This window comes from Bartonella sp. CL436QHHD (assembly GCF_042195105.1).
Taxonomy (GTDB): Bacteria; Pseudomonadota; Alphaproteobacteria; order Rhizobiales; family Rhizobiaceae; genus Bartonella.
This window is the reverse complement of record NZ_JBHINR010000032.1, coordinates 230,685-288,355: the sequence shown is the minus strand read 5'-3', so window position 1 is coordinate 288,355 and position 57,671 is coordinate 230,685. Positions and strand designations below refer to the sequence as shown.

Annotated in this window: 49 protein-coding genes and 1 tRNA gene (1 of these 50 only partly in view); 20 read left to right on the top strand and 30 right to left on the bottom strand. The window is 37.8% G+C overall.

Annotation, left to right across the window (positions count from 1 at the left end; translation table 11 throughout):
- The 4 genes from ACFIKN_RS05015 to argH all read right to left on the bottom strand — a co-directional run.
- On the bottom strand, positions 1-2,239 hold the 5' portion of the coding sequence (locus ACFIKN_RS05015) for a TIGR02302 family protein (RefSeq protein ID WP_375657999.1). Its footprint begins 191 nt before the window's first position; 2,239 of the gene's 2,430 nt are visible here — the first part of the coding sequence; the start codon lies at positions 2,237-2,239; its stop codon lies beyond the left edge, outside the window.
- A 126-nt stretch (positions 2,240-2,365) separates the two neighbouring features.
- On the bottom strand, positions 2,366-3,646 hold the full coding sequence (gene lysA, locus ACFIKN_RS05010) for a diaminopimelate decarboxylase (RefSeq protein ID WP_375657998.1): 1,281 nt from the start codon (positions 3,644-3,646) through the stop codon (positions 2,366-2,368).
- Positions 3,647-3,654: 8 nt separating this feature from the next.
- Positions 3,655-3,834 (bottom strand): LPS translocon maturation chaperone LptM, encoded by a 180-nt coding sequence (locus tag ACFIKN_RS05005; RefSeq protein ID WP_375637319.1) that lies wholly within the window; start codon positions 3,832-3,834, stop codon positions 3,655-3,657.
- A gap of 51 nt (positions 3,835-3,885) precedes the next feature.
- Positions 3,886-5,286: an argininosuccinate lyase gene (argH, locus tag ACFIKN_RS05000; RefSeq protein WP_273790089.1), complete on the bottom strand. Its 1,401-nt coding sequence runs from the start codon at positions 5,284-5,286 to the stop codon at positions 3,886-3,888.
- 32 nt (positions 5,287-5,318) lie between these two features.
- Here argH and ACFIKN_RS04995 point away from each other — a divergent pair, with 32 nt between their 5' ends.
- Entirely contained in the window at positions 5,319-6,014 is a 696-nt protein-coding gene (locus tag ACFIKN_RS04995; RefSeq protein ID WP_273790090.1) for a TlpA disulfide reductase family protein, read from the top strand.
- A gap of 2 nt (positions 6,015-6,016) precedes the next feature.
- On the opposite strand, the gene ACFIKN_RS04990 is transcribed toward ACFIKN_RS04995, so the two are convergent.
- The 7 genes from ACFIKN_RS04990 to ACFIKN_RS04960 all read right to left on the bottom strand — a co-directional run bounded on the left by ACFIKN_RS04990 (position 6,017) and on the right by ACFIKN_RS04960 (position 14,445).
- Positions 6,017-6,493, bottom strand: a complete 477-nt coding sequence (locus tag ACFIKN_RS04990) for a YaiI/YqxD family protein (RefSeq protein ID WP_273790302.1) — start codon at positions 6,491-6,493, stop codon at positions 6,017-6,019.
- A 30-nt stretch (positions 6,494-6,523) separates the two neighbouring features.
- Positions 6,524-7,378 carry a YihY/virulence factor BrkB family protein gene (locus ACFIKN_RS04985; protein WP_273790091.1) on the bottom strand — a complete coding sequence of 285 codons (855 nt, stop codon included), beginning with the start codon at positions 7,376-7,378 and terminating at the stop codon, positions 6,524-6,526.
- Positions 7,379-7,788: 410 nt separating this feature from the next.
- Positions 7,789-8,718 carry a prephenate/arogenate dehydrogenase family protein gene (locus ACFIKN_RS04980; RefSeq protein WP_273790092.1) on the bottom strand — a complete coding sequence of 310 codons (930 nt, stop codon included), beginning with the start codon at positions 8,716-8,718 and terminating at the stop codon, positions 7,789-7,791.
- A 1,956-nt stretch (positions 8,719-10,674) separates the two neighbouring features.
- On the bottom strand, positions 10,675-11,715 hold the full coding sequence (holA, locus tag ACFIKN_RS04975) for a DNA polymerase III subunit delta (protein ID WP_375657997.1): 1,041 nt from the start codon (positions 11,713-11,715) through the stop codon (positions 10,675-10,677).
- A 4-nt stretch (positions 11,716-11,719) separates the two neighbouring features.
- Entirely contained in the window at positions 11,720-12,514 is a 795-nt protein-coding gene (locus ACFIKN_RS04970; RefSeq protein ID WP_375637313.1) for an ABC transporter ATP-binding protein, read from the bottom strand.
- Positions 12,507-13,403 carry an ABC transporter permease gene (locus tag ACFIKN_RS04965; protein WP_375657996.1) on the bottom strand — a complete coding sequence of 299 codons (897 nt, stop codon included), beginning with the start codon at positions 13,401-13,403 and terminating at the stop codon, positions 12,507-12,509. Before ACFIKN_RS04965 ends, ACFIKN_RS04970 begins: the two co-directional genes overlap by 8 nt.
- Before the next feature lie 64 nt (positions 13,404-13,467).
- Positions 13,468-14,445, bottom strand: coding sequence for an ABC transporter substrate-binding protein (locus ACFIKN_RS04960; RefSeq protein WP_375657995.1), 978 nt, complete (start codon positions 14,443-14,445; stop codon positions 13,468-13,470).
- A 186-nt stretch (positions 14,446-14,631) separates the two neighbouring features.
- On the opposite strand from ACFIKN_RS04960, the gene ACFIKN_RS04955 reads away from it, so the two are divergent.
- The 4 genes from ACFIKN_RS04955 to ACFIKN_RS04940 all read left to right on the top strand — a co-directional run bounded on the left by ACFIKN_RS04955 (position 14,632) and on the right by ACFIKN_RS04940 (position 15,796).
- Positions 14,632-14,706 (top strand) — tRNA-Gly (locus ACFIKN_RS04955).
- A gap of 275 nt (positions 14,707-14,981) precedes the next feature.
- Positions 14,982-15,206, top strand: coding sequence for a hypothetical protein (locus ACFIKN_RS04950; RefSeq protein WP_375657994.1), 225 nt, complete (start codon positions 14,982-14,984; stop codon positions 15,204-15,206).
- Positions 15,207-15,315: 109 nt separating this feature from the next.
- Positions 15,316-15,498: a hypothetical protein gene (locus ACFIKN_RS04945; protein ID WP_273790134.1), complete on the top strand. Its 183-nt coding sequence runs from the start codon at positions 15,316-15,318 to the stop codon at positions 15,496-15,498.
- 16 nt (positions 15,499-15,514) lie between these two features.
- A complete protein-coding gene (locus ACFIKN_RS04940; protein ID WP_375657993.1) occupies positions 15,515-15,796 on the top strand; it encodes a GNAT family N-acetyltransferase in 282 nt (93 codons plus the stop codon).
- A 1,930-nt stretch (positions 15,797-17,726) separates the two neighbouring features.
- On the opposite strand, the gene thiD is transcribed toward ACFIKN_RS04940, so the two are convergent.
- Entirely contained in the window at positions 17,727-18,581 is an 855-nt protein-coding gene (thiD, locus tag ACFIKN_RS04935; RefSeq protein ID WP_375637303.1) for a bifunctional hydroxymethylpyrimidine kinase/phosphomethylpyrimidine kinase, read from the bottom strand.
- A 128-nt stretch (positions 18,582-18,709) separates the two neighbouring features.
- On the opposite strand from thiD, the gene ACFIKN_RS04930 reads away from it, so the two are divergent.
- From ACFIKN_RS04930 to ACFIKN_RS04920, 3 genes are all read left to right on the top strand, one after another.
- Positions 18,710-19,516: a 1-acyl-sn-glycerol-3-phosphate acyltransferase gene (locus tag ACFIKN_RS04930; protein ID WP_273790137.1), complete on the top strand. Its 807-nt coding sequence runs from the start codon at positions 18,710-18,712 to the stop codon at positions 19,514-19,516.
- Between the two features lie 693 nt (positions 19,517-20,209).
- Positions 20,210-21,307 (top strand): D-alanyl-D-alanine carboxypeptidase family protein, encoded by a 1,098-nt coding sequence (locus ACFIKN_RS04925; protein ID WP_375630665.1) that lies wholly within the window; start codon positions 20,210-20,212, stop codon positions 21,305-21,307.
- Positions 21,308-21,713: 406 nt separating this feature from the next.
- Positions 21,714-22,775 carry a CobW family GTP-binding protein gene (locus tag ACFIKN_RS04920; protein ID WP_375637301.1) on the top strand — a complete coding sequence of 354 codons (1,062 nt, stop codon included), beginning with the start codon at positions 21,714-21,716 and terminating at the stop codon, positions 22,773-22,775.
- 1,578 nt (positions 22,776-24,353) lie between these two features.
- Here the strand turns inward: ACFIKN_RS04920 and ACFIKN_RS04915 are convergent.
- The 3 genes from ACFIKN_RS04915 to ACFIKN_RS04905 form a co-directional block, all read right to left on the bottom strand.
- Positions 24,354-25,103: a murein L,D-transpeptidase family protein gene (locus ACFIKN_RS04915; protein WP_273790140.1), complete on the bottom strand. Its 750-nt coding sequence runs from the start codon at positions 25,101-25,103 to the stop codon at positions 24,354-24,356.
- A gap of 40 nt (positions 25,104-25,143) precedes the next feature.
- Entirely contained in the window at positions 25,144-26,100 is a 957-nt protein-coding gene (locus ACFIKN_RS04910; RefSeq protein WP_273790141.1) for an acetyl-CoA carboxylase carboxyltransferase subunit alpha, read from the bottom strand.
- Positions 26,101-26,178: 78 nt separating this feature from the next.
- Positions 26,179-27,117 carry a site-specific tyrosine recombinase XerD gene (locus tag ACFIKN_RS04905; protein ID WP_273790142.1) on the bottom strand — a complete coding sequence of 313 codons (939 nt, stop codon included), beginning with the start codon at positions 27,115-27,117 and terminating at the stop codon, positions 26,179-26,181.
- A gap of 260 nt (positions 27,118-27,377) precedes the next feature.
- On the opposite strand from ACFIKN_RS04905, the gene ACFIKN_RS04900 reads away from it, so the two are divergent.
- The 4 genes from ACFIKN_RS04900 to ACFIKN_RS04885 all read left to right on the top strand — a co-directional run bounded on the left by ACFIKN_RS04900 (position 27,378) and on the right by ACFIKN_RS04885 (position 30,340).
- Positions 27,378-28,010, top strand: a complete 633-nt coding sequence (locus ACFIKN_RS04900; protein WP_375645449.1) for a shikimate kinase — start codon at positions 27,378-27,380, stop codon at positions 28,008-28,010.
- Entirely contained in the window at positions 27,985-29,118 is a 1,134-nt protein-coding gene (aroB, locus tag ACFIKN_RS04895; protein ID WP_375657992.1) for a 3-dehydroquinate synthase, read from the top strand. Before ACFIKN_RS04900 ends, aroB begins: the two co-directional genes overlap by 26 nt.
- A 416-nt stretch (positions 29,119-29,534) precedes the next feature.
- Entirely contained in the window at positions 29,535-29,930 is a 396-nt protein-coding gene (locus ACFIKN_RS04890; protein WP_273790144.1) for an MliC family protein, read from the top strand.
- Between the two features lie 17 nt (positions 29,931-29,947).
- Positions 29,948-30,340, top strand: coding sequence for an MliC family protein (locus ACFIKN_RS04885; RefSeq protein ID WP_273790145.1), 393 nt, complete (start codon positions 29,948-29,950; stop codon positions 30,338-30,340).
- 16 nt (positions 30,341-30,356) lie between these two features.
- On the opposite strand, the gene mnhG is transcribed toward ACFIKN_RS04885, so the two are convergent.
- From mnhG to ACFIKN_RS04850, 7 genes are all read right to left on the bottom strand, one after another.
- Positions 30,357-30,767 (bottom strand): monovalent cation/H(+) antiporter subunit G, encoded by a 411-nt coding sequence (gene mnhG, locus ACFIKN_RS04880; RefSeq protein ID WP_273790146.1) that lies wholly within the window; start codon positions 30,765-30,767, stop codon positions 30,357-30,359.
- On the bottom strand, positions 30,764-31,045 hold the full coding sequence (locus ACFIKN_RS04875; RefSeq protein WP_273790147.1) for a K+/H+ antiporter subunit F: 282 nt from the start codon (positions 31,043-31,045) through the stop codon (positions 30,764-30,766). Before ACFIKN_RS04875 ends, mnhG begins: the two co-directional genes overlap by 4 nt.
- On the bottom strand, positions 31,042-31,527 hold the full coding sequence (locus ACFIKN_RS04870) for a Na+/H+ antiporter subunit E (RefSeq protein WP_273790148.1): 486 nt from the start codon (positions 31,525-31,527) through the stop codon (positions 31,042-31,044). Before ACFIKN_RS04870 ends, ACFIKN_RS04875 begins: the two co-directional genes overlap by 4 nt.
- Positions 31,524-33,146, bottom strand: a complete 1,623-nt coding sequence (locus ACFIKN_RS04865) for a monovalent cation/H+ antiporter subunit D (protein ID WP_273790149.1) — start codon at positions 33,144-33,146, stop codon at positions 31,524-31,526. Before ACFIKN_RS04865 ends, ACFIKN_RS04870 begins: the two co-directional genes overlap by 4 nt.
- Positions 33,146-33,487 carry a Na+/H+ antiporter subunit C gene (locus ACFIKN_RS04860; protein WP_273790150.1) on the bottom strand — a complete coding sequence of 114 codons (342 nt, stop codon included), beginning with the start codon at positions 33,485-33,487 and terminating at the stop codon, positions 33,146-33,148. The genes ACFIKN_RS04865 and ACFIKN_RS04860 overlap by 1 nt, the downstream gene beginning before the upstream one ends.
- Entirely contained in the window at positions 33,487-36,408 is a 2,922-nt protein-coding gene (locus tag ACFIKN_RS04855) for a monovalent cation/H+ antiporter subunit A (protein WP_273790151.1), read from the bottom strand. The genes ACFIKN_RS04860 and ACFIKN_RS04855 overlap by 1 nt, the downstream gene beginning before the upstream one ends.
- A 227-nt stretch (positions 36,409-36,635) precedes the next feature.
- The gene (locus tag ACFIKN_RS04850; protein WP_375657991.1) at positions 36,636-37,133 is read right to left on the bottom strand and encodes a BA14K family protein; all 498 of its coding nucleotides are present in this window, start codon (positions 37,131-37,133) and stop codon (positions 36,636-36,638) included.
- Positions 37,134-37,300: 167 nt separating this feature from the next.
- Between ACFIKN_RS04850 and ACFIKN_RS04845 the strand changes: the two genes are divergently transcribed.
- Together ACFIKN_RS04845 and ACFIKN_RS04840 are read left to right on the top strand one after the other, a co-directional pair.
- Positions 37,301-38,398, top strand: a complete 1,098-nt coding sequence (locus ACFIKN_RS04845; protein WP_273790153.1) for a carboxynorspermidine decarboxylase — start codon at positions 37,301-37,303, stop codon at positions 38,396-38,398.
- Positions 38,399-38,452: 54 nt separating this feature from the next.
- Positions 38,453-39,691, top strand: coding sequence for a saccharopine dehydrogenase family protein (locus ACFIKN_RS04840; RefSeq protein ID WP_273790154.1), 1,239 nt, complete (start codon positions 38,453-38,455; stop codon positions 39,689-39,691).
- A gap of 1,155 nt (positions 39,692-40,846) precedes the next feature.
- On the opposite strand, the gene lpdA is transcribed toward ACFIKN_RS04840, so the two are convergent.
- From lpdA to ACFIKN_RS04800, 8 genes are all read right to left on the bottom strand, one after another.
- Complete coding sequence (gene lpdA, locus ACFIKN_RS04835) at positions 40,847-42,253, bottom strand: dihydrolipoyl dehydrogenase (protein ID WP_375630654.1); 1,407 nt, start codon at positions 42,251-42,253, stop codon at positions 40,847-40,849.
- A 31-nt stretch (positions 42,254-42,284) separates the two neighbouring features.
- On the bottom strand, positions 42,285-43,496 hold the full coding sequence (gene odhB / locus ACFIKN_RS04830; RefSeq protein ID WP_273790156.1) for a 2-oxoglutarate dehydrogenase complex dihydrolipoyllysine-residue succinyltransferase: 1,212 nt from the start codon (positions 43,494-43,496) through the stop codon (positions 42,285-42,287).
- A gap of 32 nt (positions 43,497-43,528) precedes the next feature.
- A complete protein-coding gene (locus tag ACFIKN_RS04825; protein ID WP_375657990.1) occupies positions 43,529-46,528 on the bottom strand; it encodes a 2-oxoglutarate dehydrogenase E1 component in 3,000 nt (999 codons plus the stop codon).
- A 162-nt stretch (positions 46,529-46,690) separates the two neighbouring features.
- Positions 46,691-47,593 (bottom strand): succinate--CoA ligase subunit alpha, encoded by a 903-nt coding sequence (gene sucD, locus ACFIKN_RS04820; protein ID WP_273790158.1) that lies wholly within the window; start codon positions 47,591-47,593, stop codon positions 46,691-46,693.
- A gap of 3 nt (positions 47,594-47,596) precedes the next feature.
- Positions 47,597-48,793, bottom strand: a complete 1,197-nt coding sequence (sucC, locus tag ACFIKN_RS04815) for an ADP-forming succinate--CoA ligase subunit beta (protein WP_375657989.1) — start codon at positions 48,791-48,793, stop codon at positions 47,597-47,599.
- Positions 48,794-48,888: 95 nt separating this feature from the next.
- Positions 48,889-49,851, bottom strand: coding sequence for a malate dehydrogenase (mdh, locus tag ACFIKN_RS04810; protein WP_273790160.1), 963 nt, complete (start codon positions 49,849-49,851; stop codon positions 48,889-48,891).
- A 288-nt stretch (positions 49,852-50,139) separates the two neighbouring features.
- Positions 50,140-51,339 carry a cell division protein ZapE gene (gene zapE / locus ACFIKN_RS04805; RefSeq protein ID WP_375657988.1) on the bottom strand — a complete coding sequence of 400 codons (1,200 nt, stop codon included), beginning with the start codon at positions 51,337-51,339 and terminating at the stop codon, positions 50,140-50,142.
- 98 nt (positions 51,340-51,437) lie between these two features.
- Complete coding sequence (locus ACFIKN_RS04800; protein ID WP_375657987.1) at positions 51,438-51,983, bottom strand: AprI/Inh family metalloprotease inhibitor; 546 nt, start codon at positions 51,981-51,983, stop codon at positions 51,438-51,440.
- A gap of 226 nt (positions 51,984-52,209) precedes the next feature.
- On the opposite strand from ACFIKN_RS04800, the gene dapF reads away from it, so the two are divergent.
- From dapF to ACFIKN_RS04770, 6 genes are all read left to right on the top strand, one after another.
- Complete coding sequence (gene dapF, locus ACFIKN_RS04795; RefSeq protein WP_375657986.1) at positions 52,210-53,061, top strand: diaminopimelate epimerase; 852 nt, start codon at positions 52,210-52,212, stop codon at positions 53,059-53,061.
- A complete protein-coding gene (mtaB, locus tag ACFIKN_RS04790) occupies positions 53,061-54,344 on the top strand; it encodes a tRNA (N(6)-L-threonylcarbamoyladenosine(37)-C(2))-methylthiotransferase MtaB (RefSeq protein WP_375657985.1) in 1,284 nt (427 codons plus the stop codon). The genes dapF and mtaB overlap by 1 nt, the downstream gene beginning before the upstream one ends.
- A gap of 14 nt (positions 54,345-54,358) precedes the next feature.
- Positions 54,359-55,612 (top strand): signal recognition particle-docking protein FtsY, encoded by a 1,254-nt coding sequence (ftsY, locus tag ACFIKN_RS04785; RefSeq protein WP_273790164.1) that lies wholly within the window; start codon positions 54,359-54,361, stop codon positions 55,610-55,612.
- Positions 55,609-56,295: a septation protein A gene (locus ACFIKN_RS04780; RefSeq protein WP_375654297.1), complete on the top strand. Its 687-nt coding sequence runs from the start codon at positions 55,609-55,611 to the stop codon at positions 56,293-56,295. The genes ftsY and ACFIKN_RS04780 overlap by 4 nt, the downstream gene beginning before the upstream one ends.
- A gap of 62 nt (positions 56,296-56,357) precedes the next feature.
- Positions 56,358-57,119 (top strand): hydroxyacylglutathione hydrolase, encoded by a 762-nt coding sequence (gene gloB / locus ACFIKN_RS04775; RefSeq protein ID WP_375637284.1) that lies wholly within the window; start codon positions 56,358-56,360, stop codon positions 57,117-57,119.
- A 44-nt stretch (positions 57,120-57,163) separates the two neighbouring features.
- Entirely contained in the window at positions 57,164-57,619 is a 456-nt protein-coding gene (locus ACFIKN_RS04770) for a hypothetical protein (RefSeq protein WP_375643032.1), read from the top strand.
- Positions 57,620-57,671 lie beyond the last annotated feature (52 nt).

Below are 57,671 nucleotides of genomic sequence, written 5' to 3'. Positions count from 1 at the left end.
CAGAATCAGCATTTTGATCATCTCCCGTTTCTTTGAGTGTTTCGCGCATTTTTTTCAAAACATTTTGTGCACCTTGCCTCAAAGATTCCAAAGCATCAGACTGATTTTGTATAGATACCTGATGATTTCCATTATCAAGAGCATTTTCCGCAGAATTCATTTTTTCTTCTGCCCTTTTCAACGCGCCCCCTGTTTCAAATCCTTGTTCTGATAATTCTTTTTCTAATGTTGATAATTCAGACTGCAATTCAGCTTGACGTTTTTTTAAAGATTTTTTTTGTGTTTCTGGCACATCTTCTCCGCGTTTTTGTTCCATCTCTAACTGATGTGTTTCATTGAGAATTTCTTGCTGACGACGCATTAAATCTCCAAGCTGGTCCATCTTTTCTTTCATTTGTGCAGATTGGCTTTTTTCTCCCTCATTTTGATTGCCTTTTTGCACATGCAAATGATCAAGCGTCTGTTCAACTTCCGCCAAGAGTTGTTCAGCTGCTAAAGAAGAGCCCGTTTTAGCCATTTCCTCAATTAAATTTAGCTTTTCTTGTAATGTAGATTCAGAAAGATTAGGACTTTTTGAGCTTTTAGAATTTTTAGAAACTTGACTATCCGGTGCTTTTTCAGCCAAAGCACGAATATACTCATCCATAGCTTGACGTAAATCTGCCATAAGCCGTTCAATTTCTGCCGCTGAAGCACCATAACGCAGTGCATCACGTAAAGCAGCTTGTGCTTGTTTTAACTTTTTTTGCACGGATTCAAGCTGATTATCTTCAATACCCAAAGCAATTTGCCATAAATAATCCACCACATCGCGCAAATCCTCGTCTGTTTGTGCTAAAGAAAGTCTTGTCCACGCACTTTGTAGAACAATAAAATGCGATGCATTTTGCAACCCCTTTTCTGGACGCACAAGCAAAGCAGAAAGCATATCCAATACACGCTCTTTCACAGAAGCATCAAGAGCTAATAGACGACGCAATTCAACCACTGCGCGTGCAACAGGATTCGAAAAAACACGCTGTGGTAATATCATAACAAAAGTTTTGCTACGCCCTTTCTGCCCCGCACCATCTTCTGCCACCAAAGTAATTTTGACTTGCGAACCTGCCCATGGATGCGCTGATATATCCTGCACCATTCGCATTTTCCCCTTTCCACCACGCGGAAGAAGAAGCTCTATTTCCGGAGCATTATAAAGAGAAGAAGCACTTTTATTCTGAGGAAGAAAAGGCTCTATTTCAACAAAAGCCTTTGTCACACCATAATCATCATCCACCACATATCGTAACTCCAACGATCCCGTTAAAATCCTCCCTGGTTTTTCCAGCCAATGAATTGTCGGAAGCTTGTCCTTAATTATCTGCAAATGCCACTGCTGTTTTTTACGACGTGATGATACAAATAAATTTATTGAATGCTTTAAATGTGTTTCAAAATGAACGATTGGATCATTCAAAGCTGTTTGTTCCGTTTTCTCTAAAAACGAAACTTCCCTCCCATCTTCTACAGACTTTGCTTTTACTGTAATACCAGCTCCATTGACAATACGCACAACAACATTACTCCCTTCAGGGATTTCTAGTTGTGTTTTCTCATCTTTTGTCAAATAAATCGGTGCCACACCGGTATAAGCTGGGGGTGTTACCCAAGCATCAATCCGCATGAGTTTTTCATCAACGACAGGACGAAAATCAAAGGCATCAGCCAAACGCCCCCCTTGTGAACCAAAAGAAAAACTAAAAGCGCACACAAAAAGAAGAGCACACAAAGCCCTCAAAGCCAAAGGATCATAATCCGCACTATTAAGAGAGATAAATCCAGTTTTTAAATGGTATAATTGCTTTGCCATTCGGCGTTGATGTTCACGCCAAATAACAGCACTAAAATCTTCATCATTTTCAGAACATAAACGATCTGTCTGAATATTCAAAGGCTGGTGTCTAAGATCATTGACGCGTTCAAGGCGGCAATTTACTTCCCGCATTGTGGGAAACCGAAAACGAATAAGAAAAAACAAACTCGCCCCAGCACAAACAAGTATAACCCCAAGTAAGAGCAAATGTGACCAATAGCCCAAAATGCCAAAAAGTCCCAACCAGCTAAACGAACAAAAGAGACTAAGAACGAGGAAAAATGGCAACAACCGTACCCACATCCGTTCAAATGAAAGGATCCCCCACATCAAAATGCGCACACACAAAAGCTTCATTGCAAAACCTTTGATGTTTTTATTTTTCATAAACAAGCATTTATCCCCTTTTATCGTGGTGCATTAAGATCATAAACCCCATACAAAACAATTTCTAGAAAATAAATTGTTTCATCAAAGTTTAGTAAAAATAAGACCCAAAATATTTACTAATGCTCAATCTAATTTGGGCTCAATCCAATCTGGAATATGATCACAGCCTATCAATTGTGCATAATCAAGGCGTGGACGAATGACTGCATAACGCGTATCCTGAACCAAAACTTCCGGCACCAAAAGTCGACTATTATAAGTGCTTGCCATCACTGCGCCATAAGCCCCTGCTCCTGTTAACATCAAAACATCACCCGCTTTCAACACTGGTAAAGAACGTTCCAAGCCTAAATAATCACCAGTTTCACAAATAGGACCAACAATATCAGCATTAATCAGAGGGGCATCTACTGGTGTTTTTTTCACTGGCATTACATTTTGCCACGCATCATAAAGCGTTGGACGCATGAAATCATTCATCGCCGCATCAACAATAACAAAATTTCGTCCTTCCCCCTTTTTTAAATACACAACCGATGTCACCAACACACCAGCCTCACCAACAATACTACGCCCAGGTTCTAAGATAATATTGATCCCTAAAGGCGCAATATGTTTCTTTACCAGTGCTGCATACTCAAAAGGAGAAGGTACTGGATGCTGCTCATAACCATAAGAAATACCAAGCCCGCCCCCAATATCGATATGGGTTATCGCATAACCATTATTCCGTAATTGACGCACAAAATCTGCAACAATAACAAATGCATCTTCAAACGGTTTTAAATCACAAATTTGACTGCCAATATGGAGATCAACACCACACACATGAAGACCGGGCAATTGGGCTGCTTTTTTATATGCATCACCCGCCAAAGACAGTGGAATACCAAATTTATTCTCAGACTTACCTGTTGTAATTTTCTTGTGAGTCTTAGCATCCACATCAGGATTAATACGTAAAGAAATACGAGCCGTTTTTGAAAGCGCAGCAGCCCGCGCCGATAATTGTTCAAGTTCTGGCTCTGATTCAACGTTAAAACAATAAATATCTTGTGCAAGAGCAAAATCTATTTCTTTCACTGTTTTACCAACACCAGAATAAACAATATTCTGCGCAGGAATACCAACAGCAAGTGCACGCCGTAATTCCCCTTCTGAGACCACATCAGCTCCCGCTCCATTGTTAGCTAAAAGTTGTAAAACCGCTTGATTGGAATTCGCTTTAACCGCATAAGCAATTAAACTCGGCATATCATGAAATGCATTCTGATAATCTTTAAAATGTGCAACGATTGCGCTAGCTGAATAACAATAAAAAGGTGTTTCAACTTTCCGCGCAAGTTCCAAAAGCGAAAGACCTTCAGCGTGGAGCACACCCTGATGATAAGAAAAAAAACGCATAAAAATCCCTATTGTATCAACCTATCAAGAATAAAAGGTTTATCTGTTTTGCCTTGAGGAACAAAAGTTCCTTGTGAAGAATTCACTCCTGTTGAAGGAGGTAACTCTAATGACCCTTTACGCCCACACCCAACGATACCCAAGCCCCCAAAAAGGACAATCATCACCCCCTTTAATATAATTTTCATCTGTCCTCTTTCCTCATCTCGATCTCTTTTTTACCTTTAAAATACAATCACTCAAGCGCTCACGAGACGCTTTTTCCAATACGCAATTTGCCGAAAAACCTCTGAAGGCGCTGTTCCCCCAAAGCTTTTGCGACTTTCAACAGATTTTTCAACGGTCAAAACATCAAAAAGTGTCGCATTGATATCAGGACAAATTGCTTGAAGTTCATCTAATGATAAATCATGGAGGCGACACTGTTTTTTTTCTGCCAATGCCACAGCACACCCTGTGATGTGATGTGCTTCGCGAAAAGGAATCTCTGATTCGCGTACAAGCCAATCAGCAAAATCTGTAGCTGTTGCATACCCTAAATCCGCTGCTTGTTTCATGGCTTTTTTATTCACTTTCAAATCAGCAATCATCCCTGTCATTGCTGCTAGTGATAATTCCAAACTCAAAGCCCCATCAAACACATATTCTTTATCTTCTTGCATATCCTTTGAATAAGCAAGCGGTAATCCTTTCATCACCGTTAACAATCCCATAAGCGCACCATTCAATCGACCTGCTTTCGCTCGTACTAACTCTGCCGCATCAGGATTTCTCTTTTGTGGCATAATAGACGAACCCGTTGAAAAAGCATCTGATAAATGAATAAAACAAAACTGTTCACTTGACCAAAGAATTATTTCTTCTGCTAAACGTGAAAGATGTGTTGCACAAAGAGCGCCAGCGCTTAAAAATTCCAATGCAAAGTCACGATCTGAAACACTATCAATTGAATTGCGTGTAGGTTCGCGAAAGCCTAGCGCTTTTGCTGTCATAAAACGGTCAATTGGAAAGCCTGTCCCCGCTAAAGCAGCCGCTCCTAAAGGCGATTCATTCATTCGCTCAAGAGCATCACGCATCCGCGATAAATCTCGACCAAACATTTCAACATAAGCCATCATATAATGACCCAATGTTACGGGTTGAGCCAATTGTAAATGCGTAAAGCCTGGCATAAAGGTATCAACATGTTGTTCTGCGCGAATAAGTAATTGCTCTATCAATCCTTTTAAAGCTTGTGCTATCTTTTGCGTTGCTTCACGTACCCACAAGCGAAAATCAACAGCAACTTGATCATTGCGTGAACGCGCCGTATGCAAACGCCCAGCTACAGGACCTATCAATTCGCTCAGCCGCGCTTCAATATTCATATGAATATCTTCAAGCTTTCGTGAAAAAACAAATTTACCGTCTTCAATTTCTTGGCGAATAAGTTTCAAACCATGAACAATTTTTTCATAATCTGATTGTGAAATGATTTTCGTTTGCGCTAACATAGCTGCATGAGAAAGAGAACCTTCAATATCTTGTCGATAAAGTTTTTGATCAAAATCAATAGAAGCATTAATTTCTTCCATAATTGCAGCAGGGCCTGCCGCAAACCGACCACCCCACATTTGGTTCTTTAACTTCTCATCTGTCATATTCTGAAAACACCCATCCAAAGGACAAAATTATGATTTTTCAAATTTTCATCAGCAAAAAAAACAATAAAAAAAGGCAACTTTCCCTTGCATTCTTTATCATTGCATTGAGTTTATACGCAACCATAAACTACGATACCAAAAGAGAGTTTTTTCTTTTCAATTTCATTTCAGCAGCACAAGCACAAGAAATAAACATTAATAAAGCACGAGCAGAAAAAATGATGGCGATACGAAAAGCAGCAAAAGGCTTTTTTAGCCACATACGATTTGCTGATACGCCCTCAGATATGAATAAACTCTCTTTCAAGGATATTCTAGGAAAAGAGCACACACTCAGCGAATTTACTGGAAAACCAATGCTGGTCAATCTATGGGCTATTTGGTGTGCACCTTGCCGCACAGAAATGCCTGAACTTGCGCAATTAAAACGTGAATTAGGTGGAGAAAACTTTGATGTCATAGCTATTAATATCGATAAAACTGCTTCTCCTGAAAAAATTCAGCAATTTTTACAGAATATTCATTCAGATAATTTGCTTTACTATCGCGATGAAACAATGGATATTTTCAACAATGTTAGAAAACAGGGGCTCGCTTTAGGACTCCCCATTACATTGCTCATTGATAAAGAGGGATATCTCATTGCTTCTTTCAATGGTGCAGCTCCATGGGCCAATGACGATGCCAAAGCACTTATAAAAGCAGTCATTAAAGAAGCCCTATAACTTTAATAACCGCGTCTTTTTAAACGTTGTATAACAAGATCCAGTGCTGACAAAAAAGCAGAACGGTCTTTACGAGAAAAAGGACGGGGACCACCTATTATACTGCCCTGTCCACGCAAATCTTCCATCAAATTGCGCATCGCCAAAGCCTGACCAATTGAATTTACATCAAAAATACGCCCCGTTGGCGAAAGACAAAAACCCCCAGCTTGCACAACCCGTGCTGCTAAAGGAATATCACTGGTAATAACGATACTTGCCTCATGCACATGTTCTACAATCCAATCATCAGCACCATTGAATTCACCAGCAACGACCACTCTTTCAATGAGTGCTTCATCTGGAAGGGACAAAGAACGATTTGCCACAACAAATGTCTTAAGCTGATAACGATTCATCACACGATAAACTTCATCTTTTACAGGACAAGCATCCGCATCAATCAACAAAGTGATAGCAGGCTTTATTGGGATATTCATACCTTGGCTTTCAAGCAATAATAAGCTCTTTCATTCATCTGAATGTTGCAAATCCTTGCGATAAAACATTATCGCCGCGTTTATTTCTCCTCCCAAAATAAAAATTGCACTCAATATGTAGAGAAAAATAATAGCAACCATAATAGATGCCAACCCTGCATAGGTAGAAATATAATCAAACATCGTTAAATATTGCGCAAAAGCGATAGAAGCCATAAACCATATAAACATTGTCACCACTATTCCTGGTAAAATATCTATAATTTTCCGCCGCCCTGCTGGAAGCCATTTATGAACAATCAAAAGACTGATAAACAAAATAACGATTGCAACTGTATAACGCCATACACGAATAACAGCAATATATTCAGTCATAAAAAAAGAATGATTTTGCATAATTTTGATCAACAAAGGCGCCAGAATCAATAAAAAGCTAATCACAACAAGACCAACAGCTCCAAGGATTACAAAAAACAGACTTTGAAAACGACAAAATAACAAACTCCGTCGATCAGTAACACGGTAAGCTTTATTTAAAGCCGTACGCAAAGCCTCTATCCCATTAGAAGCAAAATAAGCCGCTCCAATGACAGAAAGCGTCAACACACCTCCTCGATGAATGGTTAAAACATTGACAATTTCCTGAGATAAAGGCTCTGCAATAACATCAGGCAATAACTGCACCAGTGCTTTAATTTTTTGCGGTGTATAGGTAAAAGCCCCTAGAAAACGAGCAAACGATGTTCCAAAAATAAAAAAAGGGAAAAATGCTAAAAGCCCCGATAGCGCAACATGGCTTGCAAAAGCACTCCCATTATCACGCCAATAATGACTTACTGCGTCACCCAAAATACGATAGCTATACCAAAAGATATTTTTTAACAAAACTCAATACTTTCTGGTAAAACTCTTCCTCAGTCTATTTCAAGTTTTATAAAAATCATCAAAACTCTGCAAATAAACATTTTGCAATGCTGCAATATAAAGGTCAATAATCAATACGGTCAAGCCCGACTTTATACCAAAACAAAAACAATAACCCACTCTATGAAGTTCTACAACGACCTCATTTTTTTGTTACTTCTACAGATCAGTAACCTCTTCTGTACATCATATGCCCTATAGAGAGCTAAGCAAGATGATCGTGCACACATAAAACCTTTTGAAGTCATGATTATCTGTATCGGAGCAATCGCCCCTCCTTTTTATTGCAATCTATGACTGAATAAAGAAAAAACTTCTTATCGATTTCTAGAAAAAACCAACGAAATTCAACAAAACCCCCTTGCTTTTATTCACCCTTTTTTAGAAACACTCTGACGTCCAAAATCAGGAGCATCAATTTCCTGTCCAGCATCAATAATATTGCGACGTACAGCACGCGTACGTGTAAAAAAGTTAAACAGTGTCTCACCATCTCCTAAATGAATTGCCCGTTCTAAAAAAGCAAGCCCCTCACTAAAACGGCTCAACATTTCTAAAATAGCATCCTTATTATGCAAACAAATATCTCGCCACATAACGGGATCAGAAGATGCTAAACGCGTAAAATCACGAAAACCGGAAGCGGAATAAGCAATCACTTCCGAATTTGTTACTTTTTCTAAATCACTCGCTGTCCCAACAGTATTATACGCAATCAAATGGGGTAAATGTGAAACAATAGCCAAAACAAGATCATGATGCTTAGGTTCCATCTTTTCGACACGCGCACCACAAGCTTCCCAAAACGCTGTTAATTGTGCGACAGCAGTAGCATCGCTATCCGCAAAAGGCGTTAAAATACACCAACGATTCATAAATAAATCAGCAAAACCAGCATCCGGTCCTGAATATTCCGTTCCAGCAATTGGATGCCCTGGAATAAAATGAACCGTTTTTGGCAATAAAGGTGCCATTTCCGCAATAACCAACGCTTTCGTAGAACCAACATCACTCACAATCGCTCCAAGTTTTAAATGATCACGAATAGTTTTTGCCACTTCTGCACTAGCTCCAACAGGAACAGAAAGAATAACCAAATCTGCTCCTTCAACAGCTTTTGCATTATCTGTCGTATAAAAATCCCCAAGCTCCAATTCACGCGCTCTTTTCAGGGTTTCTGGACGACGTGTTGCAATAGAAATCTGAGCCGCAAGATTTTTCTTTTTAATCACTCTTGCTAAAGAAGACCCAATCAGACCGATCCCAATGAGTGCTATTTTTTCAAACTGAATATGGAGCATCTTTCACCTTCAAAGATTCTTTGCAAATGGCAATAAAGACAATTGTAAAATCACAATTTTCTTGTTTGTTTGTTCAAGAGTTATGCGTAAAACATTAAAAAATGACAACTAGGGAATAAAGAATAAGGCAGTTTACCAATTACACCTGCGCAAGCTGACAACAGATCACTTTACCTAGAAAACACATAAAAAATAAATGACGAGAAATCTAACATCACGCTCTAAAACTCCCTCTTAATTACTGATCAAAGCGCATCACCGAAACAAAATAAAATGCACTCTCAATTAGGATAACAACGACTCTACATAAAATCCCATCAGTTTACTTTATCTTACTAATTTACTCACAAAAAAACACATCAAAAGCGTAAGCAGACACTAACTCTTCTCCAATTATCCCGATACGTTCATTAATTTGTACATTAGACCTATATAAAAACGTATTACGACTCCACCTACAACATCAACATAAGTTTCGCGAATATTGAAAACACCGTAAAACAACGCATACCAAAAGATACCATTTAAAACATTTTCCTCTCCCGATTCCGGATACCATAAATCAAATAAATATGAGAAAAACACGCCCTCTCAATAAAGAAAAAGTTTGGATAACAAAAACACTGAACATCCCTTTAATGGAATCACAACCCTCGCGTAAAATAGAACGCCCTAAATAGAATAGATTTGGATTACAAATTCATGCGTTTGTTTTAAAAAGGCATCTCGCTCCTCAGCCTATCTCACGACAATGTTCGTAAATATTATAACTATAAATCCATTAAGCACGACCCTCTTTACACTTAATAAAACACTATTATTATATTTTCCTACCCCCAATGTTGCAAAAAACCTTGGAATTTGAGAGCATTCATAAGAGGCATTTTTAGTGCTTTCTTGCACAGTTTTTATCCACACGCCCCCACTTATAACGTGCAAAAGACATTGTTCTGATTGATTCAATATAAAAAATAATAAATTATTAATAATAAACAATGGCTAGCTTTGTTTATGAGACACATTCATTGCTAAGATAATCATCTCTGTATCAAACATAAAAGTTTCCCCATAGGTGCTGTCGTTTTCATCATAATCTATTTTGACCTTCTCCTCATCCCACGAAGATTCTTAATTCATACAGATCTGCACACCGTTCATTTTCTTGTCTAAAAGATTCCTCTGGCTCACTATTTTATGTGATTCAATTAATCTATAGTATATTGATTTATAAAAATAATAATTTTTTTCAATTTGAATCATAACTTCGAATACTGTAAAATTCTTCCATCACAAACCCTCTTATCAATTAAAATCTCTTTTCTACACGTCACAAGAAGACATGTGAGAAAAAATGATGAAAAACGCTTTCTAATGCTAAAAACTGTAGCAACATTAGAGGCTAGCAAAGTATATAATGAGTGTCGACTTGCACTTTTATTAAGCGTAAAGATAGAGTTGCTCTATGGGTTTTATATTCTTCACAAGGAACTTTACTTCTACACCATTCATAAACACCGCCTCGAAATAGATATGACGCGCATTAAAAAATATTTCTAAGAAAGCGTATGAATCTACCATACAAGTGTCTTCTGTTGTTTGAGATACTCTGTTTTACATGGGGGTGTTACTCCATTAAGACTCTATGAACCAACCTAATATTCACCAAATACCCACACAAAAAAACATCGAATACATAAAATTTGATATGAGCCTCGTATCACTACTCTAAAAAACAGTACTTTACGATACAACAAAATAATAAAACTGTTTCAAAATGGCCTTTTGAAAATAAACTATTTCTTTTGAAGAAAAATTTCTATCAAGCTTTCAAGCTCCTAAAATGCATCCTCAAAAATACAAGTTCCACCAACCTCTACTTGATAGCATAACAGTTTTAATTGCTGAAAATGCCTCTGTGGTATACCAAAAATAAAAAATCATTATATTTCTAGGCTGTTAAGCTGCCATCTGGCGTCGTGCAATAATTGTAAGCCCTAACAAAACTTGACGAATGATAGCTTCGCCCAAAAGTGGATTTTTACGACTGTCTAAAACAGCACTCTGAATTCTTTCCATTGCATAAGAAATTTGTTCTAATTTCCAATATTTTAAAGCTTGTTCAACGATCTTTTTCCGTTGAAAAAAAATGGGAGGACGAGCTTCAGAAACCACCGTAAAAGGCGATTTTCCTTCAACCTCTACCTGATAACGCAATAGCTGTAATTGCTGAAAATGCCTTTGAGCTGTACTCAAAATTAAAAAAAGTGCCCCATGCACTGCTGCATGTCGGTTAAAATGCGCTTCAAAGCCTGATATATCGCCCAATAAAAGAGCATCAATGACTTCATCTTGAGAAAGAGCACTGACATCGCTTACAACAGCTTTCACATCTTCAAGAGTAATATGAACATTTGCAGCGTAAAGACAAAGCTTTTCTAATTCACCTCGTGATACAAGGCGATCCGCCCCTAAACATTCATGCAACCATCTACGTGCATCTAAAGAAAGAGTCTTCTTAAACTGTCCTAAAACCTCATCAATCAACCCGTCAAGAGAACGCATATCATCGGCAAAACAGGGCAAAGCCATCGCTTTTGATGCCGTTTCAACAGCATTGCGCAACCCTGTTCCTTTTTTTAAATCCCCTGATTCAATGAGTATAAAACAAGCTTCTGGTGGCTTCTCAATTAAAAGTTTTAAGGCAGCAAGAAAACCTTTTTGGTTAGCAGCATTAGAGATCCATATCAAACGATCTCCCCCAAAAAGCGATAACGTACGCGCTTCATTTTCCAAACGTGCAGGATCTTTATCAATTTCAGCAGCATCCAAACGAATTGTCGAAAATGGATCTTCTATTGCTACCCGTGTAAGTTTTGCAAAACATTGTGCACGCTCACAAACAAGACCACGATCTGGCCCATAAATGAGAACAATAGGAAAAGCACGTGAAAAACGCGTTAAAAACTGATCAACTTCATGTGCTTTTTTCTGAGCCACATTATTAATCCATTAACAGTTCATCATCATCAAGAACTTCCCCGCGAACTTTCTGAAACATGCCAATTAAATCATTGACATTCAAGCCCTTACGCTCTTCATGACAGACATCCAAAATCACTTTTCCACTATGCAACATCAAGGTGCGATCGCCATAATCAAGAGCCTGACGCATAGAATGAGTCACCATGATAGTCGTTAATTTTTTCTCTTCAACGATTTTTTCAGTCAACCGCATCACAAAATCAGCCATTCCAGGATCAAGTGCTGAGGTATGTTCATCAAGCAATAAAACATCCGCATGTGCTAACGTTGCCATCACAAGACAAACTGCTTGGCGTTGCCCACCTGATAAACTATCCATAGGATTATGAATATATGCTTCAAGACCAATGCCTAATTGAGCAATTTTCTCTCGAAAAAATTGCCGTTTCTCATAATTTAAAGCCGCACGCAAACCACGACGACTTCCTCGAAGAGCAGCAAGAGCCAAATTTTCTTCAATTGTTAAAGAACCACAACTTCCCTCTAACGAATCTTGAAAAACACAAGCAATTTTTCCAGCGCGTTCACTGACTGATTGCCTAGAAACATTTTGTCCATTGATAACCACTTTCCCTGTTGAAGGAAGCGTTGCACCCGCTAAAACACTGAGCAAAGTTGATTTACCAGCACCATTTGAACCAATAACCGTAACAAAACTACCCTGATCAATTTTCAGGTTAATATCAATTAAAGCCTGTTTTTCCAAAGGTGTTTGCGGTTTAAATGTGACCCCAACATGAAAAAATTCAATCACGTTTACGCCTCCTCCAATAGTGTGGCACAATAAGGGTTAAAATAACCAACAGTGAAGTAATCAACTGAAGATCTGTCGACGTATCAATACCAATTCCATTTGCTTCAAATGCAAATTGCACCGCCACACGATAAAGCACAGACCCTACAATACAGCTGATTATAATCCAAAAAATATTGCGCGTACGAAAGAGAGTTTCACCGATAATCACGGCTGCCAATCCAAAAACAATTGTTCCAATTCCACCGGTAATATCTGTTGCAATCGCAGTTTGAATATAAAGAGAACCACCAAGTGCCACACACGCATTGGAAAGCCCCATTCCAAAATATATCAATGCTGATGTATGAACACCTTGCGCCGTCGCCATGCGTGGATTAGCTCCCATTGCACGCATAGCAAGACCAATTTCACTTTCCAAAAAGCGCCAAATCAAAAACGCCATAACGAGCAACACAATACCAACGAAAAGAGGACGCACAAAAATATCAGACAAACCAAACAGATTATAAAAGGGCGTTAACGCAGTATCAGCAAGAGCTAAATTAACATTAGACCCTCCCATAATTCCCATAATACGAAGATTAACCGTATAAAGTGCCGACATTGTTAAAATAGAAGCTAAAAGATTCAAAATGCCAAAACGCAAATTCAACATAGCCGTTAATAAACCAGCCACCATACCTGCACAAAAAGCACATGCCATAGCTGTCCATGCATTGAAACCCAAGAGAATCAAAACACCACAGACACAGGAACCAAGAAGAAACGATCCATCAACTGTTAAATCAGGAAAATCTAAAACCCGAAATGAAAGATAAACCCCTATAGCAACAAACGCATAAATAAGGCCTAATTCCACAGCACCAGAAAACGCAAATATATTCATGTAAAAACAATCTCCATGAAAACTTAACGTATTTTTATAGGATCAACACTTTGATCAATAAAAGTTATTGAATCACTTTTGTTGCACGGTCAATAACTGCCTGCGGAATAACAATCCCTGCTTTTTGGGCTGCTTTCAAATCAATTCGAATGTCATTATTAGCTGCCTGTACAACATCAATATCACCAGGTTTTTCACCCTTTAGAATACGCACGACCAATTTTCCAGCATCAACCCCTACATCATAGAAATTCACACCTTGCGTCATAAAAGGCCCGCGCCCGATAGTATTAGAATCAACAGTAAATACAGGCATATTGGCTTCCTCTGAGACCTTTATTGCACCTTCTAAAACAGATAAAATCGTATTATCAGCAGGAACAAAAATAATATCGACCTTACCGATTAAAGCGCGTGTTGCTGCCTGCACATCTGAAGGCTTTGGTGCCGATGAGGGAATAATTTCAATTCCAGCTTTTTTTGCTACATCCTTTAACGTTTTAAGTGTCGAAACAGAATTTGCCTCAGAAGCATTATAAAGATAACCAATTTTTTTCAAATCTGGTTTTACTTCTTGTAAAAGTCTAACACTTTCTGCAACATCTATACGATCAGAACTCCCCGTCATATTACCGCCAGGTTTGGTAAGTGAAGAAACGATTTTAGCTCCGATAGGATCAGAAATCGCTGCAAAGACGATAGGAATTGTTTTTGTTGCCGCAAGCATCGTTTGTGCTGAAGGCGTGGTAATTGCTACAATAACATCTGGTTTATCACCAACAAATTTACGTGCAATTTGCGTTGCTGTTGAAATATTACCCTGCGCTGATAAAAAGGTAAGTTGAAAATTTTCACCTTGCTTATAACCATTTGCTGCAAGCACATCTTCTACACCTTTACGAACAGCATCCGCAGCAGGATGAACCATAATTTGCGTTATTGCAACTTTAACGTGTTTAACTTGGTCATCGGCCTTTGCAACACTGTTCATCATAAAAACAGTTGCAATGATAATCCCTAATATATTTATTCTCTTCAACATTATATTCCACCCCTCTCCATGCAAAAATTAAAAAAGGAATAATTTATTACTGAAGAATTTTCTAAAATCAATCTTTATTTCATTTTATTTAAACATGGACAAAATAAATCAAACTAAAATGATATTTTTTTGTTGCAATTCGTAGAAGCCTACGCCATACAGACAAGACATATATCGAATCGGTAAGCGGGTGTAGCTCAGGGGTAGAGCACAACCTTGCCAAGGTTGGGGTCGTGGGTTCGAATCCCATCGCCCGCTCCATTGAATTTTGTATTTATTCGTTCTTGTGTGGAGTTATAGCTTGTCATCGGTTGTTGTAGCTGTATGTATCTTGCCAGCAGGTTTTGTATATTTTTCCACTCGGTTTTGTATCAATTTACTTTTTTCAAAGTTTTTCTAAGATTCGTAATTTCTTGTGAAGCATCTATTGGATTGGGGCTTAGATCTAAGATAATAATTTTTAACTTAGACGGATTTTTTTACAGCCCCCGTATAAAAGATTAATTAGAAATGATGAACAATAACAAGAAAAACAAATGTTAAACAAATCAAAAATTGACTTATCATTAGAGAATAATTTTTGTTCAAAAGTACATTTTTTACCAAAATTGTGCCCTAAAATGAAGGTTGTTGATTTTTCAAATGGCGTGTCTTCTATTAATTCAACATTTGCTTCAGATACATTCAATATTATCTCTGCTAAAAATTTACAAGAAACTATACCTGTAGAGCAGGCAAAATCTATAATCGCTTTCTTGTAATGCGCAGAAACTACCTTTAGCTTGGTGGGTTGGACCTCATTCGTCTCATTATAAAATTGATGAAGTTCTCTTATCTATTAGCTTAGAGCATGTTGAAACAGAGGTAGGCATGGCAGCTTTAGCGCAAAATATAGACTCACATGTTACTTCTATGCCGGATAACTTCAAAATCAAGGAAGTTGAATCACTTCAAGATTTTAGAGATTATGGAAATGTTATGGCATCAGTCTTCGAGCCTTTTGATGAAGAAGCAGTTATATTTTATGAAACAATAGGCCGTTGTTATAAATAAAGACTCTGATGTAGAGATGTTCGTTGGTTATATAAATAACAATCCTATAGCAATATGTTTTTGTATTAAAGCAGATGGAGTTGGTGGAGTGTATGATATTGTCACCAATCCAGATTTTCAGAAAAGAGGTGTTGGGTCATTCATGACAAAAATTGCTATTGAGCATTTAAAAAGAAAGAAATGTCATGTTATTGATATGCAAGCCTCTCACGAGGGAATTGGCATTTATAAAAAATTGGGCTTTACAAACTTTGGTGAATTTAAAATTTATTCCAATAAACACATGATCATTGAGTGATGAATTCTTTTTTGCTCATCAACTAAAAGAATTTATTATTTTCAGCAGAGCTCAAATATGATCAAGCAATCGATACAACCAAGGAAGCTTGGCCAATCCCCTTTACTACTGATAGTGAAAAGCTAAAATCATTACAAATATAATTGTTTTAAATGACTCACTCAAATTTTCTTACTTTGTCTTAAATAAAGATATCTATCACAAATCTAAGTTGAATAAGTGTAAATTTTTTATATGATCAATAATCTACTGTTTGTTACTGATAATTATGAAGAACTCGAAAGCAAATATTTAGAACGACAGTTGCATCATAGTTTGTTAGATGGTTAGTCTGTTAGTTAATTAATAGAAAAAATTTTCGCTTTATAAAATAACCAAAGGAGCTTAAAAAAACTTTCAAAGATCATTTAAAGGTCCTTTATGTGTATTGTTTCTTTTTTATATCACAGTTGATGATGAGAAATCTCTCACGCTAATTGTATTATTTTTACACGAAATAAACTATTTTCACCTATTATGTAGAGTGAATTAAGTTTTTGGGATTTCTGGCACATCATTTGAAAGACAAAAGAAATTTTCCCTTGTACTTGTGCAAACAGCGTGGACATCATTTGGTAATCCTCTTGCTTGAACAAATTCTTATCCAGAATAATCTTCAACACAAAAATAAATTAATAACTTGATTTATAAAGATAATTTATCATTATTCATATTGAGCAAGCGTCTCAAATATCATAGGACTATCTCATTTCAAATCTCTATACATTAAAATCACTCACAATCATCTTCTCACGCATAACAGGCAAAATTGACGTATCGATAAAATTCACTTGAAGAAAGGAATAAAAACTCTTCTTCTGAACGCTCTGAAATACCAAAGATTATCGCAACATTGGGAGCTAAAATAGTATAGGGGGGGACCCCTTTCACCTTGAAAACGTAAAAATGGGAAGCATAATAGTTTTATACACTTCATAGAGGCTTTAGACCATTCACGAACATTATTATAAAATGGATGTGACACACCTTGAGAGAAATCTCTTTAAAATAAACATGTGAATTAACAATATAAGTGCATTCTATTTTACATGAGGAACATAACTTTAATCAAGATAAGGTAACATAAGGTGTTGAAACCGTCATAGCGCACAATAAAATCAGACCATTTTAAATGTTTAATGGTAACATCTGCTAAACAACAGAATAAAAATTCAATTTTGAAAAGATTAAACCATACGCTACAGGTCTATTGAAACTCCGATTGTACGATCGACTATCTTCTCGCTAAAATTTAATTACTATGAATATAAAAACCTTAAAACCCGCTCTAAATGCGTGAAAGTTTCTAGATCTTGCTGTATTAAATATTGAAACTCCTCATGGCTACTCATCTGAAACGCCAATAATTCCATAAAGCAGTTCCATAAAAAGGATAATGACGTTGTAATATCCGAAAAAAATTTACCACATCACCTGAAAGATCATTGATAATTCCATCAGAAAGTATCAATTTCTATTTAGAAAACCCTATCCATGCCGACAAAAAACTCTGTAAATGTTAGATATCTTCAATAATTTTGATAACGATTTTGGCTCATCCTGTTTTGCCACCAATATAAGAAACAGCAAATATAGTGGGATCAGCCAGCTTTAATATTGGTCTTTCCCTCTATCCTTTTTTCTATCAAATCCTGATTTTACAATTCCTTTCTCTCTCTTTTTTTATACTCAAAATTGCCTCTGAAACAGGATAGATTAATCGTAAAAAATATATAAAAGAAACAAATTATAACATTTTTTTCTCATCCTTCTTAATACAAAATAACTGTTAAGCTACAATGCGCTAACACTTATCAGTCATAAGTCCAAAACAGCATATAATGACGAAACAAATTCATAAAGTGAAGATTTTTCACTATCAATCGTTGTATTAATCTTTCCATAATGCATAAAAATGATGAAGCGGCCCTCGCCCTTTCCCTACTTTTAAAGCATCTGAGGCAGTTAAAGCGCCATGCAAATAATCTTTTGCTTGTTTAACAGCGCAATCCAAAGGTTGGGTAGGTAACAGAGCTGCAATGGCAGCAGAAATGGTACACCCTGTCCCATGATCATGAGTGGTTGAAAGACGAGAGGCTTCAAGTATAACAAGGTTTTCACAATCACAATAAAGATCTGGACTAGAACAATCGTAATTTTCTGTACTATTTCTGGTAAGCGTATTCAAATGTCCCCCTTTTAACAAAACTGCACGACACCCTAGCGCCAAGAGTCGTGGAGCATATTGATACATAGTCTCTAAAGACCATTGCACTTCACATCCCAATAACAATGCAGCTTCAGGCAAATTTGGCGTGATCAAAGTTGACATCGGCACAAGAACATCACGCATAATTTCAATTGCATCAGACTTTAAAAGAACATCACCACTTTTTGCAACCATAACCGGATCAAAAACAATGAAACGCGCTTTATGATAAGCAAGACGTTCTGCAATAACCTGTGCAATCTGAGCATTTGCAACCATACCAATTTTAACAGCATCAACATGGATATCCTCAAAAACAGAATCAATTTGATCTGCAACAAAAGAAGCATCTAATGCCTGAAAAGAACGCACACCCTGAGTATTTTGTGCAACAACAGCTGTAACCACACTCATACCATAAGTTTTCATAGCTGAAAAAACCTTCAAATCCGCCTGCATTCCAGCGCCACCAGAAGGATCTGTTCCCGCAATAGATAAAATCCGTGGAATAAAAAGTTTATCTTTTTGTAATTCCATCAACCTCTTTCCTTCTGTTTTTAAATATCGGAAAATGAGTTACCGAAAAATAGATGCTTGAAAAAATATAAAGAAGATGTTTTCTCATGTGAATTATATTATATACGAAGTCTTCTTATAGATATAAAATGGAAAATGTAGTGCTTATCCTTCGTTCTATTCTTTTTACGTTCGCTTTTTATACAACAACTTTCATACAAATGATTCTTTACGCTCCCGTTTATTTTTTAATGCCCCGCAAAAAGGCATGGATTGTCCCTAAAACATGGGCGCGCGTTACTCTCTTTTTGCAAAAATACATCGCAGGCACAAGTTATGAGATTGAAGGTTTAGAAAATCTTCCCAAAGGACCCTACATCATTGCTCCAAAGCATCAATCGGCTTGGGAAACTTTCAGTCTTGTTCCCTATTTTGATGATCCCACTCTCATTTTAAAACGTGAATTGATGTGGATTCCATTGTTTGGCTGGTATATGGCAAAAACGCAAATTATCCCCATTAACCGCACAACACCCATCAAAGCCTTAAAAATGATTATACAAAAAGCAAAAGAGAAAGTAAAACAAGGGCGCCAAATCTTGATTTTTCCCGAAGGAACACGCCGACAACCCGGTCAAGAACCAGATTATAAGTCAGGAATTGTCGCGCTCTATAATGAATTAGGACTTCAAGTTGTTCCTATTGCACATAATGCGGGTTTATATTGGCCACGCAATAATTTTCGCCGCTATCCTGGAACAATTCGTGTCCGTATTCTTCCCCCGATAGAGGCTGGTTTAAGCAAACGTGATTTTCTAGATCAACTTGTCCAAAAAACTGAAAAAGCGTGTGATGAACTGCTTCTCTTAGCAGCTCAAGATCCTACCCCTCCTCCTATGCCACCATACGCTGTTCAGAAACTTCAAAAACTAAATCATCATGAAACAATGCACTGATTGATAAGAATAATGCATCACTTTGTATATTGAGCGGAGTATAGGAAACAAAAATATAAGAAAGATACTTCAAACTTTCTAATTCAAAATTATAAAACACATGTACATGATAAGAAATAATCAATGTGTAAATTTTTTTGAAAAAGAATTCTTCCTCTCTTTAAAATCATTTAAATAACTTACATCTCATTGATTTATAAGGATATTTTAGCGTTATTCAACTTGAATGAGAACCCTGAATACCGTAAGATTTTCTCATTTCAAATCTACTCTAGGTTGAATCAATTAGAATTATTTTCTTGCACATTACAAGCGGGGATACCTCGTGTGAATAAAACGATACAAGAAAAGATTAAAATACTTTTTACGAACCGTCTCAAATACCAAGGGCTGTCTTAATAGGAAAGTAAGAAAAATGCATGATTATGCAGATTCGTTCCTTCCTGAGAAACATCAATCCCCCAAGAATCTGAAATCTTGTATAATCTTCATTATTTAAAAAGTATTTCTTGAGATACTTAAGTCATCAAACCAAATTCAAGGGGAAAATAAAAATGAGTGTTGTTTTTTATCCCACATACACAACGGATACAGCAATTAACCATCTTTCCTCCCTATCCTAGACTCAAAAGCTTTGTGTGCTACATTAAAACAATTCTAAATAACGAATAAGAGGGAACTAGATTTAAATTAATGCAACGTCTCTTCTATAATTTATTTTTTTCTGTGATTTTGAGTTTATCCAGCGCTGTTGCTCTAGCGCAGCCTTTTATTTCTGTTGATGTTACAACGAGGCGTATCTTAAAACATAATCAAGCTTTTGAGCGTTGGTATCCTGCTTCCTTGACAAAATTAATGACCGCTTATGTTATTTTTCGTGCCATGAGCCGAGGGGAAGTTTCACCAAACAAACATATCACCATCAGCGAATACGCCGCAAAAGCTCCCTCATATCGTTCAGGCTATAAAGCTGGTTCTGTACTCACACTTGATACAGCCTTAAGTATTACCATGGTTAAATCTACCAATGATTTAGCCATTGCCATGAGTGAAGCTATTGCGGGTTCACAGAAAGATTTTGTACGTAAAATGAATAGCGAAGCTAAACGTTTAGGCATGTTTGGCACCCATTTTGCGAACGCAAGTGGTTTACCAGATCCTCAAAACTACTCCACGGCACGCGATATTGCTCTTTTAGCCGTTCAAATACGTCGAGAATTTCCACAATATGCTCATTATTTTTCTATTCCAGCCATTGATTTTGGTAATAATCGAAAAATCCAACATAACTCAAACAACCTCATTGGCCGTTTTTATGGGATAGACGGTATGAAAACAGGCTTTATTTGTGCCTCTGGTTTTAATCTTGTTGCCTCAGCCACCCGCAATAAACGTACAATTATTGCTGTCATTCTAGGTGCTAACAACATAAGTGAAAGAGAAGAAAAAGCTGCACAACTTCTTGAAACAGGATTTTTGCACCAAGGAAACCCCCAATTAACACTAGCAACATTAAAACCTTATGGGAGCAACATAACACAAGCCAACAATATGAGACAACAAACATGCACACCTGAAGCCATAAAAATGCATGCAAATTCATATGATGATCAAGGAAATATTATTCTCACCTCACCTTTTATCACTGCTCCACCTTCTTTTTCTCATCCTTTATCAGTACATCTCATTCGTACGCCACAAACACCTAAAATGACAGTAAAACCACTAAGAAAACCCTATATTCCGTATAAAAGGCACGCAAACCATTCTATAAAAAGTCATAAATCATAATCTAAAATTAATTATAATACTTTGATTTATAATGATAATTAATTATTTTGTACCTTATGTCAGAACCACAAGTATTGTAAGATTCTCTCATTTCAAATCTGTATTTGTTGAAGCAATAAAAACCAGTTTCTTGCCACCACAAGGTGGATAAACATGTAGATAAAATAATTAAAACAAAGAATAAAAATTCTTCCTATAAGTCCTTTCAAGAACTAAGAATTATCGTAACATTGACGCTAAAAAGTGTATGATATACCCACGTGCACCTACCTTTATAAGCGTAAAGATAGTGGTACAATGGATTTCATGGGGGATTAACCATTATATCCCTCACGGACACCATTATAAATTGGTTAGACATACTGAGATATATTTTTTAAAAACAAAACTATGATTGATGATTAACATGAAAATAAAGCGCATCCCCCTCACGCTTATTACAGGTTTTTTAGGCTCTGGCAAAACAACTTTGCTCAACCGTATGCTACAAGACCCTCTTTTAACAGAATGTGCTGTTATCATCAATGAATTCGGCGAAATCAGTATTGACCACCTTCTGGTTGAAAAAACGACAGAAGGAATTATTGAGCTTGCCAATGGCTGCTTATGCTGCAATTTACGCAGTGATCTCATCGACACATTAATTGATTTAATAAATCGCGTTCAGACAGGACAGATCAAACAACTCCATCATATTATCATTGAAACCACAGGGATGGCTGATCCCGCCCCTATTTTACAAATACTTTTAAGCCACCCGTTGTTTATTCAAACATTGTCCATAAATGCTGTTCTTGCAACATTTGATACATTAAGCCCGCTTTCCATATGTGAGCGCTATCCTGAAATATATAAACAATTAATATTTGCTGATAAAATCATTCTCACCAAAACAGATCTTAGAGACCCACAAACGCTTTCAGATACACTCCTTAGCACACTTAAAACAATGAATCCTACAGCACAAATCATTGACGCCCATTCTGAAGATTTCTGTTCAAATCTATTAATAAATAACACATTATGGGATGAAAAAGTAGAAAATACAAAACTTAAACAAAATCTTACGACTACCCCGCATGATCATACCCCCCATAAAACCATTCGTACCTTTTCACTAAACTGTGAGGGTCCTGTTGATTACGCCACAATTGAAGCCTTTTTAGATCTCCTACAAGAGCGTTATGGTACAAAATTATTACGTATTAAAGCAATTATCGCATTGCGTGATGACCCTTATCGCCCACTCGTATTACATGGCGTACAAACATTTTTTCACCCTCCCATAAGATTGCCAGCATGGCCAAAAGGAATAAAACAAACACGTTTCGTCATCATTGCCGATGGTGTTGAAAAAGAAGCTATACAAAAACTCCTCAATGCTTTTTTTAATAAACCAGCAATAGATACTGCAGACAAAACAGCTCTCTTAGAAAATCCTCTGGTCATTCCAGGAATAAAATTTTAATTTTTTCTCCTCTTCAATGATATAGCATTAAATTCATTGACACCACCATCTTTATGTTTTTAAAGGAGCAAACCGGCACATCATTACACACTTTGCTAATTCCCAATGTTGAAATAGCTTTTGGCACTTGAAACGGTTTGTAAAAAGCATTTTAGTCTTTCTTGTACAATTTCACCCACGCAGCAATCCTCGCTTGTAATGTGCAAGCAAATGGTTTCAATTTATTCAACATGCAACAGCTTTGAAATGTGGAATCTTACGGTATTCAGGGTTCTAATTCAAGTTGAATAACACTAAATTATCTTTATAATCAATATGTTATAAATTTATAAAAAACTTTCATAAATATTTCTATTCAAGTTTATTAACATAATGGAATAAAAAATAAGAAAATACACATTTTTAACAATGCTTTCTGCACAATAATGCCTCTCATAAAATTATTCGTACCTTTTCACTGAGCGGCAAAATCCCCATAGACTACCACAATTGAAACTTTTTAGCTCTCTTACAAAATCACATGCCGGAAAATGACTATCTATTAAAACACTCCAGCGCTAACATATTACCCTTATCTGTAAAATCGTCGCCCTCACACAAAATAGAATACCATTGTATCACGAATTCACGCACTCGTTTAAAAACACCGTCTCTCAATACGCATTATTCCTATTTCAAGACGCTACCCATAAATAATATAATACAAAATTCTCCATGAAATGTATAAGGCCCATTCTCCATCTTTACTCTATAAATATGTAAACTGATCGCCTCATACTTTTGCCAGTTAAAAATGTTTTGAAAAAACTTGGCACTTTAGAGTACTCATGAGAACTATCTGTACTCCTTTCTTTAAAAATTTTATTCACATGCCAATCCAATTTTATGGCGTGCAAAAAATGGTTTCGATTGATTCACCATAAACAAATTTTAAGATAAAAGGATCTTATGATATTTAGTCCCTAATTCAAACTGAAAAATTATAAACTATCATTATAAATCAAATTGTTATGATAAAAATTTTCAATATCCATCAATCTGTAAACAGATTGTTTTCTCTCTAAATGCGCTTCATCTGCAAACCACTTCATGTGATTCATTTCACAGACAGATTGGCCAAATTCTTGGTTCTAAAATATTCTGCTCAACTCTATATTTATTCAAGCTAATTGAAATCAAAATCCCTGTTAAGAAAAAACCAAAATCAGACAGAGGCAATATCGCATTTTAAAATATGTGAATGTATCTTATATAACAGCACGACAAGACAATATTTTACAGCATAAAAGAATAAAACTCTTTGAAAGAAATAAAAAGAGAGGCACATTCCATGTTAACTTACTCTTCACTAAAAACGAAGATTGACACCAGTGCCGATGTGCAAACAATCCAACTTCTTTGAGAAAATTCCTCTTGGCTTCCCACTTCATCTGATTTACTTACATAAGGCTCTATGAAAAAACTCTGCGCTTTAAAATATTGACTACTCACTTAAACACCTTATGTGCAAAGTTTTTGCATATCCTGTATCGCCATTATTAAGTGATAGTGTTACAGTGCAATAGAATACAATAACACTCACGGCATTCGAGAAACTGAAGTTTTATCAATATCGCGATTAAAAACGTAACGTTTTCCATAAACCTCAACAGTTGGAGGTTGACGATTTTTTTCAAAAAAATCATAACCTTTCTTAAGCATAACCCAGAATTGATAATGAGGATCCTTGCTATGACGTGACATATTATCCTCGGTCATGCGGAAAGGAAAAGCCTGTAACTGAAACTCTCTTTGTCCTCCTTTAAAAGCATCCCGTGCAAACGCATAAATCTGAGCCATGTTCTTATCACTCATAGAATAACAACCTGCGGAAAAGCAAGAACCATGCACCATAAGATTGCTTCCTGTGCGACCATTTTCTTGATCATAAAGGTTAGGAAATCCTATATTAAAAGAAAGATAATATTTTGAATAAGGATTCATTTGGTTTGCGCTAATAGTATAAAAACCCTCTGGTGTCTGAAGATCCCCTTCTTTATATTTAGGTCCAAGCTTACCAGACCATTTGCAAATGCCATAGCGAGCAACCAAGATAAAAGGTCCTGAACGAGATTGTTTCCAAACTTCAGCAAGATTTTCTTCCTTGAAAAATCGCATTACAATTGGTGCATAAGGATCAATATCGTACAAAGCCATTCTATTCTGGATTTCTTGCGGCAACGGCTGCTCAACCTTAGCACGAATAGAAGCTGGTAATCTTCCTTCACATGCTGTCAATATTCCCATTACAAACAACATGCACACAGCGAGGAATCTGCTAAATGTCATCGAATAAAACTCCAATCCAACACCCCTCACAAAAAATAACCTATGTTAGAGATCGACCAATTTGAAGATATTTTTCCCTTCGCTCTTGTTTAAGAGCTTCCCCATCTTTTCCAGCCATAGCTTTTAAAGCCTCTGAAATAACATCACCCGTTGCATCAATGGCAATCTCTTTGCCACGATGTGCTCCCCCTAAAGGTTCCGAAATAATGCCATCAATAATCTTTAAGCGATACAAATCTTGAGCGGTAATACGCATATTCATTGCAGCATCTTTCGCACGAGCTGGATCACGCCATAAAATAGAAGCTGCTCCTTCTGGTGAAATAACAGAATAAATTGCGTGCTCCAACATATAAACTTTATTGGCAGCCGCGATTGCTATCGCCCCTCCAGAACCGCCTTCTCCAATAACAACGGAAACTACAGGAACTTTCAAACGCAAAGTTGTAGCTGTTGATTGGGCAATTGCTTCTGCCTGCCCCCGTTCTTCAGCACTCACACCAGGATAAGCGCCTGCCGTATCAACAAAAGTGAGAAGTGGCAAACCAAAACGATCAGCCATTTCCATAATACGTACAGCTTTACGATAGCCTTCTGGACGTGCAGAACCAAAATTATAGCGCAAACGTGTTTGCGTGTCATAACCTTTCTCTTGACCGATATAAGCAACGGCCTCACCTTTAAAGCGTGCAAACCCCGCTTGAATAGCCTCATCTTCAGCAAACTTGCGATCTCCGGCCAAAGGCGTAACGTCACTCAATAGGCGTTTAGAATAGTCCATAAAATGGGGACGATTAGGATGACGAGCGACTTGCGTTTTTTGCCACGGCGATAATTTTTTATAAATATCGCGCAAGGCTGTTTGGGAACGCGTTTCAAGGCGAGCAATCTCATCGCTCATATCAAGACTGCCTTTTTCCTGAGAAATTTTTTTTAATTCAAGAATTTTCCCATCAAGATCAGCAACTGGTTTTTCAAAATCAAGATAATTATACATTTGTGTCAACTCATTCAGTGTCACTTATACACTTATAATTTGCTTTATAAAGTCTTTTTCAAAAACATCACCTTTTCTTTAACGAGCCTTTTGCTCATCGGCAAGTGGATGATGCTCATTGACTAAACGATAAAGTCCCTCTTCCAACACATGGGTATAAATCTGAGTAGTAGCAATATCAGAGTGACCTAACAAATGTTGAACGGCACGCAAATCAGCACCATTTTGCAAAAGATGACTAGCAAAAGCATGACGCAACACATGGGGAGAAAAGCTATCACTTTCTATTCCTGCTCTTCTAGCGAGATTTTTCAACTCCCGCGCAACGACTTGACGAGCAATATATCCTGTCTCGGAATGCGCGGGAAAAAGATAAGAACTCGTAGCACCCTTTCCCTGATCACGCAAGTTTAACCACTGTGAAAGAACTTGGCATGCTTTTTTTGATAACAGCACCATTCGTTCTTTTTTGCCCTTACCACGAACCAAAACGCTGTACTCCTTCCTTCGAACAGACTGAACCGGCAGACTCACCAACTCACTGATGCGTAATCCCGTTGCATACAGCATTTCAATCAATAGCTGAAGACGCAGTGCACGGAAATACTCTTTGGACCCATAATCTGCTTGATTGACTTCTAACTGTGCCAAATCAAGCAATTTTATCACTGCATCTTCACTCATGATTTTGGGCAAAGGACGCCCCTGACGAGGTGCATCAATATCATGAGAGGGATCATCTGCTCTCAACCCTTCAGCATAAAGAAATTGATAAAACTGACGCAAAGTCGATAAACGGCGCGCTTGCGATGATGCCGCAAAACCAAAAGTATGCATAAGCGACAAAAGGGTAATTAAATCTTCTTTTTGTGCTGAAAAAAGCGAAACAGAGTGTGAAGACAATTCGTCTTGTGCCCACTGCAAATCATGCTGATAAGCCGCAAGTGTATGAGGTGAAGCCCCTCTCTCCGCGCTCATCATCTCAAGAAAATGATCTATCACAGCACCACTTTTCATTTCATTGATTCACTTCCGTAGAAAGATTCCATGAATCCAAGGGAACATCAATGTACATATCCACAGTTACTGGTTCAACCCAAACCACAAGAGCACCCATTATAATGAAAAAAACAGAAAACAAAATGAAAAGAATCATCAAAAATCTAGTCAATGTTGGCATAAGACAATAACCTACCCAAAAATATTCTATCTCGTATAATGCCTCACAAAGATTAACAGGAATTGACTTTAAGATGGATAAATGCCGAAATAAAGTTATGAAAAGCAATCGACCAAAACGAATCCCCATAACACAAATAAAGAATCAGCTCTTATCGTCCCTTGATAAAAGAGCACTTGTCCTTGTTGGCCTTATGGGGGCAGGCAAATCAGTGATCGGAAAACGCGTCGCCACCATGCTTCGTTTACCCTTTTATGATTCTGACCAAGAAATTGAAAAAGCTGCACAAATGACAATCACGGAACTCTTTGAAATTTATGGTGAATCCGAATTTCGTGCTCTTGAACAGCGTGTTATTCTAAACCTCATGAAAAAAAGTCCCCTTATTTTAGCAACAGGTGGTGGTGCCTACATAAATGAAAATATCCGAAAAGCCATTCACAAAAATGGTATATCTATATGGCTAAAAGTCGATCTTGATATCCTCATGCAACGTGTCTCAAAGCACCCGACACGTCCCCTGCTTCAAACAGCCAATCCTAAAGAAACCATGCAAAAACTCATGGAACAGCGTTATCCTATCTATGAAAAGGCAAACTTAACAATTAACAGTCATAAAGAAAGCCGTCATACCGTAGCACAAAATGTTATACGATCCGTACAGCACTACCTATACACAGAAATTAACAATAGGGATAACCAGCATGCAAACCAAAACCGTCACTGTTAAACTGGACAAACACTGTTACGATATCATCATTGGTCCGGGTCTGGTTACACAAGCTGCTTCACAGATTAAACATGCTCTTAACAAAAAAGATCCTTATCCAACGCGCTTTGCACTTGTTACAGATACAAATGTTGCTTCCCTTCATTTGGAGATATTGCAAGCAGAATTAACAAAAAATAAAATTCATACTGTCCCTATTATTGTAGAAGCGGGAGAACAATCAAAATCATTTTCAACCCTGCAAGTTGTCATCGATCAAATTCTTGCTGCGCGTTTAGAAAGAGGCGACTGTGTTATTGCTTTTGGCGGTGGTGTCATTGGCGATCTAGCAGGATTTGCGGCAAGTATAATCCGCCGTGGTATGAACTTCATTCAAATGCCCACAACGCTTCTTGCACAAATTGATTCCTCTGTTGGTGGAAAAACGGGCATCAACAGCCGATATGGCAAAAATCTTATTGGTGCTTTTTTTCAACCGCAATGCGTTATTGCTGACACCTGTGTCCTTGATACCCTATCACTGCGTGAATTTCGTGCTGGTTACGCGGAAATGGTCAAATATGGACTCATTAACCAGCCTGATTTTTTTGAATGGCTTGAAAAAAATGGACAAGAAGTCTTTTCTAATGGCCCTATGCGAACAGAAGCCATTGTCCGCTCATGCCAATTTAAAGCTGCCATTGTAGCACGTGACGAACACGAAACAGGAGAGCGCGCACTCTTAAATCTCGGCCATACATTTGGACACATGCTTGAAACAGCAACCGCTTATGACTCAAAGCGTTTAATTCACGGTGAAGCTGTAGCAATTGGAATGATTCTAGCGCATCAATTTTCTGCTCAATTAAATTTAATAAGCCCCACGCTTACACAACGCGTTGAAGCACACCTTAAAGCAATAGGATTACCTACACAATTAAAGGATATCCCAGGGTGTCTACCAGATGCTGAAACTTTAATGACTCTCATTGCCCAAGATAAAAAAGTTTTACAAAATAATTTGACCTTCATCTTAACGCGCGGACTTGGCCAATCATTTATTGCAAAAAATGTTTCACCAGATGCAGTTTTATCTTTTTTGGAACAAAAATTAACAGAAATTCGTTAATTCATATTGAATATAATTGATTCGTTTTTATACTTCTATTAAAGATTAAATATGATGATGTCTGCGTAGCTCAGTAGGATAGAGCACAGGATTCCTAAAGAAATTGGGCACTTTGAGGAGAAATCCTCAAAGTGAATCTGCTCAAATTCGGGGAAAGCTTCATGGGCGACTATATGCCAATCCCGAGCCAAGTCTCTCTTCAAATGAGAGAAAGGTGTAGAGACTGAACGGGCAGCACCTAAAGAGCAAAAGCTTCAAGGTGAAGAGACAGTCCAGACCACAAACAGCCGATAAGGCTGGCGGTGAAAATCGAAGTGGTATGAATCCTGGGGTCGCAGGTTCGAATCCTGCCGTAGACACCATCGTATCAGTCAAATTATTCTTTGTGCACAATATTAGGAATATAGGGAAGCATCATGAAAAAAACTTTGCACATTTTAGGATTTTTCACCGCTTTAAGTTTATCACTCTTCAGCTCAAACAATAGCTTAGCTGGTTCTTTAATCATTGAAGTACCAGACAATCCAGAGCCCAAAACAGAGATCATTACCTATCAGTGTGATACTGAAACAGGTAAAGAGCGCGTTGAGGCAGTCTATCTTAATGCTGATAATATTTCGTTGGTTGATTTCAAATGGAACGGTGATCGTGTCATTGCTGCTAATGTCATCGCTGCGACAGGAGCAAAATTTGCAGGAGCTCAGTATATCTGGTGGGAGAAGAACAAAGAAGTCACGCTTTATGACCTTGCTCAGGATCCAGAAGAAAAAAAACCTATCCTCTGTAAAGATGAGTCAACATTATTATTTTAAATAACACGGGAAATATTATGAAAAAAATTTCTTTTACTAAACAATTTTTCATTACTTTAAGTGTGTTCCTCCTCGGTTCAATTAATGCATTAGCAAGTTCTTTAGTCATTAAAGTACCAGATGATCCAGAACCAACAACAGAGACCGTCTCCTATCAATGCGATATGGGAACAAGCAAAGAGCATGTTGAAGCAACTTATCATAATGCTGGCAATATTGCGCTTGTTGATTTAAAATGGAACGGTAAGCGCATCGTTGGTTCTAATGTAATTGCCGCTTCTGGAGGAAAATATGTGGGTGGTCAATACATTTGGTGGATAACTAAAAATGAAGCCATATTTTACGATCTTATTAATGATCCAAAAGAAGAAAAGCCCATCCACTGTGTAGAAGAAAAAAGCACAGAATAAGGAAGGTTCTTACATTTCAAGAACCGCGCTGGCTCTCATCTCTTGATGTTCCTTCTGATGTGGGTAACTTTTCCTCCGTCTGGTGTAATAAAAGAGCCAGCGGTTTTTCTGACTGTTCTTCTGAATGATGTCGATAAGCTGCTGTATGTGAAAGCAACATAGAAGCTATCGGCGCTGTTAAAAACAAAAAAAACATCAGCAACGCTTCATGAAAAACAAAATAATGGTCCACAAATATTGAATAAAGAAATGAAGAAATAAGAATACTACCAACGCCCCAACTCGTACATACTGAAAGCATATGCAAACGCTTATAAAAATTGGAAAAACGCACCAAACCTATTGTTGCGATCAATGTCAGTCCCGACCCTAATATTAAGAAAATCGTGATAGCAATAGCAACCACAAGCGATACATCATCTTTCATTCAATAATCTCCCCTCGCATGAGAAATTTCGCCAAAGCAATACTCGAGACTGGACCCAACAACCCAATAATGAGAGCTGCGACAAAATAAATGGTTGTTCCAGAACGAATATCGAATGTAAGAAACAAAAGAATAGTGGTTATATAAAGGGCATCCAAACCAACAATTCTATCCTGTGCCCGTGGACCACGAATCAACCGAAACAGCGCGAAAATCACCGCTAAACTTAAAAAAAACTGTGAAAAGAAAAGCCCCCAATAAAGAATCACCATACTCATAAAAAAATCTCCAAAAGCAATTGCTCATACCGTTGTTTGATCAACTGTTTGTAATCATATCCATTTTTTAAATTTAAGACATGAAGCAAAAGTTCACCCTTTTTACTATTATAGGCAACCCAAGCAGTTCCAGGGGTTGCCGAAAGGATGCATGCTAAAATAGCCAAAGCAGTGCGATTATGAAGCAGAAGAGGTACTACAATAAAACCAGACTTCTGCTCTCGAGACCTTTTTGTTAAAACAAACCAAGCCACCGAAACATTTGAGAATATAGAATCTATAAATACTCGAAAAACGAGACGAAAAACCGCACTCCAGCTTTTAATAACAGCCTTCTCTGGCTCCAGAAGCCGTATCATCCAACCACAAAACAAAGCGGTTAAAATCCCTAAAAGCAATTGCCCTAAACTAAAACCATTTAAAATAAGCCACATAAGGACAATGCCACCACTGAAAAAAGGGGAAGTATAAAAACGATTCATTTACTCATCTCCCTATTTTCGAGAGAAAAATCCGTTAAAACGCTCCCAATATAGTTTTGAGGTTCATACAAAGTCTTAGCGGTTTCAGACATATAATGACTAACAGGACTGGCTACAATTGTTATAAGAAAACACAAGGCAAGAAGAACGGCAATAGGTGCAAATTCTATCACCTGCACACGGGGAACGCGACCTTCAAGAGAAATCCAAAAAGTTCGGATACCCGTTCGTGTCAGTGCAATCAAAGCTGCAAAGCCAGAGAGGGTGACAAAAACTACAAAAAGCCAATCTTGGTAAACCGGAAGAGAGGCAAAAAAATCCTCTCTACTATGGTTTAAAATTGCCATGAACATCATAAGTTTAGCAACAAAACCAGAAAAAGGTGGCAATCCAATAATCAAAATGGCACAGATACCAAAACAAGCCCCAAGAATTGCCAAGGTTACAGGGAAATATGTGCCAACTTCATCTTCTTCCTCCTCTTCATCGTCGCCATAAACCTCCATTGTGACAGCAAGAACATTAGCAGCCACATCTTGACAGCGCTCAACCAACTCTACCAAAAGAAAAAAAGCTCCCAGTGCTAAAGTTGAAGAAACAATATAAAAAAGTGCACCTGCTGTCAGTGCTGCATTGCCGATGCCGATCGCGGCCAACAATGTACCAGAAGAGACAAGGACACTATAAGCTGCCAAACGCACCAAAACTTGACTCGCCAATACCCCAATAAAACCAACAATCATAGTGGCAAGCCCACCATAAAACAAAACCGTATGACCAAAATGGTTAAAATATTCACTTTCAGGACTAAACCATAGCAACGTTAAACGTAAAATAATATAAATACCCACCTTGCTCAAAAGTGCAAAAGAAGCTCCAACGGGTGCTGCTACTGCACTGTAAGTTGGCACCAACCAAAAATTAAGCGGCCACATACCCGCTTTAAGCAAAAAAGCAATACCTAAAAGTGCAACACCTATTTCGAACAAAACAATATCTGTAGAAGATATATATTTTATTTTAACAGCCAAATCGGCCATATTAAGAGTACCAACGACTCCATAAATGAGCGCTATACCCACTAAAAAAAATAATGAAGCAACAAGATTAACCACGACATAATGCAACCCTGCGCGCACGCGTGTCTGACCAGAACCATGCAAAGCAAGCCCATAGGAAGCCGTTAACATAACTTCAAAAAACACAAATAAATTAAATAAATCGCCGGTCAAAAAAGCACCATTTATTCCCACCATAAAAAATTGCATTAGTGACTGAAAATGAGAACCAGCTTTGTACCAATGAGCCCGCGCAAAAACCAACACGCTAGTCACCAACAAGCTGGAAAGTAAAAGCATCATAGCGCTTAAGCGATCAAGGACTAAAACAATTCCAAAAGAAGACGGCCAATTACCAAGTCGATAAACATCGCAAGCCGGTGCTATTTCAAGAGTACGTATAATCAATAAAATGGCAGTAACGACCAACAGTCCCGCAGAAGAAAGACTGATGAATGATTTAAGTTTTGCACGACGTTCATCATAAAAAAGAAGAAGTGCTCCAGTGATTAACGGCAAAAGAATAGGCAAAATAAGGAGATGATGCACCCCTACTTCCATTATTGCACCTCACGTCCATCAACGTGATCAGAACCCGTTAAACCACGTGAAACCAACAAGATAACTAAAAATAAAGCTGTTGTTGCAAAACCAATCACAATCGCAGTTAACACCAAGGCTTGTGGGAGAGGATCGACATAATTAGCTGGATTAATAACAGTGGTAGGATCAACAATTGGAGCAGCATTACTACGCGGTCTACTCATTGAAAATATAAAAAGATTAACACCATAAGAGATCAAGGACAAACCAAGAATGACTTGAAAAGTACGTGGACGTAAAACAAGCCAAATACCTGATCCGACAAAAACACCGATACCCAAAGAAAGAACAATTTCCATTAATTTTCCTTCTCTTTTAAAATAGGTTTCTTACCGATTCGGTAACTCCGAATTGACTGGTGTGCAAGTGCAATTAAAATGAGAACAGTTGCTCCCAACACAAGAGAAAGTACACCAAAATCAAACAAAAAAGCAGATGTCATGGGAACTTTCCCAATTAACGGAAGATGAATATATCGAAAAAAGGATGTTAAAAAAGGATATCCAAAAAACCAAGAGCCCATCCCCGTTACAACTGACAACAATAAGCCAAAGCCTATCCAACGCAAAGGTAAAACTCTCAAATGCGTTTCCACCCACCGAATATCGCGTGCAAGATATTGTAAAATAAACCCTATCGCCAAAGTAATACCACCGACAAATCCACCTCCTGGCAGATCATGCCCTCGCATGAATAAATAAATAGCAAAAGCAATAATAATAGGAAAGAGCCAACCCATAATAACAGCAGGAACAGCTAAATAATTTAATACTGTATCTCCCACATTTCGATTAGGCTGTGCTATATCAAAGGCTTTCTGGATACGTTGTTGAAAAGGCGCATCAATACTCTCAGGCGCAGGACGAAAACGTCGTAAGAGGGCAAAAACAGTAAGGGAAACAACACCCAAAACCACAATTTCTCCCATGGTATCAAAACCACGGAAATCAACCAACAACACATTCACAACATTGCGACCACCAGCATCTGAGTAAGCATGCGTTAGAAAAAAATCAGAAATCGTTGTACCTTGAGGACGTGTCATCACTGCAAAAGAAAGCCATGCTACACCAGCACCTCCTACAAGGGATATGATGAAATCACGGAAACGACGCAAGCGAATCCAAAAATGAACAGCAGCTGGCCCAGGATCATGCAAACGTTTAGGCAACCACCGTAAACCAAGCAATAATAAAACGACTGTAACAACCTCAACAACCAATTGTGTTATTGCTAAATCAGGAGCAGAAAGCCATAAAAAGGTTGCACAAGTCATCAAACCAGCTCCCCCTAAAAGCATAAGTGAAGCAAGACGATGAAACTTTGCTCGCCAAGCAACTAAAAGCGCACATAATCCGCCAACCAGCCAAAGAGCGAGAAAAGGAATATCAAGTGGAAAAAGCGGTAATGTCCCCACTGGAATGAAACCATCGCACCAAAGTAAAAGACCAACAAATGCAAAACAGACCCAAAAAATCCAATGCAACTGGATCTGCAAACGGCGTGTTGACAAAGCAGATTCCACCGCACGGGCCCATTTCCAAGAAATAATTACGAGAATGCGTTCAAAAATACGCGGTCCTTTTAAGTGACGGAAAAAAGGAGCCCCATCATCACAGGATAAAAAATAACGATGCCCGACAGCATAGAGCAATCCGCCCCCTAATAATGCAACAAAACTCATCACTAATGGAGTGTTAAACCCATGCCAAACAGCCAAACTATAAGGAATTGTCATTGGTCCTAAAACAGACACGACCGCATTATCTAAAATAGGCCCTATTGTTAAATTAGGGAAAATACCAACCGCTAAACAAATAAACACCAAAAGCTCCATTGGTAAACGCATAAAATGCGGTGGTTCATGGGGAGTCTTGGGTAAATTGTCAGGCTTTGGTCCTAAAAAAACACCGTGAATAAAGCGTATAGAATAAGTCACACTAAACAGACTAGCTAGCGTTGCCACATAAGGCGCAATCCAATCGAGCCATGATTCCATATGCGTTTCAACAGCTTCAGCAAAAAACATCTCTTTCGATAAAAAACCATTCAACAAAGGAACCCCAGCCATCGCTGCACTCGCAACTAAAGCAAGAGTTGCTGTAATAGGCATAGAACGATAAAGCCCTGACAGTTTACGCATATCACGTGTTCCTGTCTCATGATCAATAATGCCAGCAGCCATAAATAAAGAAGCCTTAAAAGTAGCATGATTGGCCATATGAAAGATCGCCGCAACACATGCAAGTGGACTACCAAGACTTAAAAGCGTTGTAATTAATCCAAGATGACTAATAGTCGAGTAAGCAAGCAGTCCTTTTAAGTCTTGCTGAAACATGGAAAAATAGGCACCTAGCAGCAATGTCGAGAGTCCTGAAAAGCCAACCAGCCAAAACCAAGATTCTGTTCCAGAGAGCACAGGCCATAAACGAACAAGCAAAAACAATCCCGCTTTTACCATTGTTGCCGAATGCAAATAAGCCGATACGGGGGTTGGAGCAGCCATCGCGTTGGGTAGCCAAAAATGAAAGGGAAATTGCGCGCTTTTTGTTAACCCTCCCAATAAAATACAAATAAGGATAGGACTATAAAGAGAACTTGACCGGATCATATCTCCAGACTGTAGCACCTTATCCAAATCAAAACTGCCAACAGTATACCCAATCAATAAAACTCCAATAAAAAGGGCAAAGCCGCCAAAACCTGTGATCGTTAGAGCCATACGCGCACCCTCACGCGCACTTGCATTATGGTACCAATAGCCGATCAACAAAAAAGAAAAAATACTAGTGAGTTCCCAGAAAACAACCAAAAAGACGAGATTACCTGATAAAACTATTCCTATCATTGATCCCATAAAAGCCAAAAAAAAGGAAAAAAAACGAGGTACAGAATCCGCTGGATCCATGTAATAACGTGAATAAATGACAACAAGCAGCCCAATCCCTGTAATGAGCAAGCAAAAAAGCCACGATAAACCATCTATACGAAGAATCAAATCGCTTCCCCATTCTGGAAGCCAAGAAATATCTAAACGCACTATGTGGTTTCCGCGAACTTCCGGATAAAGCATTATTGTAAAAATAAGACAGAAAAGCGCGACAATCCCAGCAAACCAGGCTTCATTATTTTTTGCTGTCGAACGAAAAAAGCCAATGACAGCACTTCCACCAAAGGGAAGCAAAACGAGCAATACCAACATTGCTTCCCGTGTTGTCATTCTTTAAACTCCATTTTGCCTTAATATTTTGTCATCGACAAAAACTTATATTCTCACCCCCCATTCCACACTTAATGATAATAAGATTTAATAAAACTTAAAAGCATTTAAAATTTTAAAAAAAACAATGCTGGCATGAAAATACTGCGCACCACACAAGTCTTCTCTTTATTTTAAGAACAATAACGCCCACGACAAGAAGCAATTAAAATTTTATTTAATAATTTCTATCCTTTAAAAAAGCGTGATAAACACTGCTTACGCCCCCCATGAAAAGGCTGAAAACTATTATCATTTTTATTATAAGAGCGATAACGCGCAAGGCAAGATTCAATATGTTGTTTAAGCATCCATGGCTCTTTTTTTTCTAATTTTTCCGAAGAATAAGTTAAAAACACTTTTTTAGCATCTGGTACAACTTTTAATGATGCGCCTTTTGTGCTTAAGTGCGGTGATGTAATAAATGCCACTTCAGGATACCACCAATTATCACTGTATTTACGATAACCACGCCGATAATGACGATAACCTTTAAAACCATTAAGTTCTCTACGCCCCGTAAAAATCAAAGGCACCGAACTATCTTGGAGAGAGGTCTGAGTAACCAGTTTGGCTTTAGCATCACTCCTATTTTGCCCCCAATTAACAAGAGTGGTTATTATAATGAAAAAACTGCTAACAAATACAAAAGCTAAAGCATAATATAATTTTTTTTTCATACTCATAACAAAAAACTCAACATAATAAACAACAGTAATTACAGAAAGCCTTTCTCTTGCTGGACAGAAACAGATTCTTTTCTTAAGATTCTTTTTTCTTGAGACATTCTGTTACTCTTTGTACTAAACGTTGATCTTGGCAATAAGATCCTACAAAAAAGAATGAATAAATAATGATAAAAACCCCCTACTATCTTATAGACAAATCGAAACTCATCAAAAACATGCAAACAATTTCTCGTTTACGGGAAATGTCCGGAGCTAAAATTTTACTTGCTTTGAAATGTTTTGCCACATGGAGTGTTTTTGATTTAATGTCTGAGTTCATGGATGGAACCACATCATCATCCCTTTATGAACTGCGTTTAGGAAGAGAAAAATTTGGCAAAGAAACCCATGCTTATTCAGTGGCTTGGGCAGATGATGAAATTGATGAAGCCTGTGGTTATGCAGATAAAATCATCTTTAATTCCATCCAACAGCTTCAACGCTTTTCTGATGCAACAAAAACCATTCAAAGAGGTTTAAGGTTAAACCCAGGAATGAGCGCATCAAATTTTGATCTTGCCAACCCCTCTCGCCCTTTTAGCCGCTTAGGAGAAACAAACCAAAGCGCTATCAAAGAAGTTCTGCCTCTTATCAACGGATTGATGATCCATAACAATTGTGAAAATGCTGACTTTAATCTTTTTAACCAAATGCTTGGGTATATGGAAGAAAAATTTGCAGAACTTTTTTCTGCTGTTGACTGGATAAGCCTTGGCGGCGGAATCCATTTTACGGCTGAAAATTATCCTCTAGAAGCTTTCGCAAAACGCTTAAAACAATTTTCTAAAACTCATGGTGTCACTCTTTTTCTAGAACCAGGAGAAGCTGCTATTACCAAAAGCACCACACTGGAAGTAAGCGTTCTTGACACATTGTATAATGAAAAAAAACTTGCCATCGTTGATAGCTCCATTGAAGCTCATATGCTTGATCTTTTAATTTATCGTGAGAATGCCAAATTAGAACCCAATCAAGGTCCACACGAAATTATGATTTGTGGAAAGTCTTGTCTTGCCGGCGATATTTTTGGAACATTTCAATTTCAAAAACCTCTTAAAATAGGCGATAGACTGTCTTTTCAGGATGCAGCAGGTTATACAATGGTCAAGAAAAACTGGTTTAATGGCGTTACAATGCCTGCTATTGTTCTCAAAGAGTGCGATGGTACATTAACACTTCAACGCCAATTCAGCTATAACGACTATCAGGAAAGCCTTTCATAAAGATAAACCATAAAAAACGTCATACAACAGTATTAAAAAGGAGATGGACCTACAATGAAAAAAAATGTTCTCATTATTGGTGCCGGAGGTGTTGCACAAGTTGTTGCGCATAAATGCGCTCAAAACAACGATATTCTTGGTGAAATTCATATTGCTTCACGAACACTCAAAAAATGTGAGGCCATCATTGCTTCTATTAAAGAAAAAAACACAATGAAAGAACAGGGTGTTCTCAAAAGCCATTCGCTCAATGCCATGAATGTAGAAGAAACTATAAAGCTCATCCAAAAGACCAAATGCGAAATTGTCATTAATGTTGGTTCTGCCTTTCTTAATATGTCTGTTCTTTCAGCTTGTATTGAAACCAAATGTGCTTATATCGATACCGCAATTCATGAAGACCCATTGAAAATTTGTGAAACACCTCCTTGGTATGGCAATTATGAATGGCCTCGACGTCAAGAATGTGAAAAAGCTGGTATAACCGCTATTTTAGGAGCAGGTTTTGACCCAGGTGTAGTGAATGCTTATGCAGCATTAGCGCGCGATGATTATTTTGATAAAATCACAGATATTGATATTATTGATATTAATGCCGGAAATCATGGGCGTTGGTTTGCTACAAATTTTGATCCAGAAATTAACTTCCGTGAATTTACAGGACAAGTATGGTCATGGCAAAATAAAAAATGGACTTCCAATAAAATGTTTGAAATCAGCCATGAATGGGATCTTCCCGTTGTGGGAAAACAAAAAGCCTATATGACAGGACATGATGAAATTCATTCACTTTCTAAAAATCTTGATGTAGAGAATGTCCGTTTCTGGATGGGATTTAGTGATCGTTATATCACTGTTTTTACGGTTCTAAAAAACCTCGGACTCTTATCCGAACAACCAATTAAAACGGCAGAAGGTCAAGAAGTCGTGCCCTTGAAAGTCGTGAAGGCCGTCTTACCCGACCCTTCCTCTCTCGCCCCAGACTACACAGGAAAAACCTGTATCGGAGATCTTATTAAAGGCGAAAAAGATGGAAACTCGAGAGAAATTTTTATCTATAATATAGCCGATCACAAACAAGCTTTTCATGAAACTGGGGCACAAGGCATTTCCTATACAGCTGGCGTACCAGCAGCCGCAACAGCTCTTCTTATTGCCACAGGCGAATGGGATGTTAAAACTATGGTCAATGTAGAAGAATTACCACCCCACCCTTTCCTTAAATATCTTGATCATATGGGGCTTCCCACTTTTATAAGAGAACAACAAGAGGATAAAAAATTACAATTTTAATACCTATAGAAAGCATATGCTTGATTTTTTAAGTTATCACAAAACTGCCCAATGAAAACAAACTTAATATTCTCGTGTAATTATGGTTTTCAAAAAAATTTTAGCTATTCGTTATATTTTGGCAACATTACGATTTCTTAACAACCTTAAAGAAGAGACATATCATCTTTTTAAGACATAGCAAGCAATGATCAAGAAAAGCAGAGAAGAAAAAACTAACTTAATCACACTGTATGACTTGTCATTATCATCAAAAAGATAGTGTCATAAACAAAAGATATAAAAATACCGCTTTTTTAAAGAAGAGCGGTATTTTGTAGAATATCCAATCCCTCCCCTCTTCATCTTAAATGACAAAGATCCTTAACCCACACCAATCATTAAACAATTCAATTTCTTTGGGTGAATTCCTCTTGGCTTCTCTCTTCATATGATTCATCATCATATATAACACATTGATTTATAACAATAAAATATCATTTTCAACTTGATTCATAACGCTGAATACTGTAAGATTTTCTTATCACAAGCTCTCTCACATTGAAGCAATTAAAATCTTTTGTCTGCACATCACAAACAAAGCGAGCGTGTGAGGTAAAATGATAAAAGAACAGAATAAAAATTCTCTTATGAAAACTCTCAAATAATAAAGAGCTTTAGCAATATTGAAAACTGAAAAAGTGTATTATCAATGTCAGCGTGTACTTTTACTAAACATAAAGATGATGGTGCACAATAGGTCTTATAACAGTTTGAATGAATTTCATATATTTCAAGAGAAACTTTACAGCTATACCATTCACGAGCACCATTGCGAAGTAGATTTGGGCATTTTAAGAGATGTTTTCTTAACACAAAGCACGCAGATAGGCTCAGAATCCTATCTTAAATATTTTATAACAGTATAAAAACTACCCCATATATAAAACTTTACATAGACTAAACACCACCGCTCTAAACGATAGTGCACAACAGAATAATCAATCAAAACTGCACAACAGATATCTAAAACAGTAATTATCGAAAAGCATACAACAAATGGAACATTTTAATACAATTGGTTATATTCCTTTTTAAAGTTTTAAAATGTTGTTGCATGCTTCACTAATATTTTCCGCCTCATGTGCCTTTTAAAATGTACTTTTTAAAAGCTTTTTAAATATGAAGTGGTTTAGCAAATGTTGCCAAAGCTGCCTCACGCACGGCTTCTGATAAGGTAGGATGTGCATGGCAACAACGTCCCAGATCTTCTGATGAACCACCAAATTCCATTAAAACTGCAATTTCATGGATCATTTCACCAGCACCAAATCCAAGAATATGCCCCCCTAATACCCGATCTGTTTTTTTATCAGAAAGGATTTTAACGAACCCATCACTCTTTTGCATTGCACGTGCACGACCATTAGCCATAAAAGGAAATTTGCCAACATTATATTCAATACCAGCAGTTTTTAGCTCTTCTTCTGTCCTTCCTACACTCGCAATTTCCGGCTGTGTATAAACAACACTAGGAATAACATCAAAATTAACATGTCCTTTTTGACCTGCCAAAATTTCTGCCACAGCAACGCCTTCTTCCTCTGCTTTATGTGCTAACATTGGTCCTTTTACGACATCACCAATCGCATAAATTCCTGGAACATTCGTCTGCCAATGAGCATCAATTGCAATAAATCCGCGTTCATCTAACTGAACACCAGCCTCTTGTAAGCCAAGCCCCTCTGTATAGGGAGAACGTCCAGTAGCAATAAGCACAACATCAGCCTCTAAAGTTTCAGATTCACCACCTTTGACAGATTCAAAGCTCACCTGAGCAGTTGAGCCAGATTGTGTAACAGCTGTCACCTTTGCACCCGTTTTATATTCAATCCCCTGTTTTTCCATTAATTTCTGAAATTGCCGTGAAACTTCACCATCCATTGAGCCCAAAACTTTATTAAGATACTCAATAATGGTCACCTTAGCACCTAAACGGCTCCAAACTGATCCAAGTTCTGAACCAATGACACCAGCACCCACTACAATCATATGCGCTGGTACTTTTTCAAGTGAGAGAGCTCCCGTAGAAGAAACAATAGTCTTTTCATCAATTTCAACATTCACCCCTGGAATGCCTGAACTCTCTGAACCGGTAGCAATAATAATATTTTTTGTTTCAATTGTTTGTTTATTACCATCTCTGGCAACAACTTCCACATGACCCGCACTCAAAATTTTGGCTGTCCCAAAAAAAGTATCAACTTTATTTTTTTTCATCAAAAAAGAAACACCACTCGTATTGGCTGTTACCACAGCTTTCTTATGAACCATCATTTGTTCAAGGTTAAGCTTAGATTTACCAATAGAAATACCAAGCGTTTCAAAACCATGCTGGGTTTCAGAAAACACTTCTGAAGCATGCAACAACGCTTTAGAAGGAATACAACCAACGTTGAGACATGTTCCTCCTAATGTTGTACGCTTTTCAATAATCGCTACTTTAAGTCCCAGTTGTGCCGCCTTTATTGCTGCTACATAACCACCTGGACCCGCTCCGATCACAGCCACATCATAAGACATCCGTTTCTCCTTTCATCCTGAAAACTGTATTTTACAAATCAAGAACAAGGCGTTCCGGATCTTCTAAGCTTTCCTTAACACGCACAAGGAAAGTCACAGCTTCTTGCCCATCCACAATACGGTGATCATAAGAAAGCGCTAAATACATCATGGGACGAATCACAACTTGGCCCTCAACAACCATTGCTCGCTCTTTAATCGCATGCATTCCCAAAATACCAGATTGTGGTGCATTCAAAATCGGTGTTGACATCAACGATCCATACACACCACCATTGGTAATGGTAAAAGTTCCGCCCTGCATATCAGAAACGGCTAATTTTCCATCACGCGCAAGACGTCCCAAACGACCAATCTCTTTTTCAATCTCTGCCAATGACATTTGATCTGCATCTCGCACTACTGGAACAACAAGCCCTTTATCCGTTCCAACAGCAATTCCAACATTGACATAGTTTTTGTAAACAATATCTGTCCCATCAATCTCGGCATTAACAGCAGGAAGTTCTTTTAATGCATGACAAACAGCCTTGGTAAAAAACCCCATAAAACCAAGTTTAACACCATGTTTCTTTTCAAAAAGATCCTTATAACGCTTGCGCAAATCCATCACAGCTGACATATCAACCTCATTAAATGTGGTTAACATCGCTGCTACATTTTGTGCATCTTTAAGACGGCGAGCAATTGTTTGACGCAATTTCGTCATACGAACCCGCTCTTCACGTGTTTCTTGGACAGGAGTTGCCGAAGAACTCGTCGCAGAAGAAGAGGGTGTAGGGGCATTTGTACTTTGTTTTAATCCACCAAGAACATCTTCTTTAAGAATTTGTCCACGTTTTCCAGAACCTGAAATATCGCTTTTTGCAACATTATTTTCAGCCATCAATTTTGCTGCTGAAGGAGAAGGAGGCATTGCACTGCTCAAAGCAGGCTTCTCCGATTCAGATGAAGCCGCTGGAACAAGCGTAGCAGAAGGTGAAAATGATTGGGAGACACCAGCTTCTCCAGCTTTCACCACTCCTAAAAGAGCATTTACTTCAACCGTATCGCCTTCTTTTGCAATGATTTCAGATAATTTCCCAGCAACAGGAGAAGGAACTTCAACGGTTACCTTATCAGTTTCTAATTCAACCAAAGGCTCATCCATAGCGACAGCTTCGCCAAGTTTTTTAAACCATTTGCCAACCGTTGCTTCGGTAACCGATTCGCCCAAAGTAGGAACACGAATTTCAGTAGTCATAATATTTTTCCATACATCAGAGTAGTAATAAATTAAGAACCTAACGCGTCTTTAAGAAACGCAGCCAGTTGTTCAAGGTGTTTCACCATTAACCCAGAGGCCGGTGACGCACTCGCAGGACGTCCTGCATAACGAGCACGTGAATATTGCGCATTAATATGCGTCAAAACCCATTCCAAATAAGGCTCAATAAATGACCAAGCCCCCATGTTTTTTGGTTCCTCTTGGCACCAAAAAACTTCCGCCTGCAAAAAGCGCGATAACACATTCACCAAAACTTTTGCAGGGAAAGGATAAAGCTGTTCAATACGAAGGAGATAAACATCATCAATACCCTTTTTTTCACGTTCTTCATAAAGGTCGTAATAAACCTTACCAGTACAAAGAACGACACGGCGAATTTTATTATCTTTTTGCAACTTAATGACAGAATCTTTGAGACATTCTGCATCATCAAGCAACACACGACAGAAACTTGTTTCTGGCCCCATTTCATTGAGAAGAGAAACCGCTCGCTTATGACGTAAGAGTGATTTCGGTGTCATCAAAATCAATGGCTTACGGAAATCACGCTTAATTTGTCGACGCAAAATATGAAAATAATTTGCAGGGGTTGTACAATTAGCAACCTGCATATTATCTTCCGCACAAAGTTGAAGAAATCGTTCTAAACGTGCAGAAGAATGCTCCGGCCCTTGCCCTTCAAAACCATGAGGCAATAAACACACAAGACCAGACATACGAAGCCACTTACGCTCTGCGGATGAAATAAATTGATCAAAAATGACCTGTGCACCATTAGAGAAATCACCAAATTGTGCTTCCCAAAGTGTTAATCCTCGTGGTTCAGCAAGAGAATATCCATATTCAAAACCAAGAACAGCTTCTTCAGAAAGCATAGAATTAACAACGTCATAAAGCGCTTGCCCCTTTTGTAAATGATTCAAAGGAATATAACGCGCCTCATTTTCTTGGTCATAAAGAACGGAATGACGTTGTGAAAAAGTTCCCCGCTCAACATCTTCACCGGAAAGACGAACCGGTGCACCTTCCAAACAAAGTGAACCAAAAGCTAAAGCTTCAGCGGTTGCCCAGTCAACACCCTCACCGGTTTCAAAAATTTTAGCACGATTATTTAAAAAACGTTGAATGGTTTTGTGAACGTGAAAATTCGCCGGAATTTCAACAATTTTCTGACCAATTTCCTTTAAAGTTTTTAATTCAACACCGGTTGCTCTAGAATGCCGCTCATCAGAACTACTAAAAGCTTTGAGTCCCGTCCAGCTTCCATCAAGCCAATCAGCCTTATTAGGCTTATAAGAAGCACTCGCTTCAAGTTCACCTTCAAGCTTATCGCGCCATAATTTTTTTTGTTGCTCAATCTCTTCTGAAGAAATCATTCCTTCTGCTACCAATTGGTCACTATAAAGTTGAAGTGTTGTTTTATGATTACGAATTGCTTTATACATAAGCGGCTGCGTAAAGGAAGGTTCATCACCTTCATTATGCCCATAACGGCGATAACAAAACATATCAATAACCACTGGTTTATGGAAAATTTGGCGAAACTCTGTTGCTATTTTGGCAACAAAAACAACCGACTCAGGATCATCACCATTCACATGGAAAATTGGTGCATCAATCATTTTTGCGACATCTGATGGATAAGGCGAAGAACGTGAAAAACGTGGAGATGTTGTAAAACCAATCTGGTTATTGATAATAACATGAAGTGAGCCTGCAACACGATAACCTTTAAGACCTGAAAGACCAAAAGTTTCTTGGATAACGCCTTGTCCTGCAAAAGCAGCATCACCATGAATAAGCAATGGCATCACTTTTGAACGCTCACTTAATGGGAGTAAATCAGTATGCGCAGGTCCCATAAGTTGATCTTGTTTAGCACGTGCTTTCCCCATAACAACGGGATCAACAATCTCAAGATGAGATGGATTAGCCAACAGCGATAAGTGAACTTTTTTACCATCAAAGTCCAGATCAGCGGTAGTTCCCAAATGATATTTGACATCACCGGATCCCTCCACATCATCAGGCTTATAAGATCCCCCTTTGAATTCATGAAAGATAGCCCTATGCGGTTTGGCAAGAACTTGTGAAAGAACATTTAAACGACCACGATGTGCCATTCCTAAAATAACTTCCTGCACCCCCAAAGCACTACCACATTTGATAATTTGTTCAAGAGCGGGAATCAGCGCCTCACCACCATCGAGTCCAAAACGCTTTGTACCTTTATATTTAGTGTCTAAAAACTGTTCGAATCCCTCTGCCTGAATAAGCTTATTCAGAATAGCTTTCTTGTCTTGTTGTGTGAAAGAATTTTTTTTATCTCGCCCTTCAATGCGTTCTTGAAGCCATGCTTTCTGAACTGGATCAGAAACATGCATATATTCCACACCGATTGTTGAACAATAGGTCCGATTGAGAATCTCAAGCATTTGCGGAATAGTTGCATATTCCAATCCTAAAACATTATCAATAAAAATGGGACGCTCGTAATCAGCTGGAGTAAAACCATAAGCTTCTGGAGAAAGTTCCTTATAATCTTCTTGTTTTTCGGCCAATTGAAGAGGGTCAAGCTGCGCATGAAGATGTCCCCGTTCTCGAAACGCACGAATCATCATAATTGCATGAACGGAATCACGTGTTGCACGAATAATATCTTGTTTACTGGAAGTTTTTCCCTTTTGTGCAGCACCTGTTATTGCTTTTTCCTTTAATTTATCGCCAAGATATTTTTCAAGAGAAGACCAATCACCATCAAGAGCAGAAACCAATTCACCCTCTGCTTTTAATGGCCAATGATCACGCTGCCATGTTGCTCCTTCAGCATTTTTAAGAACATCTTCTTTATTATCATGAAGTCCTTCAAAAAAAGCACGCCACTGTGAATCAACACTGGTAGGATCTTTTTCATATTGAGCATAAAGTTGATCTATATAATCCGCATTCCCACCATAAAGAAATGATGTCTGTGCAAAAAGGCTATTTATTTCGTCCTGCCTTGCCATATACCTCTCCGGAACATCTATTCCGTCTCCTTATATCTCTTTTGACCTTTAAATGCTTACAAACAAGCAGTGATTTGAACATTCAAAAAAGTTTTACCTTTTTATACTCAAGTTTTTTCACCTGAATCTAAGAACCTTTGCTTATTCAGGTGAAACTTTCTTTTAGCCTTTCAAAACTGACATCAAAGTCTTACCTATCTGTGATGGCGAAGAAGACACACGAATCCCTGCTGATTCCATTGCTGCAATTTTATCTTCTGCTCCACCCTTACCACCAGAAATAACAGCACCGGCATGTCCCATTGTCCGTCCTGGAGGAGCCGTACGGCCAGCAATAAAGCCAACAACTGGCTTTTTTCGACCTTTTCTTGCTTCATCTTGCAGAAACTGTGCTGCTTCTTCTTCAGCAGAACCACCAATCTCACCAATCATAACAATAGACTGAGTTTCATCATCTGCTAAAAACATTTCCAACACATCAATAAATTCAGTACCCTTAACAGGATCACCACCAATCCCTATAGCAGTTGTTTGTCCGAGACCTTCCTGACTCGTCTGAAAAACGGCTTCATAAGTTAAAGTTCCCGACCTCGAGACAACCCCAACAGAACCTTTTCTAAAAATAGAACCAGGCATAATACCAATTTTACATTCATTTGGTGTAAGAATACCGGGACAATTAGGACCAATAAGACGAGACTTTGAGTTTTCTAATCGCGCCTTCACTTTAACCATATCCATAACGGGAATACCTTCCGTAATACAGATAATTAAACGAATTTCAGCTTCAATAGCCTCTATAATAGCTGCCGCAGCCCCTGCAGGAGGAACATAAATAACGGAAGCATCCGCACCTGTTTTTTCTTTTGCTTCTGCAACATTAGCAAAGATAGGAAGAGTTTCACCTTTTGAACCTTCCCATGTTTCTCCACCCTTTTTAGGATTAACGCCACCAACCATTTGCGTACCATGATAAGCAAGCGCCTGTTCTGTATGAAATGTTCCTGTTTTTCCTGTAAGCCCTTGAACTAGAACTTTTGTCTCTTTATTCACAAGAATCGACATAGCTTAAGCTCCCTTCACGGCTGCAACAATTTTTTGGGCAGCATCATCTAAATCATCAGCAGGAATAACATTCAAACCACTCTCATTAATAATTGCTTTACCCTGCTCAACATTAGTGCCTTCAAGACGAACAACCAAGGGAACTTTTAAACCAACCTCACGAACAGCAGCAACCACACCTTCAGCAATGACATCACAACGCATAATACCACCAAAAATGTTAACCAAAATGCCCTTAACATTTGGATCGGCCGTAATAATCTTAAAAGCAGCTGTCACCTTTTCTTTTGATGCTCCACCACCAACATCCAAAAAATTCGCTGGCTCTGCTCCATAAAGCTTAATGATATCCATTGTTGCCATAGCAAGCCCAGCACCATTAACCATGCAACCAATCGTACCCTCAAGAGCAACATAAGCAAGATCATGCTTTGATGCTTCTATTTCCTTTGGATCTTCCTCTGAAAGATCGCGTAATTCTAAAATATCTGGATGACGAAACAGAGCATTATTATCAAAAGAAACTTTCGCATCAAGAACACGCAAACGACCATCTTTCATCACAATAAGTGGATTGATTTCTAAAAGGCTCATATCTTTTTCACAAAATGCCTTATAGAGAATCGGAAAAAGCTTTTCACCATCTTCTCGCGCACTACTTTGTAGTTTCAAGGCATCACAAAGTCTTGCACAATCAGCAGAAGTAACACCCTCTCCAGCATCAATGGGAAGCGTGAATATTTTTTCTGGTGTCTCTTCAGCAACCGTTTCAATATCCATTCCACCTTCTGTTGAAACAACAAAAGCAATTCGACCAATGCTACGATCAACCAAAAGTGAAAGATAAAGCTCCCGTTCAATATCAGCACCGTCTTCAATATAAAGGCGGTTGACCTGCTTACCCTCTGGACCAGTTTGTTTGGTTACCAAAGTTTTTCCAAGCATTTCTTGAACATTTGCAATAACTTCTTCAACAGATTGTGCAAGCCGAACACCACCCTTTGCATCAGGATCAAGTTCTTTAAACTTACCCTTACCACGACCACCAGCGTGTATCTGACTTTTAACCACATAGAGAGGTCCGGGCAATTTTTCCGCCCATTTTTCCGCTTGCTCTACAGAATAAACAGCGACACCATTTGCAATTGGTGCTCCATATTCATGAAGCAGACGTTTGGCCTGATACTCATGGATATTCATGCATTTGTCCTTTTCTTTTATGGATCATGGATCTTATTAATCCTAAAGTTTTAATATTCTAAATACTTATTTTAATGAATTAAACCTTGTTCAATTTACTTGAGACTAGGTACAAGAGCAATACAAGCTTCACAAAGCTTTTTAACCGCATTTACTGAATGATCAAAAGCACCTCTTTCTTCTTTATCAAGATCAATTTCAATGACTCGTTCAACACCACCTGCACCAAGTACAACAGGAACACCAACATAGGTATCATTAACCCCATATTCCCCTGAAAGATAAGCTGCAACAGGCACAACACGCTTAGTGTCCTTTAGATAAGCCTCAGCCATAGAAACAGCAGAAGCTGCTGGTGCATAATAAGCAGAACCTGTTTTTAACAAACCAATAATTTCTGCACCACCATCGCGGGTACGCTGGATAATTTGATCAATTCTTTCCTGTGTTGTCCAGCCCATCTTTACAAGATCAGGCAAAGAAATACCACCAACCGTTGAATAACGCACGAGAGGAACCATTGTATCACCGTGGCCCCCTAAAACAAACGCTGTCACATCTTTAATAGAGACCTTAAATTCCTCAGATAAGAAATGACGAAAACGCGCTGAATCAAGAACACCTGCCATACCAACCACTTTATGTGTAGGGAGACCTGAAAATTTCTGCAAAGCCCACACCATCGCATCAAGGGGATTAGTAATACAAATAACAAACGCCGAAGAAGCGTATTTTTTAATTCCAGCTCCAACTTGTTCCATAACCTTTAAATTAATGCCCAAAAGTTCATCACGGCTCATACCAGGTTTTCGCGCAACGCCTGCTGTTACAATAACAACATCAGCACCTTCAATTGTTTCATAAGCATTAGCACCTTTTAGACTGATATCAAAACCATCAACAGGAGAAGATTCGGCGATATCTAGAGCCTTACCTTGTGGCACACCTTCTGCAATATCAAATAAGACCACATCAGCAAGCTCTTTAAGCCCAATAATATGTGCTAAAGTACCACCAATCATACCTGAACCAATGAGAGCTATTTTTTTCCGTGCCATTTTATTTTTTCCTAACTTTTAGATAATTCAGCGCACACCCATCAGCGTCCGTATACTGAATATTTTTGACTTCAACCATATTCAAACAATATCATAAAAAGGAGTAAAGAAATGAAATTTACAAATTTCTCTCTTTACAGAAACAACAACCCTCCGCTGAAACAACTATTAGAAAATTATCACGATGTATCGATAAAGTGAATTTAAAAAAAATACAACAGAATTATTATATTTCTTTAATTTCAAAAAGTTATTGTTTTTACAGTTTACGTAAAGGTAAAAGTATAATCAATGCTTCTTCTTCAAAAGAAAATGTTCTTCCCAAAGTTTTAAATAATCGTAGCTTTGCATTTCGAAAAGACGTGATTGTGTTCTTTTAAATTCAAATGTTTCCGTAATCTGCGCATGCCCTTTATACAAATCCCCTACCCCTGCCGCAGCCGACATAAACAACCGTATGTGGCGCTCATAAAGAATATCAATAAGCAAAATAAACCGTTTTGTTTCATTGCGACATGTATCATCCATGACCGGTACATTATCAATAAAAATCGTATGATAACGCTCTCCTAATAACAAATATTCAGCCGCGGCCAAAGGCTTTGCACATAAATCCCCATAATCAAAACGAGCACATCCTGCACCAAAGCGCGGAATAGGAATAAGGCGCCCTTTTATAGAAAGCTCATCAGATGTCTCCTTATGTCCTTGCAATACAAGTGCCCATGCTTGATCCATATATTCATTTGCCGGGACCCCCAACGGCGACACATACACCTGTTGTAGATTTGATTTTTCAAGGCGATAATCTGTTTTTGCATCAAGATTAACAACGCGAACATATGCTTTCAAAACTTGAATAAAAGGCAAAAAGAGTTCACGATTTAAACCGTTACAATAAAGGTTATCCGGCGCCACATTTGAGGTTGCAATAAAGAAAATTCCTTTATCAAACAAAGCAGAAATAAGCCGCCCCAATACCATAGCATCAGCAATATCTGTTACACTAAACTCATCAAAACAAAGTATTTTTGCTTCTCGTGCAAGATCCTCAGCAACAGCTAAAATAGGATTATCTTGTTTAAATTTTGCACACCCAGATGCTTGACGATAAAAATTAATACGCTCATGTACATCAGCCATAAAATCATTAAAATGGGCACGCTTTTTATGACCTTTAGGCAAACAAGAAAAGAACAAATCCATCAGCATGGTTTTGCCCCGTCCTACTTCACCATAAATATACAGTCCCTGAAAAAAACCTGTTTCATCTCCTTGTTTTACAACACAAGAAATATTTTGTTTTTTCCTTTTAAATATTCTATTAAAGAAAGAGCAAAATATCCAAGCCCAAGGACGAGAGATATTTTGTTCCGTAATTTTTTTTAATAAATGATCAAAATATTCTGTTATAGCTAATTGAGCGGGATCAAAACAAACCTCTCCTTTAGCGACAAGCTCCTTATAACGTGTTGAAACGAGAATCATCCAAAAAACCTTTTTCAAACCGATCTCAATGAAAAATACAAATACTTTTCACGAATCTGTCCGTCTAGCTTAGCTTGTCATAAACGGTCAAAAATGATTTAACGACTTAAAACAACGGGATGATCATCAAGTGTACGTCCCTCAAAACGATCAACATTTGAAGAATAAAGAACGAGGATAACACGTCCAGAGTTATTATAAAAATATAATCTTTTTCCTTTAACGTCCCACGATCTCACTTGGGAAGCAATTCCTGGACAATGTAAAGGACCAGCACGGTACCCTTTTCCAAACTTTGTTTGTGGAGTTGCAATCCGGCAAACTTTTCCTCCCATAGAAAGATTCCATACCCCAGCAATACTTGCAGGAAATAAATCAGTGGCACTGCTTGGCAATTCGAGACTAGCCATTCGTCCATCGCTCTGAGAATCTCCTTTTTCATACACCAAAGCGTTTGCGTCTTCAGATATCGACGAAGAAGGAGACGACAGATCAGACGCTTCCAATATTGTCATTTGTTGAGATGGATAAAAAACTTCTAATGCGTTATTATCGTCATTACCATCAAACCGTGTTGTTGAACATCCCCCTAAAAACATTACAGTTGATAGTGCAACGAAAAACGAAACTCTTGAAAACGCCATGTCTGTACTCTCTCCCACGACAATAAATAAGTTCACAAAAAAATTAAGCGAATATTTGTTATAGTTACAAAGATAAATTAACAAATTAAAAAAAACAGGTTAAAATCACTTATTTTAAACGAAATAACTTATGTACCAAATTTTATATTTATTAAACACTGGAAATTTATAAGATTTTCAGCCATATATCTCTTTTATAAGTAATCATTAGAAATAGAGAAGTTTCATGAAAACGCCATTTAGCAAAATGGACGGTCTTGGAAATCAAATTATTGTTGTTGATATGCGTGAAAGCACTCATGCTCTTACACCAAAAGCAATCCTTGCTTTGTCAGCAGATCCTGAAATGCATTTTGATCAAATCATGGCTATCCACACACCAACCCAGAAAAAAGCCAACTTCCGCATCGAAATATGGAATGCCGACGGATCAATGGCTAAAGCTTGTGGCAATGGTACCCGCTGTGTCATCGCATGGCTTAAAGATCACAATTTTGGTGAAAAATTTCATTTAGAAACTCCCGCTGGAATTATTGAAGGGAAATACCAAACCGACAATCTCATTTCTGTTGATATGGGATGCCCAAATTTCAATGCAAAAGAGATGCCTATTTCACGTGAAATAGTTGATACCAATCACGTAGAAATTACGGCTGGTCCCCTAAAAGACGCTTGTCTCATATCCATTGGCAATCTCCATGCTATCTTTTTTGTTGAAAATGATATTCAACATATTCCATTAGAGGAATATGGGCCAAACCTTGAACATGATCCCCTGTTTCCCGAACGGTGCAATATTTCCATTGCTTGCATAACGTCAAAGAAAAGTCTAAATTTACGTACATGGGAGCGAGGAGCAGGATTAACACAAGCATGTGGGAGTGCTGCTTGTGCAAGTGCAGTGGCTGCTTATCGTCGTGGACTTACAGAGCGCCATATTGATGTGAACTTACCAAAGGGAACACTTAATATTTTTTACCGAGAAGACGATCACATTATTATGACAGGACCAATAAAATATCAATTTAGTGGTTTTTTAAGCCCTTTAACAGGGTCCTACAAAAAGGATCACTCCTGATGGCAATAGAAATTGTAACTTTTGGTTGTCGACTTAACAGCTACGAATCGGAAATCATTCGCAAAGAAAGTACTTCTTCAGGGCTAGATCAACTTAAAGATGGTGCTATTATCTTTAATACTTGTGCTGTCACTGCCGAAGCCGTACGACAAGCAAAACAAGCTATCCGCAAAGCACGACGTGAAAATCCTCATGCGCGTATCATTGTAACAGGGTGTGCAGCCCAAACAGAAGCACAAAATTTTGCCTCAATGACAGAAGTGGATCTCGTTTTAGGAAACGAAGATAAACTTCACGCCCATTCTTATCGTCAACTTCCTGATTTTGGTATTAATCATTCTGAAAAGGTGCGTATCAATGACATTATGGAAGTACAAAAAATTGCCCCACATATGGTCAGTGCAATGCAAGAGCGCACCCGCGCTTTTGTACAGGTACAAAATGGATGTGATCATCGCTGTACATTTTGCATTATTCCTTATGGACGAGGACCATCTCGTTCAGTTCCCATGGGTGCTGTCATAGAACAAATAAAAAAGCTGATAGGTGGGGGTATCCAAGAGGTGGTCCTTACAGGTGTTGACCTTACAAGTTATGGCCACGATCTTCCTGGAAAAGCTACTCTAGGAAAATTAACTTCAGCAATTTTGCATCATGTTCCTGACTTAACGCGATTACGCCTCTCATCTATTGACTCTATTGAAGCAGACGAAGAACTCATCAATCTTTTAGCTTATGAAACAAGAATCATGCCCCATTTGCATTTATCTTTGCAAGCAGGTGATAATATGATTTTAAAACGGATGAAACGGCGTCATCTGCGCGAACATGCCATTCAATTTTGCCAAGAGTTGCGTGCCAAACGTCCTACAATGGTGTATGGTGCTGACTTAATTGCTGGTTTTCCTACAGAAACAGAAGAGATGTTTCAAAACAGTCTTGTTTTAATCAAAGATTGTAATTTAACCCATCTCCATGTCTTCCCCTTTAGTCCAAGAGAAGGAACACCTGCCGCACGTATGCCACAAATCAACCGTAAAATAGTTAAGATGCGTGCTGAAAAATTGCGTAAAGCAGGTGAGATGGCTTACCAAAAGCATCTTTCTCATTTACAAAACAGTCTACAAACAATTCTCGTTGAAAAAGATGAAATCGGACGAACAGAAGATTATACCCTTGTACAGGTTAAAGGTGCAAAAGCAGGAACAATTGTTCAAGCCCTTATCGTTGATCATGATGGCGATAAATTGATTGCTGTCCTTCCAAAATTAAACGCTGCTTGAGCAGGAAAATTCTTATGACGAAATCTTTTATTAAAAAAATATTCTCTTTTAACAAATCTCAAGAGCAAGAAATTGAACAACAGATTTCTATTCCTGATAAAAGCGATATAATAGAAGAAAATAAAGACAAAAATGAAAAGACAAAAAATAACCAAGTTTCTATAGACACAGAAAAAGAAGAACAAACAAAAAATCCAGAGTCAATACTTACAAAATATGATGAAAAATCTCCATTTCTAGAATCCCGTTCTGATAAAATTCCTTTTTCTGGTAAAATTATTGTCACAGACAACATCCGTGAAAAAAAGAATGAAGAAATTTTATCTGAACCTTCTGTTGAACAAAAAAAGACAGCGTGGTTTGGGCGCCTTAAAAAAGGTCTATCCCTTTCTTCACAACGCTTAAGCGGATCAATTAGCGATCTCTTTGTTAAAAGAAAACTTGATGAAGACACATTGCAAGAGCTCGAAGATATTCTTATCCAAGCTGACATAGGTGTAGAGACGGCAACACGCATCACAAATACTTTAGCTTCCAGTCGTTACGGAAAAGACCTCTCCCCAGATGATATTCATACTATTGTAGCGGATGAGGTCAAAAAAGTTCTGGAACCTGTTGCAATACCATTGGAACTTGATCTCAGCCATAAACCGCATGTTATTTTGCTGGTAGGTGTAAATGGCACTGGAAAAACGACAACTATTGGAAAACTTTCAGCAAAATTAACAGAAGGGGGATTAAAAGTTATGCTGGCAGCTGGTGATACTTTCCGAGCCGCAGCTATTGAGCAACTACACATCTGGGGTGAACGTACCAATTCTCCTGTTATTTCAACAAAATTGGGTGCAGATGCCGCCAGCTTAGCATTTGATGCTTATGAAAAAGCAAAAAAAACAAACAGTGATGTATTAATTATTGATACAGCAGGGCGTTTACAAAATAAGTCTGAATTGATGGATGAATTAGCAAAAATTATTCGTGTTTTAAAAAAACATACCCCCCAAGCACCCCATACAATCCTTCAAACGCTTGATGCAACAACCGGACAAAATGCACTCAACCAAGTAGATATTTTCCGCGATATTGCTGGTGTTAATGGTTTAGTCATGACAAAGCTAGATGGGACTGCACGAGGAGGAATTCTTGTCGCTATCGCAGCAAAATATAAATTACCCGTTTATTTTATCGGTATAGGAGAAGATATTGAAGACCTTCAACCCTTTTCTGCTTCTGACTTTGCCGAAACTATCGCAGGAAAACATGCATGAAACAGCCTTTATCTAATCCTAATTTACACAATAGTTCTGAAAAAAAAATGAATAATAATAATAAAAAATCTCTCTCACCAACACTTAAGTTTCTTTTGGAAATGGGTCCATTGGTTGCCTTCTTTTTTGCCAATTATAAGGGAGAATGGCTGATAAAAAACATTGGATTTTTTCAAAATTTTAACAAATCTATTTTCCCTGCAACAGCTATTTTCATGGTAGCGATAATTATTTCCCTAAGCTTATCATGGATCCTTGCAAGACAAATTCCTATTATGCCTCTTATTTCGGGAATATTTGTTTTAGTTTTTGGCTTTCTAACTCTCTGGCTTCATAATGAAACTTTCATAAAAATGAAACCGACAATCATTAATAGCTTATTTGCTTTTATACTTTTTGGTGGGATGTTTTTTAAAAAACCACTTTTACGTTATGCTCTTGATTCTACCTTAAAACTTGATGATTTAGGTTGGCAAAAACTTACCTATCGTTGGGCGTTTTTTTTCATTTTTCTTGCCCTTTTGAATGAAATAATTTGGCGTAATTTTAGCGATAATTTCTGGACAAGTTTCAAAGTATTTGGCGTCATGCCTATAACAGTCCTTTTCATGCTTACCCAAATGCCTATAATTATAAAACATTCAAAAGGACTTTTTACAGAAGAGGACAAATCTGATTCTTAAAAAAATCACCACTACCGATTATTTTATAGATTCATCGCCAAACACTGTTCGAGAGAAAAAATATGTTGATTGAACAGTTTATTTGTCGAGAAGACAATTTTGGTATACTCATTCATGATGAAAAAAGTGGTATGACAGCTGCAATAGATGCTCCTGAAAGCAAAGCGATCCACAATGCTTTAAAGCGCCACAATTGGACACTTAACACTATTTTTGTAACTCATCATCATCACGACCATGTAGAAGCCCTATCAGAATTAAAACAAGTTTACAACGCTATGGTTATCGGGCCAGAAGCAGAAAAAGAAAAGATCAATTATCTTGATCAAACACTTCAACCTGATGAAAGTTTTTCTTTTGGCACACACCTGCTTTTAGCTCTTTCAACACCTGGTCATACTTTAGGCGCATTATCTTACTATTTTCCTGAGAAGAGTTTACTCTTTGCTGGAGATACACTTTTTTCATTGGGCTGTGGACGTCTTTTCGAAGGAACACCTGCACAAATGTTAAATTCTTTAAAAAAACTTCGTAAACTTCCTGATGAAACATTTCTCTATTGTGGACATGAATATACAAAAAACAACGCTCTTTTCGCACTAACAATTGACCCACATAATAAAAAACTCCACCAAAGAATAGAGGAAGTTTTTTTGCTACGTGCAAAAAACGCTATGACTTTACCTGTCACTTTAGGGCAAGAAAAAGCCACCAATCCCTTTCTCCGCTGGGATGATAGTGTGTTGCGAAGGAACCTTGTAATGGAAGAAGAAACAGATGAAGAAGTTTTTGCTGAAATTCGAAGAAGAAAGGATAATTTTTAACCATGCTTAAGTTCGTATTACGTTTGTTTCTCCTTTTTCTTTTCGTGATACATATTCAACTAACAAGAGCAGAGGAAAAGGAAACAGATAATTCTTCTCTTATATCCCCTCTCGTTGCAAATTATCCCTTAACAGAAGATTTTTTTTTAAAACTGGAAAAAATTGAAAAAGAATGTGAAAATTTACTTCCAGAAACAAAAAATGATCTTATCACTTATGATTCTAGTATCCACTCTAATATTGAAAACTACACTACCTATATTTCTAGTAAACCAAAACTTATGAATATTTTAAAAAAAAATAATATCAAACCAGAAGATTTTGCTGCTGGAACCTTAGTACTTAAAGAAATATCCGCGCTTCTCATATTTGCACCTGAAAAGGAATATTCTACTGAGAAAAATATTATATTTCTAAACAATCTTGAATTTGTTAAAAAACATTTTTACAAAGCAACAATTCTTTTAGATAGCTGTGAAAAACTCATTTTGAGCAACTAATCAGTTATGAAATGTTAGAAAATATCACCCCTTTAATCTAATAAAGAAGTCA

What these genes read in the sequence shown, in the direction of transcription:
- ACFIKN_RS04825 (WP_375657990.1), bottom strand. Translation starts at nt 46,528, where the DNA reads ATGGCAAGGCAGGACGAAATAAATAGCCTTTTTGCACAGACATCATTT.
- ACFIKN_RS04875 (WP_273790147.1), bottom strand. Translation starts at nt 31,045, where the DNA reads ATGAGTATGGTGATTCTTTATTGGGGGCTTTTCTTTTCACAGTTTTTT.
- sucD (WP_273790158.1), bottom strand. Translation starts at nt 47,593, where the DNA reads ATGTCGATTCTTGTGAATAAAGAGACAAAAGTTCTAGTTCAAGGGCTT.
- ACFIKN_RS04930 (WP_273790137.1), top strand. Translation starts at nt 18,710, where the DNA reads ATGGAAAATGTAGTGCTTATCCTTCGTTCTATTCTTTTTACGTTCGCT.
- mnhG (WP_273790146.1), bottom strand. Translation starts at nt 30,767, where the DNA reads ATGAAAGATGATGTATCGCTTGTGGTTGCTATTGCTATCACGATTTTC.
- ACFIKN_RS04980 (WP_273790092.1), bottom strand. Translation starts at nt 8,718, where the DNA reads ATGCTCCATATTCAGTTTGAAAAAATAGCACTCATTGGGATCGGTCTG.
- argH (WP_273790089.1), bottom strand. Translation starts at nt 5,286, where the DNA reads ATGACAGATGAGAAGTTAAAGAACCAAATGTGGGGTGGTCGGTTTGCG.
- dapF (WP_375657986.1), top strand. Translation starts at nt 52,210, where the DNA reads ATGAAAACGCCATTTAGCAAAATGGACGGTCTTGGAAATCAAATTATT.
- sucC (WP_375657989.1), bottom strand. Translation starts at nt 48,793, where the DNA reads ATGAATATCCATGAGTATCAGGCCAAACGTCTGCTTCATGAATATGGA.
- ACFIKN_RS04800 (WP_375657987.1), bottom strand. Translation starts at nt 51,983, where the DNA reads ATGGCGTTTTCAAGAGTTTCGTTTTTCGTTGCACTATCAACTGTAATG.
- mdh (WP_273790160.1), bottom strand. Translation starts at nt 49,851, where the DNA reads ATGGCACGGAAAAAAATAGCTCTCATTGGTTCAGGTATGATTGGTGGT.
- ACFIKN_RS04950 (WP_375657994.1), top strand. Translation starts at nt 14,982, where the DNA reads ATGTTAAACAAATCAAAAATTGACTTATCATTAGAGAATAATTTTTGT.
- ACFIKN_RS04915 (WP_273790140.1), bottom strand. Translation starts at nt 25,103, where the DNA reads ATGACATTTAGCAGATTCCTCGCTGTGTGCATGTTGTTTGTAATGGGA.
- ACFIKN_RS04920 (WP_375637301.1), top strand. Translation starts at nt 21,714, where the DNA reads ATGAAAATAAAGCGCATCCCCCTCACGCTTATTACAGGTTTTTTAGGC.
- ACFIKN_RS04850 (WP_375657991.1), bottom strand. Translation starts at nt 37,133, where the DNA reads ATGAGTATGAAAAAAAAATTATATTATGCTTTAGCTTTTGTATTTGTT.
- ACFIKN_RS04890 (WP_273790144.1), top strand. Translation starts at nt 29,535, where the DNA reads ATGAAAAAAACTTTGCACATTTTAGGATTTTTCACCGCTTTAAGTTTA.
- ACFIKN_RS04780 (WP_375654297.1), top strand. Translation starts at nt 55,609, where the DNA reads ATGAAACAGCCTTTATCTAATCCTAATTTACACAATAGTTCTGAAAAA.
- ACFIKN_RS04885 (WP_273790145.1), top strand. Translation starts at nt 29,948, where the DNA reads ATGAAAAAAATTTCTTTTACTAAACAATTTTTCATTACTTTAAGTGTG.
- zapE (WP_375657988.1), bottom strand. Translation starts at nt 51,339, where the DNA reads ATGATTCTCGTTTCAACACGTTATAAGGAGCTTGTCGCTAAAGGAGAG.
- ACFIKN_RS04840 (WP_273790154.1), top strand. Translation starts at nt 38,453, where the DNA reads ATGAAAAAAAATGTTCTCATTATTGGTGCCGGAGGTGTTGCACAAGTT.
- ACFIKN_RS04965 (WP_375657996.1), bottom strand. Translation starts at nt 13,403, where the DNA reads ATGAATATATTTGCGTTTTCTGGTGCTGTGGAATTAGGCCTTATTTAT.
- lysA (WP_375657998.1), bottom strand. Translation starts at nt 3,646, where the DNA reads ATGCGTTTTTTTTCTTATCATCAGGGTGTGCTCCACGCTGAAGGTCTT.
- ACFIKN_RS04905 (WP_273790142.1), bottom strand. Translation starts at nt 27,117, where the DNA reads ATGAAAAGTGGTGCTGTGATAGATCATTTTCTTGAGATGATGAGCGCG.
- lpdA (WP_375630654.1), bottom strand. Translation starts at nt 42,253, where the DNA reads ATGTCTTATGATGTGGCTGTGATCGGAGCGGGTCCAGGTGGTTATGTA.
- ACFIKN_RS05005 (WP_375637319.1), bottom strand. Translation starts at nt 3,834, where the DNA reads ATGAAAATTATATTAAAGGGGGTGATGATTGTCCTTTTTGGGGGCTTG.
- ACFIKN_RS04995 (WP_273790090.1), top strand. Translation starts at nt 5,319, where the DNA reads ATGATTTTTCAAATTTTCATCAGCAAAAAAAACAATAAAAAAAGGCAA.
- ACFIKN_RS04960 (WP_375657995.1), bottom strand. Translation starts at nt 14,445, where the DNA reads ATGTTGAAGAGAATAAATATATTAGGGATTATCATTGCAACTGTTTTT.
- mtaB (WP_375657985.1), top strand. Translation starts at nt 53,061, where the DNA reads ATGGCAATAGAAATTGTAACTTTTGGTTGTCGACTTAACAGCTACGAA.
- ACFIKN_RS04990 (WP_273790302.1), bottom strand. Translation starts at nt 6,493, where the DNA reads ATGAATATCCCAATAAAGCCTGCTATCACTTTGTTGATTGATGCGGAT.
- ACFIKN_RS04870 (WP_273790148.1), bottom strand. Translation starts at nt 31,527, where the DNA reads ATGAATCGTTTTTATACTTCCCCTTTTTTCAGTGGTGGCATTGTCCTT.
- aroB (WP_375657992.1), top strand. Translation starts at nt 27,985, where the DNA reads ATGCAAACCAAAACCGTCACTGTTAAACTGGACAAACACTGTTACGAT.
- thiD (WP_375637303.1), bottom strand. Translation starts at nt 18,581, where the DNA reads ATGGAATTACAAAAAGATAAACTTTTTATTCCACGGATTTTATCTATT.
- ACFIKN_RS04910 (WP_273790141.1), bottom strand. Translation starts at nt 26,100, where the DNA reads ATGTATAATTATCTTGATTTTGAAAAACCAGTTGCTGATCTTGATGGG.
- ACFIKN_RS04940 (WP_375657993.1), top strand. Translation starts at nt 15,515, where the DNA reads ATGTTCGTTGGTTATATAAATAACAATCCTATAGCAATATGTTTTTGT.
- ACFIKN_RS04860 (WP_273790150.1), bottom strand. Translation starts at nt 33,487, where the DNA reads ATGGAAATTGTTCTTTCTTTGGGTATCGGTGTTTTTGTCGGATCAGGT.
- ACFIKN_RS04845 (WP_273790153.1), top strand. Translation starts at nt 37,301, where the DNA reads ATGATAAAAACCCCCTACTATCTTATAGACAAATCGAAACTCATCAAA.
- ACFIKN_RS04900 (WP_375645449.1), top strand. Translation starts at nt 27,378, where the DNA reads ATGAAAAGCAATCGACCAAAACGAATCCCCATAACACAAATAAAGAAT.
- ACFIKN_RS04855 (WP_273790151.1), bottom strand. Translation starts at nt 36,408, where the DNA reads ATGACAACACGGGAAGCAATGTTGGTATTGCTCGTTTTGCTTCCCTTT.
- ftsY (WP_273790164.1), top strand. Translation starts at nt 54,359, where the DNA reads ATGACGAAATCTTTTATTAAAAAAATATTCTCTTTTAACAAATCTCAA.
- odhB (WP_273790156.1), bottom strand. Translation starts at nt 43,496, where the DNA reads ATGACTACTGAAATTCGTGTTCCTACTTTGGGCGAATCGGTTACCGAA.
- ACFIKN_RS04945 (WP_273790134.1), top strand. Translation starts at nt 15,316, where the DNA reads ATGGCAGCTTTAGCGCAAAATATAGACTCACATGTTACTTCTATGCCG.
- ACFIKN_RS04925 (WP_375630665.1), top strand. Translation starts at nt 20,210, where the DNA reads ATGCAACGTCTCTTCTATAATTTATTTTTTTCTGTGATTTTGAGTTTA.
- ACFIKN_RS04865 (WP_273790149.1), bottom strand. Translation starts at nt 33,146, where the DNA reads ATGGAAGTAGGGGTGCATCATCTCCTTATTTTGCCTATTCTTTTGCCG.
- gloB (WP_375637284.1), top strand. Translation starts at nt 56,358, where the DNA reads ATGTTGATTGAACAGTTTATTTGTCGAGAAGACAATTTTGGTATACTC.